The following is a 57,671-nucleotide window of genomic DNA, read 5'->3' on the forward strand; positions in this document are numbered from 1 at the left end:
TTCAGAAGCGGGATACAGCGGGTAGCCCCGGCAAACACATCCAGCCGCCAGTCTGATTCCGGATCATCACTGGGCTCCAGTTCATAGGCGGAGTAGCAGTTTTCCAGATAACTGTCCGCATCTTTGTAAACAGTTATCCCCATATTTTCCATTTCCCCGGGTAAATCTGTCAGTATTATGGATTGTTCTTCCTTAGGCTCCTTCAAAACTTCAAAACCATAAATATGGGCGATTGCGGGGATTTCACCCAGAACCTGATCGGTAAGGGTATACAGCATCCACCATGCCATCTCCTCTTTCTCTTTAAGCAGCGGAAGCAGCTTTTCACAATATAGGGCCAGGCTGACATTCTGCTCGTCCTTCTTTTCCGCCCATACCTGTACCTCATCATCCGATACTTCCCATCCGTCACGGTGCAGGCCGAAGCCATGGCCGGGCTGACGTCCTACCCAGATATTCCAGTATTCCAAAACAGGCTCCGGCACATGACGCCGGAAATAAACCAGTTCAAACAGCCTGGCCCTATCTCCCTCCGGGGTTAGGATTAACTCATATTTTGTCCCGTTAAAGCCCAGTTCAAAAGCGATATCCTTAAAAGCAAGATGCAGGATGTCACCGCATTTTTTGAGAATCCGGTTTCCTCCCTGCTCCTGATCCTTCTGATCCATCAGGCTGCGCAGCTCTGCCTCTTCCTTTACAAAGGCGGCCCAGGCCTCCTCCGTCCTTTCCCGAAAGCTTTTGTCAAAATGGGGACAGGCCAGGCAGCTGCGGCATGCCTTAATCATCTCCATAGTATCCTCGTCACCGGGCCTGGCTTCCAGTGCATTCTCAAAATAATGCAGGGCCAGCCCCTCCTGATCCAGGTAATAATAAGCGTAGGCTATCCGGAAATTCCAGCAGTGATCTCCCTCAAAATATTCCTCATAAGGTTTTAGCAGACTGACGGACTTTTCAAAATATTCCTTGTCCCCCACATCGGCCGCATTATTATAAGCACGGGCCAGTTCACTGGCAAGCTCCGGGGTAAGTTCCGATTCCGGGATAGCTTCAATCGCGTCTATAATCTTCTGGTATTCATCATTTTCGTTCCAAATCCGGCATTGTTCCAATAAATCCATATGGATTTCCTCCTTACATTTTCAGGCTCCGGCCTCTCGTCAAATCGAAGTGTACAATCTTGTAAAACTATCTTCTCACATTTGCTTGCCATGAGTCAACCTCTTTCATGGAGGATCCGCATACTTCTGCCGCATGCTCCGCAGTAAATCGTCATCACTAATTTACCGGTATGCCGTTCAGCGCATTCATCAATTTTTCCGAAAAGTAATCACCGCACCGCCGCTTCCCAATGCTGCCGAAAGTCCTTCCGGATTTTCCACCCTTCCGAGACTTGTATAGCTGTAACCGGTTGAAAAGCTGTCATAAAACAGCACAAGACAATTCGCTCCATAAAGCATAAAATCCCCGTTCCGTATGTCTCCCACAGGTTCCGCCATTGCCGGTAAATCGCTGTCCAGATAAAAATATTTCTCATTTCCATTCAGCTCACTCATATCTAATGTAAGCGGAAGCATCTCCGCAAAAGCGGCCGCAGCATCGTTATCATAGAGGATTATCGTAAAGCTTTCGTTTCCTATCTGCACATTTACTCTGTCTGTATTCCTTATATCCGTTTCCTCTCTGTCCCGGTTTTCATTCAGCGCTGTCGATTTTACCGATTCAGCTGCTGTACTTCGGGCCTCGTCCATAACCAGAACTTCGTCCGCGCTGACATCCGCAGCGCCACTTCCCGTCGCGGAAGAGGTACTGCAGGCAGACAAAAACAGGAGAAACGCGCACACAACTGCTATCACTTTTCTCATCCTATTTCCCGTTTCTTTCCGTATATACGCTTTATCAGCATTGTTTTACAGCCCAGTTCTCATACGCTGCCACACCTTTTTTCAGCCGGTTAAGCCCCTCAGTGAGCCGTTCCCTGGGACAGGCAAGATTCATGCGCAGGAATCGTATTCCGTTTCCTCTGTATGAAATTCCGGCAGAAAGATAAAGCCCCGTCTCCCGGCGCAGAAACTGTCCCAGTTCCGCCGCATCTCCCAGCACTCCCGTACAGTCCAGCCACAGCAGGTAGGTTGCCTTTGAATCCACCGGTTTTACCTGCGGCAGTTCCTTCTGTAAAAAGGCTGCTGCGTACCTTCTGTTTTCAGCCAGATATTCCCGCAGGGCATCCAGCCATTCCTCCCCTTCTCCAAAGGCGGCAGCCACACTGTCCACGGCAAAGGAATTCGGTTCCGCAATCTCATCCGCATTTAACCCCCGGAGCATAATATTCCGGATCCTCTCATCCGGTATTACCACAGCGGCCGTCTGAAGTCCCGCCATATTAAAGGCTTTCGTCGCGGAAATGCAGGTAATGCTGCTGTCCCGGCAGCTTTCGGAGACAGCGGCAAAGGGGGCATAATCGCTGCCGGGTACCGTCAGGTCACAATGGATTTCATCCGCCAGCACTGTCACGTGATATCTGCGGCAGAGTTCACCGATACGCTCCAAATCCTGCCTGCTCCATATATTCCCCGTAGGGTTATGCGGATTGCAGAGTATCATCAAGGTCGTGAAAGGATCCGCCAGCTTCTGTTCCAGATCGGCAAAATTAATGCTGTATTCTCCTCCTTCATATTTCAGCCTGTTTTCCAGTACATGGCGGCCATGATTTTCGATGGAATGGAAAAAAATATCGTAAACCGGCGTCTGTAACACCACGTTATCCCCAACATTCGTCATCCGTTTTACGGCACAGGTCACCGCGGGGACAACGCCGGTACAGAAAATAAGCCATTCCTTCTGCATCCGGAAGCCATGCCTCTTGTTCCACCAGCTTATAATCGACTGATACCATTCCTCCGTCACTATGGAATAGCCAAATATACCGCTCTGTAATTTATGCCGAAGCGCATCCAGCACAGCCGGAGCCGTCTGAAAATCCATGTCGGCCACCCACATGGGAAGCTCTGCCTCTGCAGCATCCCATTTCAGGGAGCCTGTATTTCTTCGGTCAGTAATCCGGTCAAAATCAAACTGCATCTCTATCCCTCCTTTTCTGTTTTTTCGTTCATAACTTCTTTTAGTATGAATAAACATCCGCCGCTTCATACATAGAACAGAAGCCCCGGCATGACGATTATGCGCATACACATCCTTCGAATTTTCCATCTTTTTGACAGATTATCCTTGTTTTTCCCGGATCCACCTTATCCTTTTCTATTATCAGTTCCCCAATTTCATCCGTTCGGATGATCCCTCCCGAGGGATTAAGTACACTGTCTATTTTTCCCTGGATTTGCGCGTCCACTGTGGAATATTCAAAAGCCAGAGCAGTATGAATCAGCCTGCAGTTTTTCATGACAAGATTCTCTATATAACACATTCCCTGCAGGCTTTCTATGGTACAGTTAATCAAGGTCAGATTCTTTGCGTTCCAGCCCAGATATTCCCCTGAAATAAAGGAATCATATACCGTCACATTTTCACTGTTCCAGAAAGCGTCCTTGGAAAGCATTTTTGCGTTGTGGATCTCTGCGTTTTTCACCCCGTCAAAGGAATAATTTCCAACCAGCGTAAAATCATGAAGCTCCATATCCCGGCTGTTCATCGCAAAATAATCCCCTTTTGCGGTAACCTGATCCATCACAACCCCTTCACAGTTCCACAGCGTTTCAGCCGCATTGGGCAAATCCACCTTCTGCAGCACCAAACCATGACACCTGCGGAAATTCTTCGGTGCTTCGATGACCGCATTTTTCACCGTGATATTGTCCGTATACCATACTCCCGCACGCGCCATTTCAAGCCAGGTACAATTTTCCGCCAGAATATTTTTGCTGTACCACAGCGGATATTTCCACTGAAACATGCTGCCGAAAAGTTCAATATCATGACTTTCCTTCAGCGGCGATTCCCCGTCCGCAAAAATAGTATCATAAATTTTCAGATTATTTCCCTGGAAAAGTGCACGTTCACCTGTTAAATATTCCTGTCTGATTTCTTTCATGTTTTCTTTTCCTTCTTTCCTTATAATTTTTCAGAGACAATGTGTAAGCAGCCGATAAGGCAAGAGCCGTTAGAAATATTCTAACCTGCGTAAATAATATGCTTCTGATATAAAAGCAAGCACTGTCTGAACGAATTTCGGTGCAGCTTTAACTGTTTTTATCATAGCAGGCACGCATACAGATAGCAAATACTTATATTTGATGTATTTATATAGCTATTTCCTATGCATATATCAAATACATAGAAATTTCCACTCTTATTTCCTTTTCTCATAATATAAAAAAGAGGATGTTCCAAAAGCAGCGATTTACCTATCCGCCCGCTTCGGAATATCCTCTTTATGAAACACTATATCTTCGGAACAGAGCCATTCTCCGTCCCATCATCCGCTCACATACACTGCTGTCATTGAAAATTCCTGTCGATAAAATCTATGTAAGGCTTTTTCCTGACTTCCTCTTTATTGCTTTTATACCATTCATAGGATTCCTTCAAGCCACAGTATAAATCCTTCTGCTCCGGCATAATTTCATTCTGCAGCGACACATCCAGAAGATATTCGTAATTGTGGAAGCTGAAATAATCACGCTGATTAGGGTGATCCTTAACAAACACTTTTTCCAAAGGCGCACCTGCAGCCCGATAACACAATTCTGCAAAGGTGTTGATGGAGACAGGCCGAGTATTGCCGACATTGAAGATATGGTTATCCGGATGCTGTTTTAAAATGATGTAAATGAATCTGCACAAATCCTCAACATGAAAAAACAGCAGTTTCATTTCTCCGTCTCCGGGAATATAAAACTTACGTTTTAATTCGGCACACTCAAACACGAAGGGTTCACGATACAAATTCTGCATAGGGCCATATAAATATGGCGGCCTTATCACATATGCATTGGGGTATCTTGAAGTAAGGCAGACTTCTGCACCCACCTTGCCGGAGCTGTAATCCCCCCAGATGCTGTTTTTTCCTATTGGCTGCCGTTCATTAAATGGCTGGGGCAGTGTTTCAGGATAAACGGCGGATGAACTGATTAATACATAATCATCAAACTTTATTCCCGCATCAAGCAGATTGTTAATATCGGCTTCCTTATATGCGCAGACATCAATCACGGCATCAAAATACATTCCGTTCAAGGTGCTGCCAAGCGAATTTCTGTCTGCTTTTATTAAATTAACGCCTTCCGCCTGCGGCCTTGTCCCTCTGTTCAATACATAAACCTCATGTCCCCTGCCTGCGAAATATGATGCCGTAAATTTACTGACAAATACCGTTCCTCCTGTGATGAGTAATTTCATTTTATTTTGCGCCTTCCTGTTATAATAATCCCCTGCCGGGTGTAACAGTGCAATTTTATCATATCCCTGTCGGGCTTTCCATGTAAAAATACAGATTCCTGTCTGCCGCCTCAACAGTTCACCCCTTCTCTTCATCCGCAATTCCCGAATAAAACGGATAATTTATAAATGCATCCCGGCATTATCTATGGTAAACTGATTTTATCCATAAAAATATCGAAGGCGGCGGCGCTTCTTTCTCCGATCCGGGTATGGCGCGCCAAACATGCAGTACAATAAGGAGAGAACAAATGGAATTACGGGTACTTCAGTATTTTCTTGCAATTGCAAGGGAACAAAGCATTATACGGGCTGCCGAATCCCTGCATCTGTCCCAGCCCACACTTTCCACACAGATAAAAAACCTGGAGGAAGAGCTGGGTAAGCAGCTTCTGATCCGGGGCACAAAGGGTTCCCGGAAAGTGACCCTGACCGAGGAAGGCATGATATTAAGAAAACGGGCAGAGGAAATTTTAGATTTGGTAAAAAAGACGGAAAAAGAAGTAACCCTTACCAATGATATCGTTATGGGAGATATCTATATCGGAACCGGTGAAACCGACAGCGTACGTCTTATCGCACGGGCCGCTAAAAAGCTGCAGGAAGCCTGTCCCGGAATCCGTTACCATATATCCAGCGGAAACGCCCCTTTTGTTTTGGAGCAGCTGGACAAAGGCCTGCTTGATTTCGGCATTGTATTCGGAACAGTAGACCTTGTTAAATATAATGCCCTGAAAATGCCTGCAGCAGACCTGTGGGGCGTACTGATGCGGAAGGATTCTCCTCTTGCCTCAAAAGAAACAATCGGGCCGGAAGATTTATGGGAAGAACCTCTGATCCTGTCACAGCAGGAAGAACGCGGAGGCCAGTTAACACAGTGGCTGAACTGTGAGGCATCGGCGCTGAACATAGCCGCAACCTACAATCTCATTTTCAATGCATCCCTGCTGGTTGAAGAAGGCCTGGGATATGCCATCGGGCTTGACGGGATAATCAACACCACCGGAAACAGCACTCTCTGTTTCAGGCCCTTAGCCCCAAAACTGGAGAATGAAATGAGCATCATTTGGAAAAAGTACCAGCTGTTTTCCAAACCTGCCGGAAAATTTATAGATGTCCTGAAGGAATTTCTGGAGACCCCGGCGGAGTGAGTTAATTTTCATAGCGGAATCCCGTTTCCTCATATTCCGTTTCCGGAGGTTTTCCGTTTTTTCCAATTCTCCTGTACAGCAGTATTCCGAACGGAATGGAGATCGCTTCCGCTACGGCAAATGACAGCCATACCAAATGAAGCTGTTTCAGCCATGCCCCCAGCAAAAGCAGCGGGGCCAAAAGGATTGCCTGTCTCGAAAATGCAAGATACATGCTGTAGCTTCCGTTTCCGAAGCCCTGGAACACCGCTGCGAATATTATACCGATGGTTCCGATATAAAAGCTCAGAGACATGAACCGGACTGCCGGAATCCCGATCCGCAGCATCTGTTCCGACGCATCAAACAGCAGAAGTATCTTATCCGGTATCAGTTCCATCAATACCAGAACGGCTGACATAATAATAAATGCATACAGGAACGCACATTTTATGGTTTCCCGAATCCGCCCTTCCTTTTTCGCGCCATAGTTATATGCAATAATCGGTATCAATGCATTATTCATTCCATGAACAGCGATCTGCGCTATATTCTGCACCTTTATGAGAATTCCGTAAACGGCAACGGCCGTCGATGAGAACTGATACAATATGGTATTAATAAAAATTCCCATGACGGACATGATTCCCTGCATAATAGCCGTTGGTATTCCCACTTTCAGGATATTCACCACATATTTGCCTGAAATATGTATCGTAAAATGTATGGGTATTTCCTTATTCCTCTTTATATTCAGCCAGATTCCCAGAAGCCCTCCTGCAATCTGTCCCGTAACCGTTGCTATGGCGGCCCCTGCGGTACCCAGGGCAGGAAAACCGAAATACCCGAATATCAGTATCGGATCCAGGATCAGATTCACTATAGATGCGGTTCCAAGCGTCGCAAGAAAAAGTGTTGACTTTCCTGTGGCAATGAGCAGCCGGTCAAAAACCCACTGTATCATCTGACCAAAGGAAAAGAGCATACATATACGGATATAAACACTGCCGTATTCAGCAATTGTCTCATTTCCGCCCGCCTGCCACGCAAAATACGGCTTTGCCGCCAGCAGGCAGACAGCTGCATTAATCAGATACGCCCCAAAAGCCATAACAATGGCTGCTGATGTTGTCTTTTTTACTTCTTCCTGTTTCTTTTCGCCCAGAGCCTTTGATACCATTGCATTCAGGCCTACGGCAAGCCCGCAGCCCAAAGCAATCATAATCATCTGTAAAGGTGCGGCAAGCGCTATTCCCGTCAGCGCCTCTTCACTGACCCTGGAAACAAAGATACTGTCCACAAGGTTATAAAGATTATTCACCAATAAGGATATAATCAGGGGAATAGATGTCTTAATGATTAATTGCGGAATGGGCATAGTACCCATCAGATTTTCCTGCTGCATGTTCTACCTCTGCTTTTTATTTCAGGACACTTTATATGATTCCATTAACAATTCCGTCGGTGAGCAGGGAATACGGGATAATAAACAGTAAATACATTCGGCTGCCCTTTTCCTTTTTTAATTTAACATGGTTCATTACTAGCAGCAAATTCTTATATTTAATATATATCCATAACTTTTTTCTATTGAAGTTTCCGGTATCAGCAATAGCTTTTTCCATCTGTAATACATTGTAATTTTACATTGCCTGCCGCCAATACACCGCCTCTCTTTATTCCGCAGTAATATCCAGTCCAAGACTATTTACCCATTCTATAATTTCCTCACGGGAACTGCTGCCGGAAAACTGTTATCTTTTGATAATCCTGTAACTCTGGAAAGTTCAGATACGGATACACTTCATGATTCTTCGGATAACTTTTCTTTTTATAAAAGAAAACAGGTATTTCATATACTCCTGGAACATCTTTCGATTATCTTCTTGTCAAATATCTAAAAAAATAAATTGGGGGCATTTAAATCAGATTTTCCTATCTGTCTTTTTAACAGTGATGAAAAATCCTCTTCTTGATCCTCCTCCATTTTTAGAATATTCTGAAGTTCTGAATTCTCCGCATAACAAAACCAGGTACTTTAATGGAAACAAGTACCTGGTTCATCTTTCTTCCCTGTTTTTCACTGATTTTGCATCTTTAGCGTTCAACCCATTTCCACATTTTCTGCTCATTAATGTACTCTATCATGTCTTTATCACTCTCGATCACTGACAATATTTATCTTCTAAAGTGCCATTTAAAGTTCCATCTGGCACTTTAAGCGACATATTAAAGTAAGCTTTTCACCATATTCTTAAATGCCAATATTTACTCATCTTCTTCTAATAAAGGCATATTAATCAATTCCTGCAATTTATTCTGCAATACATTCTTATCCGGCAATTGGAGTTGATACTCTGCAACCATCATTGGAGACAATGTTCTGCTCATAGCATACTCAACCACTTCATCATCTTTAGATGCACATAATATCATTCCGACACTCGGATTCTCATTTTCCTTTTTCTTCTGTCGATCAAGCGCTTCCAGATAAAAATCCATTTTCGATATATATTCTGGCTTAAATTTCCCAATTTTCAATTCAAACGCCACAAGACACTGTAATCCCCGATGAAAGAACAGCAGATCGATCTTATAATCTTCACCGCCAACCTGAACTCGGAATTCTTCATCAATGAACGTAAAATCCCTGCCAACCTCCAGAATAAAATCCTTCATATTTCTAATCAGGCCCTTTCTTAAATCAGGTTCCTTAAAATTAGATGGCAAATCCAGAAATTCTATCACATAAGAATCCAGAAAAGGATTTTCTTTTAATCCTTTTATCGGCTCAGGTAACAGTTTTTCCTTGGATAACATATATCGTTCATAATATCCACTGTCAATCTGGCGTGATAGTTCTCGGGCCGAATAATTTTCTTTTATACAAAGCATTATATAAAAATGACGCTCTTCGGATGTTTTCGCTTTTGAAATTATAGCTAGATGGTTTGACCAGCTTATTTGTGACAACAGTGTTGTCACAAATTCATCATCTACATAAGTTTCATAAAATTTTTTCATACGATAGAGACCACGCCTGTTAAATCCTTTAATTCCAGGAAAAGCATTTTGAACCTCTTCTGCGACTGTATCTATATAAGCATCCCCAAATGATACTTTCGTGGATTCCGTACTCAGGTATTCTCCCACTTTCCAATACATCTGAATCAACTCTTCATTAACTTTTTTCAGCGCATTCTGCCTTGATTGAATAATAATCTGGATGAGATTACCTGCTGCTGAGATTTCATTTTTTATCAAAATCTACCACCTTTCAAATTTGTGTCAACACTGTTGTCACAAATCATACAAAGTCAAAACTTATCCACTTAATCCTATTTGTTCTATATCCCTGCTGATAACACCCCATAGAGCCATGATTTAAAAGCATATTTTCAATCACAAACGGAGACATGGGAAAATATTTTGTTATATATCTTCTGTCATTCTGTTGAATACCTGCGGCATAAGTATTCACTCCAAAAAGAGTGTACTCCAACTGATATCATGTATAAACCAATCACCTGTCATAAGACTCTCCTATTTGAAAACAAAGCATTGCTTATTTAGTTCACTTAAATTGTATTATAACGTATATTTTTAAAATTATCTATTACTATTGCTCAAAAAAGCATGATTCGTCCCCGACTCATACCTATTCCTAAAAAATATATTCAACTCTTTCTAATCTAACCACCACTTGAAACACAGTTAATTCAACTATCTCATTGACATATTTTCGCCGTTATGATATTTTTCAAATTAGCAGCAATATGCAAAGGAGATGCCATGTATAAACAACTTATTTTTGAGAATGAAGTATTGACTGCATACACCCATCACCTCATGGCTCCGGAACACGTCCACGTAAACTGTGAGTTTGTTCTGGTCACTAACGGCACAGCGGTCAATACGGTAGACGGTGTCTCTGAAACCATTGTCAACGGGGATGTTTTTTTCCTTAATCATCTTCCCCTGCACAGCATTACCGACCTGAGCAAGGATCATGAGCATATAGATTTATACATCACCCGTGAGCAGCTCAGACAGATCTGCCTTAATTTATTCAACGAAGAATTATATGATTTTTTAATGAAAGATGCCTCTGAAAAAAAATGTAATCTCAGCTATGATGAATTCACTGTAATTGTGAAAAAGGCACGTAAGCTGGAAGTAAATTACATCCTCGCTAAAAATGACGACATGCGGGAAACCTACAAGAAATGTGTCCTCTCCGTTATCATTGAGATATTAGGCGTCTTTTTCGAGAACCTTTATTCCCGGCAGATCAATTGTCCCGCCTGGCTTGAGGCCTTTTTACAGGAAACCCAGCGCCCTGAAATATTTTCCATGTCGGTGAATGATATCATTAATTTATCCTTTTATTCGCATACCTTTTTTTGCCAGACATTTAAAAAATGCTTTCAGCGCAGCTTCAAATCCTATATTGATGAGTTACGCTTTAACCATGCAAAAAACCTGTTAGCCACAACACAATTATCCATCCTGGATATTTCGCTGACCGTGGGCTACAACAGTTCTTCGCATTTCATCCATAAGTTTAAACAGATATCCGGTATCACTCCCCTGCAGTTCAGGAATATCATGCAGCACCGCCAGTCATGAGCTGTACCGTGTTTGTTCAGGCAAAATAATACTGCAGAAATATTTTGCCTGAACAGGATTATTCCTCTTCCGCGTCCTTCTCCGGCTCCCTGATCTTATATGTAATCTCATATTCTCCCGCTGTAAGATAGCAGACGTTTTCCCGTACACATTCAAAAATGGGATTCTTTTTATCCGCAAAAATTTCAGCCGGTGCCAGAGGCAGATAAAGAACAGCCTCACACCCGAACGGGACCGAAAATGCCAGCCGGATATGACATTCATCTTCGAATTTCCAGGCGGATTTCCACAAACCGGATGCAGAATTATACTCACACGCCACCTGTCCCACACGAGGATCCGGTACCGGCGCCAATATTACTTTTTGGAATCCGACAGAATCCTCCGCCTGTCTGATACCCGCCATATACGAATACATCCATTCCACAACGGCTCCATAGGAATAATGATTCAGACTGTTCATCCCTGTGGAAGAGATACTTCCGTCTGCCAAAACACTGTTCCATCTCTCCCAGATAGTCGTGGCTCCCAGCTTAACCTCATACAGCCATCCCGGATAATCCTCATTTAACAAAAGATGATATGCCAGATCGCTCATCCCGGCCTTCGTGAGCTCTTCCAGAAGAATCGGCGTCCCGACAAAGCCTGTCTGCAGCCGGTTTCCATTCGATTCAAAGCTCCTCTTTAAATCAATGTCGGTTCTTTCCCTGTCCTTACTTAACCCATGGCGTAAAGTCAGTAAATAGCCTGTCTGTGTATTGACACAGCTCCGTCCGTTCGGAGAATAATATTCCGCCCTGATTTCCTTTAAAATGTTGTCTGACAAAGCCTCATATTTTTCAGCATCCTCTGTTTTCCCGAGAATACGGGCGGTCTTTGCCGTCAGCTGCGTGCTTAACCGGTAATATACATCGGCAATGAATCCGTCATCCGTCCCGCCTTTCACGCCTTCTGTGCCGCCGTCTCCATCAAGAGCCAGCCAGTCTCCGTAATGTACGGCCCTGCGCCATCCATCTTTTTTCCCTTCTGCTGTTTCATTGACCGACGTCATATAGTCAACCCAGGCCTTCATACTGCCGTAATGCTTTTCCAATATGCCGGTATCTCCATAAAAACGGTACATATTCCAGGGTATGATGGTTGTCGCATCCCCCCAGACAGAGGACGTACTGTCCACATCAAAGGCCGGCACCACATTCGGTACCATCCCCCTGCGGCTTTTTTGCTCGGTTTCCATGTCAAATATATATTTGTAATAGAAAGAATAACAATCCCTGATATAGCATGCCGTAGCGGAAAACACCTGTGCATCTCCGGTCCATCCCATCCGTTCATCCCTTTGCGGGCAGTCTGTGGGCACATCCACAAAATTATCCTTCTGTCCCCATTCCGTATTTAAAATCAGCCGGTTCAATAAAGGATTGCCGGTAACCAGACTCCCTGTTCTCGGAAGCGAAGAATAAACCGCCAGGCCGACAAAATTATCTTTCACGCTATCCGGCATCGGAGTATAGATAACATCCTTTTTTTCTCCTTCCATTACCGCATAAGCTTCTGCCGGATCTTCGCAGAGGGTCTTTTCTATTTTCACATAACGATATCCATAAAATGTAAAATGAGGAGTAATTATCTGCTCCGTACCGTTGGAAATATAAAAATATTCCGATCGCGCCGACCGCAGATTATCCCTGTAAAAGTTTCCCTGCTGCAGTATCTCACCTGTCTGTATGTGTATTACCGTCCCTTCAGGCTCGTTTACACGCAGTGAAAAAATGCCGGTTATATTTTGGCCCAGATCCAGCACCGTTTCACCCGCAGGCGTATGAATCAGGCTTTCAACCGGAAATTCTGTCTTCACCGTTACCGGCGTACTGAGCCTGGCCGTCAACTTTCCCCTGGGCGCTTCCACACAGACTGCGCTGCCCTCCTCTCCGGTTTTTCTTGTATCATCTCTCCATTCCCCATCATAAATTCCGGAGAACACAAGATTGGATGTCCTTACCTTCCAGCTGTCATCCGTTCCGATGATCTGTTCCGAACCGTCCTCATATTCAATACGAAGCTCGGATAACAGTTTAAAACTATCGCCGTAATATCCTTTTTCCCAATTTCCGGCATATCCGAATCTCCCTTTATACCAGCCCGGGCCAAGCATTACGGACAAGGTTCCGCTCTGCTGTATCCTGTCCGTCACATCATAGGTCTGATACTGAATCCAGCTGTTATAATTATTACAGTAAGGCGTCAGCAGCTCTTCACCAATCTTGTTTCCGTCCCACATAGCCTCATACAGCCCGAGGCCCGTTATGTATAACCGTGCACGGCTGACCCTTTTGGCAATCTCTATCTCCTTATAAAATACAGGGCTTTCCTTGCCTTCCGTCAAACAGCCTATCCACTTTCCCTCCCAGTTCTCCCCTTCCTTAGCGCTCTCAAACCAATGCACATCGCTGACAGCCTCCTCATCCGCATCGGTACGGACACATACCGTCCAGTAATACCTTGTCCTCGGCTTCATTTTCATCATAACCGGCGCCGCCAGAGAGCTGATATCCGTCTGATATCCCGTATCTGTAATTCTTTGCTCCATCCTTTCATCCGCTGCAATCAGGATTCTTGCAGATACCATCTTTTTCCCCTCGGCATCCGTGACCTTCCATGAAAAAACCGGATTCTCAAAGTAGTATCCCAAAGGATTTACATAATGATTCGTTTTACATTCTGTTATTTTCATATTTTCCAGCTTTCCCTTACCCTTTTACTGATCCGACCGTCATGCCTTTTACAAAATATTTCTGCGCAAAAGGATAGATAAGCATGATCGGAATGAGTGAAATAAATATCTGCGCGCAGCGGATAGTCCTGTCATCCACAACAGACAGCAGCTTTATCTCATCGATACTCAGCAGACTTAAATCTCTTTTCACAACCACCGTATACAAATAAGAGGCCAGCGGATAACTGGAAGGGAAATTCGAAAATATCAGCCCGTCAAAATAGCTGTTCCATTGTGTTATAAATGAAAATAAAGTCAGTGTCGCAATCGATGGTTTGGCACACGGAACATATACACGGAAGCATGTTGTAAAATGGCTGGCCCCATCTATAATCGCTGCTTCCTCCAATTCTTTGGGTATTCCTCGGAAGAAATTAATCATAAGAACAATATTATATACAGACAGAATGGTGGGAAGTATCAATGCCCATATGGTGTCCATTAAATGAAGATTGGTTATCAGTAAGTACCCGGGAATCAGCCCGCCTGAAAACAGCATGGTAAAGAAAAACAGCCACACATAGACGCCTCTTGCCCGAAGCTGCTCTTTCTCCTTAGACAGCGGATAGGCAATAAGGATTGTAAGAATCATTGACAACGGCACCCCTATTAAAACCCGTTCCACACTCTTTAACAGAGACGTCCAGAATTCCTTTTTTTCAATAACATATTGATAGGCCATTGTCGTAAACTCTACCGGCCATAGTGTAACCTTTCCTGCGGCAACCGCTGTGGCGCTGGAAAAAGACATCGCCAGAATAGTCAGCAGGGGGAGAATACACAGCAACGCCAGTAATGATAAAAACATATAATTGACAACGCTGAAAACTGCACGTCCTTTTTTTATTTTTTTCATATACATACTCCTGCATTTTTATTACTCAAACTTCGCCCATGCCCCTGTCCCCTCCGGCCCCTGTTTTCGGGGCTGACAGCCGGTTTGGATTTTCTTCCCCCTGCGCCAGCCGTGCAGGGTTTCCTGTAAGGGGCGTATAAACTCGCCGGTCCTTAGGCCGCGTATTTTGCGGCCTTAGTACCGCTGCCTGTTTATCCGAGCGAAAGTGTCCCCTGTAAGGATTCCTGCACGGCTGGCGCAGGGGGAAGAAAATCCAAGCCGGCTGTCAGCCCCGAAAACAGGGGCCGGAGGGGATAGGGGTATGGGCGAAGTTTGAGTTTATTACATTAAAAAATACGGTAATTAGAAAACTTATACGCCAGGTAATATGATGTGGAAATAAAGATGGTTGAAATAATCGATTTGAATAATCCCACCGCTGTAGCGGCTCCATACTGCGCATCAATAAGACCCAGCCTGTAAATAAAAGTATCCAGAATATCTCCGCTCTCATAGACTGCTTTTGTATACAAATTAAATACCTGATCAAAGCCTGCATTCAAAATATTGCCAAGGCTTAATACCATCATAAGTACGACGATCCCCCTTATTCCGGGAAGTGTAATATGCCATATCTGCTGCAGGCGGTTGGCACCGTCTGTTTCTGCAGCCTCATATAAACTGGTATCCACTCCCACTATAGCCGCCAGATATACAATTGCATTATATCCGAAGGTTTTCCAGATATCTGTTACAATTAAGGTTCCTTTGAAATACCTGTTATCTCCTAAAAAGAAGATGCTTTCCCCACCCAGGGAATTTATAATCCCATTAACGATTCCGGAGCCCGGAGATAACAAATCTATGAATATTCCTCCCAAAACCACCCATGATAAAAAATATGGGAGATATACCACCGTCTGGATCGTCTTTTTAAATTTAATATGATGAACTTCATTCAGTAATAATGCAAAAACAACCGGAACTAAAAGGCCGAGCACAATTTTCCATGCGGCAATAATAACAGTATTAACCATTGCCTGTTTAAACCCCGGCAGGGAAAATACATAGGTAAAGTTATCTAACCCAATCCATTCCTGATTTCCGAACATACCTTTACTCGGGATAAATTTTTGAAAGGCAATGACAAGTCCCGCCATTGGCACATAATTAAAAATTATAATCAATATTATCCCGGGAAAAAGCATCAAGTGAAGAGGAAATTCTTTTCTGAATTTGGCTAAGGAGTATTTGCTGCTTTTACGGTTCACTTTTTCACCTCTCATAGCTTTTCAACGATTAGCTGCCGGCAAAGAGCTAAGTATGTACAGCTCTTTGCCGCAGCGTAACCTGATATATTTCACTAAAGTTTTTATTTATTGGAGGAATACCATTCGTTAACCTCTGCGGTCATATCATTGCCGCCGGCATTTTTCCATTCCTCAACCACCTTGTCAAACGCATCTATCTTTTCCTGGCCTGAAATAATCTTAAGGAATGTCTGATCCAGCATATCGTCCAAGGTTGACTTTTTGGCAGTCATGACTTCACCGGGTGCTGAAACGAATTTATTATATACAGGTGCCGCATTTTCAGAATCCTGATATTTTAACAGGATACTCTGTCCGCCCTCTTCACCGAATACGCCAAGCCATCCCCACATGGTGTCATCGCCCTGCAGAGCCTTATAGCAGTACTCCCACATGGAATACTGTTCCCCTGTCAAGTCCCCGGGTTCTCCTGTTTTTAACGGTTCTGCAATCGCTTTTGTTGTAGCCTGGTTTTTGTCCGGTGTACTTGTAATTCCGACCGGTGCCAGTTTCCATACCCCTTCCACTCCGTTTCCGGGATTTGCATATACCGTATATTCATTCTTTTCCGGATCCAGTACTTTTTCGCAGTAGAGATTCATTAACTGGATTAAAGCTTCGGGATGTTCGCAGTTCTTACTGACCACATACCAGCTTGTGGTTGCCATTTCAATTCCCGGAGCCGCTTTTTCACCGGCCTCTTCCATGGGTATCATGAACGGTTTCCAGTCTGCCTCCGGAATGGCATTCTTGACTGTCTGCAGAAAATCCAGAGGCGTTGCATGAAATCCGTACATGGCCCCGCATTTCCCGTTGACAAGTGCTTCCGCTGCCTTCTGGTTATCATTTACGTAAAACTCCTGATCGATCAGTCCTTCTGCATACAGCTCTGCCAGGGTACTCAATGCCTGCTTCATCTCCGGTGTCGTACTGCCGTAAACCAGGCTGCCCTCCTTATCCTCCACCCAATAGGTCGGGTATGCATGGTATGCGTTGCAGATTCCCTTTATATCAAACTGATTCCCATATAAATCGTTCCCCATTTCAAGCCCTATGCCGCCTTCTCCCGCATAGTCCTTAAATGCACGCAATACTTCTTTCAACTCATCGATGCTTGCAGGTGCGCTTAAGTTCAATGCATCCAGCCAGTCCTGACGCAGCCACAGAATCTGCGCCCTCTCAATATCACAGTCGGAAATCGGCAGACCATAGACCGAACCGCTATAGGTAACTGCATCAAAAGCACTGTCCCCAACCGTATCATACAGTTGTTTCACATAATCACTCGCATATTCATCAATATAGGGTTTTAAATCCACAATCAGATCCGCATCCACTAATCTTTTCAAATCTTCTTTTCCCACACTTGCTATGTCGGGAATTTCACCGCTTGAAATCGCAGCATTGAATTTTTGTTTATAGAGATCTCCATCTGATGCGATCCAAAGATACGTAACATCATACCCCAATTTTTCTGCGATTAAATCCGTCCAGATATTATCCTCATATGTACTGCCTTCCATTTTAGCAAAGACGCTGGATTCCACGGTGGAATCCTGTGCCCGGACAAAGGTAAGCGGAGCAAGACCTTCACTCTGTGCAGTCCTGTCCTCACCCGCTTTCTGACTTTCTTCCAGCTTTTCTGATTCCACATTTGCTGTGGTACTGCCGCAGCCTCCAAGCGCTGTGATTACCATCATCGCGCTCAACACAATTGCTACTGTTTTCCTTTTCATGATAACCTCTCCTTTTTTATATTCAGCCGTGAAGCCCCATTCCCTTACGGGACTACAGCAACTGTTTCTTTTATGCTTCGCTTCGTTAATACAATCTAAACATTACTACTAATTCTTCTTTTTATCTGTCGTATTTTTTTTCAATAATATCGTTTTTTAACGTAAGTACGAATTAAAGAAACAACATTGCCTGAATTTATTCTGCTTGCTTCAAGGTCTTTTCCATCCTAAAAAAATATAGGTACAGAATAAAAGTGAAAATCACTTTTATCTGCACCTATAATGTGAGATTACCATTGCGTTTTATTAATAGTTTTTCAAATCCATCACCATAAACCCAGCACCCACTGCAGTGTAAGGCTGACTATTGTAATGGCAATCCAGCAGACAAATCCCAGCGTAATCGGCTTAGCGCCTGTCTTTACCAGCTTTACCACATCCGTATTCATTCCTATTGCCGCCATAGCCATAACAATAAAGAATTTACTCAGCTGCTTCAGCAGGCCAAAGACCTCATTGGCTGCCGCCAGGGCCGTTCCTGAACAGAACGAGGTAATAACTGTTGTAATGACGGATGCGGCGACAAAATAGAGAATAAACATGGGAAATACGGATTTCAGGCTGACAGTCTTACCTTCCCCCCGGTTCTCCTTCTCCTCTCTGCGCATTCTCACAAATGCAAGGGCAAGGGTTATCGGTATAATCGCAAGGGTTCTTGTCAGCTTTACTATGGTTGCATATTCAAGCACCGCTCCGTTCGTTCCATGCAGGGTATCCCATGTGGATGCCGTCGCCGTGACCGATGAGGTATCGTTTACCGCCGTCCCTGCAAAAAGACCGAAGCCCGTATCAGTCAGGCCAAGCCAGCCTCCCAGGGCAGGAAAAAGCAGTGCCGCAATCACGTTAAACAGGAAGATAACGGATATCGCCTGTGCGATTTCTTCATCATCCGCTTCCATTACCGGGGCTGCTGCAGCAATTGCCGAACCGCCGCAGATGCTGGAGCCTATGCCAATCAATGCCGCAGTCTTCCCGGGAATCCTAAGGAGCTTATACATAATAAATGCTGCTAAAAGAGATGTGCTGATAGAAGAAACAATGATGGGAAGAGAAGTCATCCCGACTTTGCCGATAGTAGCCAGATTCAGGCCAAATCCAAGAAGGATTACCGCATACTGCAGAACCTTTTTCGAGGTAAATGCAATCCCCTCACCGCAGCCTTTTTTATCCTTCATCCATATAGCAAGCACCATTCCTACGATAATCGCGATGACCGGTGCCCCTATCACTTCCAATGCACCGACTGCTACGACCAGCAGACGGCACGCCAATGCAATCAGAAAACATAATAAAATACCTTTTCCATTTTTCTTTAAAAATTCCATGATCCACCTCATTTGTTTTTTTCTCCCAGATTATACTATTAACAAATGATAATGTACATTTATATATTTTTATAAATCAATAAGTATTTCTTATGATTCATCATGCTATGATTCGCTTAAAGCAATTATTTCTTTGAAATCAGGAAGCTCCTTCCGAGTAATTACCTTATCATTGTTATAAAAATTTTTAATGACGCTGCCTGGTAAGAGATGATCGGAATGCCCGCCGCAGCCCGGCTCCCTTATCAGATAATCCTCCCCCCAGAGAAGACAGCCAAGCCAGTATATCCCGTCTCTGGCCGCATTTTCGGGTTCCGGCAGAAAACCGCTTTCCGAGAGCATAACCGGTTTCACTGTATCTGTATAGTCCAGAGCATTCAAAAACTTATCCCCCTGGGCGCTGATACAGCTTTTTGCAGGATAAATATCCTCACCGATAATATCCACATAAGCATCTCCCGGATACCATTCCTCTCCCATTCCGCTGTATACCCATATCAGGTTATGCAGGTCATATTCCCGGGTAAATTTATCAAACATCAGCCTCCAGAGCTTTTTATAGCAGTCCGGCCCTCCCCGGCTCCACCAGAACCATCCGCCGTCCGCTTCATGAAAAGGCCGCCACAGCACAGGGATATCCTGCTTCTGAAGCTTCTGCAGTTCCATGGCCATTCTGTCCAAATCCTTCATCAGCAGTTCGCAGCCTTCTTTATCCCTGCCATTGAGCACAGCCTCCAGGTCAATGGTGGTTTCGTCTGCATATAATGCCTGCCACCATTCCCCCCGCACATATCTGTCCGGCAGCAGCCAATGCCAGGAAAGAGCGATAATTCCCCCTTTTTCCCAGTATTCCTCCGCCCACTCAGTTACCTGCGGCTGCGCGCCGCGTTCCGCCGCAGTCAGGGAATAGTCCTTCATATCCATACCGAGTATGGCCGGGTACTCCCCGGTCAGTCTGTTTATCATCTGAATTTCTTTTCCGTCCGGCCCATATAAGCTATACTGTCCGGACAGTATTTTCTCTCCATAAATGCCGCACAGGTATTTCATCAGCTCCTCTGCACAGGTATCTGCTTCCTTATCGGCGAGTACCCCTGACGCCTGATAAACTTCATCGTCCATCGGAGCCGATTCTTTCAGATACAGACAGTCCAGATCCAGCCATCCCCAATCCTTTTCCAGGGTAATCCTATGTTCGCCCCGGGTAAGGTACACCCTCTTTAATACAGAATCCAGAAAAACATCGGATTCCTCTGTCAGGAGAATTCCTTCACACCTTCCGTCCACATAAATTGTATTTTCTTTTTTTCCTCCTATGCCGGAAGCGCGGAATACCAGATCATAAAAACCATCCTTTTCATTCTTTATGGTGAATATGATTTTATCCCCATCCTCTGTAAATCCGCTCACATAGGATTTTCCGGAAAAACCTTCTTTATCCGTCTGCCTTATTATCTTCCCCCGGATTTGGGCATCCTCTGCTTCATATCGCTCCTCATGTGCCGTCTCTTCACCCGCCAGAGGCTTATCTGCCGTATTTTCTCCTTTCAAACCGGCACATGCAGACATAAAAAATACCAATACGCAAAGACATCCCAACGCTCCCGTCTTATTCATAATATTAATCCTGCTCATCAAATAATTTGGGACATAGATATATCCTTGACCCTTTGCTGCTGATTTTTCGTGCCGGTATCCCTCCCCAGGTCGTTCCCGGTTCCGTAATATCTTCCACTACAACGGCATTCGCCCCGATAACCACATCATCCGCAATGGTAATGCCGCCCAGGATTTTGGCACCGGCACCGATAAAGCAGTTATTCCCTATTGTGGCCACCGCTCTGCTTCCTTTGTTTCCGCCTACCGTAACCTCCTGGCACAGCCGGCAGTTTTCCCCGATTTTGGTATCTTCATGAATCAGTATATTGCCGTAATGTGCAAGGGACAGTCCCTTTCCGCAGGAATTGGGATATACGGCGAAGTGAAGGCGGAGATTCTGATGCTTATGCCGATAGGTATAATATAAGCGGAATATTTTTCCAATGATTCCTTTCCCGCAGTTCGTCCAATATTCCAGCTTACGCAATACAATGAGATACTTCATTACCTCATCTCCGAATATATGGGGACGTTCATGATCCAGATAAGATGCGAGATAGTCTCTGCGCAGATATTCTTTTAAATCCGCCTTTGATTCAATCATTTGTTCTCCTCCTCTAATATAAAATTTTAAGCCACGAAAATTTCTGTGTACGGCTCAGTCTGAGCACAGCTTCCGATAAAAGCAGGGAAACCGCAACCACCACTAAATACTGTACAAACATGTTAACCAAATCTTTCTTCCATAACAGCTCAAGGGCCTTAATCATACACCGGTAGCCAAAATTCACCAGCATATGAAGGTAGTAAAACATCATACTCAATTCTCTGAGTTTTCCATATATTTTTCTGTCCTTCAGTTCCATATGCGTTATAAAATAAAACAAAAAGAACGACGCAGGAATCAGAAAGAACCACATTTCACCATTTGCCGTTATCGCATTAACCGGAAAAACAAAAACTTCCATATATCCCATCACCATGGAAAGGAAAAAGCCCGCGGCTACGGTTATCCCTTTTAATTTCACGCTTTTTCTTGCAAAAAACAGCCCTAATGCGATGAACAAAAAGCCAAAAAACAGGCCATAGTAGGATTGAATCCAGATACCGAGGGCGTAGACTGCGAAGGCAAAACAAACAATCACAGTGGGCTTTGCATGGATATACAGACACAGTCCGGTCACAGCAGTCCCGACACACAGGGCCGCCAGAAACCACAGCTGTGTATATGACGCCCCTCGGAAAATATCCGTGACTGCATAAAGGATCCCTTCCTTTATTCCTCCATACGGATATTTAATCACCTTATCCACGATGACAGCCGGCATATAGAGAAGTGTCCAGACAATATACAGCCGCAGAAATTTCATGATATATTTTTTTATCTGCCGGTATCCGTCCTTATCCTCCTCAACCCTGCGAAAAAGGAAAAAGCTTGTGGTCATAAAGAAGAAGGGTACCGTCAGACGCATAACATACTTAGTGGCAAAATCATTCCAAAACGGGGCTATATCCTGAAAAAATGCAATATGCGCGTATGCAACACACAAGCACATTAAAAATTTCGCCAGATCCACGGCATTGTAATTCTTTTTGAGCAGCATTGCTGAATCCGTCAGGGATTTATCCACTATTTTCATTTATCTGCCGTCCTTTCAGCCAGCCATCCGTATACGGTTTTCTCATGATGGACTGTTTCTTTTTGAAATTCCCCTCTGTAATTCAATTTGAATATACAGCTTTCTTCCGCTGTCTTCCTGACGGCGCTTTCCGAAAAGGGCGTATTCAGCAGGCCCTGCAGCTCATGACAGCCGGGATTGTTTACCGGGACACTATCAATCAGACTCCGGATCGCTTCGTCGTTTTCATAAAGGAAGTCAATGAGATAATCGATCAGGAAATAATCGATCAGCTCCTCCTGACTCCTGCAGTAAGCACACAAAAGATCCCTGCATGCTGCGCAAAGCGGACAGCCTTTCGGCGCCTTTATAAAGAACCCGCTCCACCGGTTTTCAGAAACATAAGTCTTATCCCTCCTGCCCTTCACCGTATAAAACTCATAATTTCTCATTTCTTCCTCCGGGCTGTCCATAAGAAATATTGTGGCATCGCACCAGATGCCTCCGTATTCAGCCAGCAGAGACATGCGGAGAATATCCGAGAAAAAGGCAAAGCTTATTTTCCCTTCCTCCAGCTTTTGATACACAAAATCCGGCAGCTCTATGTAATTCCTTATATTTTCCTCTGTAATAATCACTGCTTCTCTTTCCGGGAACTGTTCTTTCAGACTCCGGAAGCATATTTTTACCAGCTCCGGCGCATGTTCCGGTTTCTGCCACCAAAAACACCAGACTCTTTTTTCCTCCGGCCTCTGACCGCCTTTTCCCTTTTCATCCTTAATGCTTTCTCCGCCGTATTCCATACTGCCGCAGAATGCAGAAATCCATTCCTTAACCGCTTTTCTTCGTTTCATTTCCATGGAATAACGCACAGAGGACTTGGAAGGGAACAGTCTGCACAGGAACCGCAGCCCCAGTAATTTATACCCGAAGGCTTTTCCATAATTCAGCTTAAGCAAATCAGAAAGGCGTCCGCAGACCGCTGACATCAGCTTCCGTGCATCCTCCCTCTTCCACGAAACCGCTGTCATCAAAAGAAAATAACAGATTGTTCCCGCAATTCCTTTTATAAGAAACCAGAAAAAATTAGTTTCCGGTACAGGGCTGCAAATCAGCAGGACAGCCGCCGTTACGGCAGCGATAATCACAAAGTTCAGAAAATACTGTCCAAAAAAACGTTTCAGCTTTTTGCGGTATCCCTCTTTCACCGCATATTTAAAAAACACATAGGGCTCCACCCAAAACGATGTGAACAGGAAGCTTAAAACAGTCCCCATAAGGATACCTGCAATTTCATATTTCTGTACAAGTATTATGGATAAAACCAGATTTATGGCAGCCTCCAGCACCGGCTTATACCGATCATACCAGAAGACGCCCATCGTATCCCTGAAGCACATGATGACCTGCCGCATCCCGCCAAAATAGAAATCCATCAAAATAAGGCAGACGACAAAGGGGCCAAACACATATTCCTTTCCAAAGGTCAGCGTAATAAACGGCCTGAATAATAATGCCATCATTGCAACGCCGTAACCATAGCAGAGGAAGGAGGCCATATATAAAATCCGGTAGACCTCATATATCTTCCCGCTCTTTTCACTGGCTCCCAGATTCCCCACACTCGCTGTAAATGAAGCGAATATCTGCTGGAAAAAGAGGGAAACGCTGGAAAGAATCAGCCTGTAATTTGAATAAATTCCCACGCTCCTGAGTCCCACAAATGCCGACATAAGCAGGCTGTCCGTATTATACACACAAACAGCTCCTATTTTATGCATGGACATGGCTCCGATATTTTTATACAGCTTCCTTTTTTCCTCTTTTGTGGGAAGACTGTGTTTATCCTTATCAATATACGGATACATTTTCCCTGCCTGACGCGCGATTACCCAATTGGATAAAATATTGCATATAATCTGGACAAGCAGATAAAGGCTGTAGTTTTTTGTTGCCGCAAGAAGAATGATCTGAAGGAGATATCTGACTACGGTAAAAATATAGGTAACAAAATTACTTATATACTGCTTCTGATGCGCAAAAATAATCGATGCACGGTAGGTCAGCAGATAGGAAGAAACGGTCTGAAGCAAATACAGCACATAGTAAAGCCTTATATGCGCAATCTGCGTACCGCCCTTTATAAAATAACCAAGAAAGGGGAGCAAAACAATTCCTGCCGCGGCTACCCCCGCCGCAACCAGGCGGTACAGCCTCCTGTACATATTCAGCAGCCGGGTTATCTTCTGCTCATCCTGATCCGCAACCGGTTTATACATGCCATACAGCATGGCGGTGCCTATTCCCAGTTCGGTTACGGACAGTACATTGAAAATATTGGACAGAAGCCCGTTCACTCCCAGGTAATCCACGGAAAGATATCTGACCAGCATGGAGCGGCCTGCGAAGGCCAGTATCAGGTTAAAGAACTGCCCGAACACATTTACGGCCATATTGATTAACGAACTTTTGGTCCTCATACTGTTACCCCGTTTGCAGGCATGTACACCCCTGCCTTAACCAAAATTTTTTCCAGATAGATATACAGATACAGCAGGAAAAGATTTTCTTCCCGCATGGCCGTAAGTATTTTTTTTCTTATAAAGGTAATTCCCGTATTCACTTCCGTTCTGTTCAATGCGGTGCGGAAGCCGTCATACTCCAGCAGCTTGCGTATCTCTCTGTTCCTTTCCCTGCAGCTCAGGCCGTTTCCGGGACGCAGATAATATGCCGCCCCCATATAGGCCGCATAAAGCTTGTTGTAATCAAGTGCCGGTATTGCCCCTTCTCCCTTTTTCTCCCTTACCAATCTATCCATACAAGTAAACAGACTGACCGCATTTTCATAAAAGCCTCCCCTGTATGCCTTGCTGCCGGTTCCCTGTATATTCCGGTAATGGTACATACCTTTATTCTCACATACCACAACGTTTTCCGCATTCAGCAGACAGGCATAAACACAGCACAAATCTTCCCCTACGCTGATCCCGGGATCTACGGATAGCATATTGGGGACTATCAGCTCCTTTTTATATGCCTTTCCCCAAAAAGCCGGATTCAGGTAATACTCATAAAAAGTACCGGAATACAGCATATTATCCTGCAGTGTTTTCAATGAGTCTTTGCTGTATCTCCCGGAATGGACCGGATATCCCTGAAGAATCGTCTTATCCTCAAATTCCAGATAATTATTTCCGGAAATCACCATGTCCGCCCGATTATCCTCAATCAAATCCCTGTATACTTCCAGCATATCACTGTCAATCCAGTCATCGCTGTCCACAAAAACAAGATACTTTCCCTTTACCAATCCCAGGGCTGTATTGCGCGCTTTGACCACCCCTTCATTCTCTTTATGAATCACGGTAATGCGGCTGTCCTGCGCGGCATAGCTGTCACAGATTTCGGGGCATCCGTCAGGAGACCCATCATCCACAACTATCGCCTCAAATTCCCCGCAGGTCTGTCTTAAAATGCTGTCCAGACATTCCCGCAGATATTTCTCCGTTTTATAAACAGGAATAATAATACTAAAAAATGGGTTATCCAATCTTATCTCCTTTCTGTCAGTTCCTGACATACATAATTACTCAGGAGCAATTGTCCCTCTGTATTCGGATGCATCCCTGTTCCTATCTCCGGATCGTAATCGTAATAGACTTCTCCGGGATCCCGTTCTTCAATACCGCTTTTTTTCAGTTCGATCACTCTCAGTCCGCATTCTTCGCCAATACTCTTTATAAGCTCATTGGCCTCGTCCACCTCAAAAGATGCTTTGGACGGACGGAAATAGCTGCACAGCACAATTTCCGCATCCGGGTACCGCGTCTGCATCCTCTCAAGCATTTCCCGATATTCCGCTCTGAACTCTTCCTGAGAACACCCCCTGAATAAATCATTTGCCCCCAACAGGACCAGAATTAAATCAGGCGTATGCTCAGGCGTGTGCAGACTGACACATCTTTCTTCATTTCCTCCGGTACCGTCACCCGCCGGAAGCACTCCCGAGCCGCTGCAGCCGTTAATGCCGCAGATATTCATCCCCAGCTTCAAAGCCGTCTGGTACCACCACATCGAACTTACCTCCATGCCGCTACCGGCTCTGTATTCCGGATAAAAGCCCTGGGGAATATATCCTTCGTAAGAACTGATGCTGTCCCCCAATACGGATAAATACTTTCCTTTATATGTACTCTCCGCCTCCATTTTCCAAGTGTTTTTCAACTTCAGGCCGGATATATCGTCATTCTGTACGGCAATATATAAGGCATATGCGTTTTCGGGCACTGTTATCGTATGTTTACCGCTCCCCAGCCTCCACATGGACTGAAAGCTTCCGTCTTCTTTGCAGCTCATAATCAAATGCTCTTCCTCACAGGTGAAATGGATGCTCATCTTTTTTAACGGCTCCATCTGATCCCTGCATATGATAACGTATGTTGACCAGCCCTCCTCTTTATATTCCGTGATTCCTTCTTCCGACCAACGAAATACGGTTTCCTCTCTGAGCTGATATAATAAATCACGCCCCTCCTCCCTTACTGACAGCGCCCTGTTATAATAATAAACTGCGAAAAATAAAAGAATTATCACAAGTATCACTGCCGTCAGCCCTGTTGCAGCGGCTGCCTTGTTTTTCCGCCTCTTCATATTTTCTCTCCGTTCACCAGTTCTTCCACTATTCTCAGATAACCATCCGCCGACCTTTCCAGGGAAAAGTCCTGCGCCCTTCTGCGCAGGGCATCCTTGTCAGGCTTTTCCCTCAAAGACTCCCTCACCGCCTGCGCAAACAGCTCTTCCTTTCCCGGCTCCACCAGTGTTCCATATTTCCCGTGGGCAAGGATTTCATCAGGACCGGAGCGGCAGTCCACACTGACGATACGCGCCCCACAGGCCAATGCCTCGATCAGCACGGTAGGAAGCCCCTCATATCGGGAACAGAGCACTACCGCATCCGCATCCGCATAAAAACTATAGGGATTTTTCGTATAGCCGTAAAAATCCACAGAATCCCTGATTCCAAGCCCGGCGCACGCTTTCTTCAGCTCCTCTTCCAGCTCCCCGATTCCCAGAAGAATAAGCCGGTAATCCTCATCCCTGCAAAGCCGGCTCAGAACCCTTAACATAAACATGTGATTTTTTTGATAGCTCAGACGCCCTGAGAGCACAAGCGTATGCCATTTTCTTTCCTTCACCAGCCAGGGATGTCCGGTATCCTCCCGTGCCATCTGATAAATCTGCGGATAAATGACCGGATTGCAGACCGTAACCACCTTTTGGCCGGAGGCATTGCTTACCCGCAGATAGTCCTCACGAACTCCCTGTGAGACAGCAATCACGCGATCGAACTGCCTGTCCAGCAGCGGAATGGCTTTTTCCCGGATTTTCTGAAAACTATGCGTTTCCATTGACAGTGTATTGTGCAGTACCTCCACCAGGGGAATCCGTTTGCGGCATAAAAAGGCGGCTATGGCAGCAACCTGGCTCATCTCCGCAGTAACGCAGAACAGTACGTCGTATTCCTGTCCTTTCAAAACTCCCGCCAGGCTGCGGATATTTCTTATATTTTTCTCAAGCTTTGAACGCTCCGCAATGTCCATATCAATAACCGGTATCTCCGTTCTCAGAAGATACCGGCTTTCCCCTTTGCCGCTCCGGACGATAAAGGTTACCTTATGCCCGGCTTCATACAGCGCATTCGCAAGGATCACCGTCATCCGTTCCGCGCCCCCGCCGTCAAACTGATGCATAAAGATACCAATACGCCTCTTTATTGTCTGCATAATTTAGCACGCTCCTTTTCAGCCTGTTTATCAAATTCATATGCCATAACAGCAAGCGCGACCGTAATGTTCGGGAAAAAAAGGACATAGGTATTATCTGTCAGATAGGTAATATAGCTGTTAAAAATAATGGCGAATACAATGATCCCATGGTCGATATTTCTCTTCATAAAATAACCCACCCGGATAAAAAACAAACCGAAGGCCCATATCATAAACCCTGCAAATCCCTGTTCAATATATTGCCGGAGAAAATCATTATGTATATCAGATACCCCCACACGCGTCGTTATATCTCCCATCTGAATCATTTTAGTGACAAAACCAAGTCCTCTGCCTATATATGTTATGTTTAGCTCATAATACTGCCGCATATCCTCATACATATAGACTCTCGCCATGGTATTGATTCCCATATCCGTCAGCCAGTTAAACAAACCGTTGCCTATCAGCCAAACATATACATATGCCCCAATACCGCATAGCCCGCACAAAAACAAAGTGGCTTTTTTACCGGCCTCCCTGGGAAGACACCGCAGAAGCCATCCCAAGACACAGGCTATGCCTGCCGACAAGAGTACAATTCTCTTAATGCTTATGACAGAGAACACCAGCGCCAGCAGGATGGCCCCTATATGCTTCTTTTTATTCCCTTTTGCCGAAACCACAAAATACACAATATAGGTGGCCAGCGAAAACTGGAGCGATACATTTTCCATTATTGTCATCAAAGGGCCCGTTTCCAGAGAAAAGGTAGCCATCAGCCTGATAAATTCCTCAACAAATGCGCCTATCCCTCCCTGCAGGACAGCCCTGACAGCCGCTATGGCATAGGTCAGGGACATGGCGGCCAAATCCATAAAAACTCCCTTTTCCCCAAAAAGATAAAGGGTTGCAGCGGCTGTCAGAACGGCAATTATCTGGTAAACCGCCACAAACACGCCTCTGACTATGACTGCGGGTTCCGACATATCCAGCAGCCAGACAATCAAAGAGAAAAAGATGCTCACAAAATAAAGAACAGATAAGATACCGGTATATTTTAATGCCAGTATTCCATTGCCGATATTCGGTTTTATAAGAAAGGAGATACAGGCCAGCAGAACAATCCCGATTCCCAGAATATAAAAGTAAAGAATATGATATCCGCCGACCATAACACCTACATCTTCAAAGGTGAATGAGCAGTACAGCAATGTCATCAATATAAGATAGACAGCCGATACCATTACTTTTCCGATTCCTTTCATATCCGGCTCCCTTCCTCTACTCTGTCATTTCTGCAGGTTTTATATGATAAAGCGAATTCATAAGCAATACTTTAATACGGTAAATTCCGGTTTTCTTTGTTTCTGCTATCCCGTATTCAAACTCTATTTTACATTCTTCATCCCTGTTATAATCCATGACCGCATTCCTGATAACTCCTGCATAGGCTTCGGCCTGCTCTTCAGAAGTCTCCTTTGCAAAAACCACAAATTGCCCGATCCCGTTTACTGCAAGAAAACAGTCGTCATTTGAGCTGAAGGTCTGTTTGAGTATATTGGCAAAATCCCTGATCATCTCATCTGTTTTGTCTCTGCCGAATTTATTATTTTTCTGCTGAATATCGGAAAGCTTAAAGGTGATACAGCTGAAAGAATCCGGCAGAAGCTTTCTGAAGGATGCCATATAATGGTCGCATCCCTCCCTGTTGGGAAGCTCGTATTTATTGTCTCTGTATATATAATATTCAAAGATATCCAGCAAACGGCCCACCACCATAACCAGGACGCTCATAACACATGCGAAAATAACAATGATCAAAGCGGCATAAAGCATCAGCTTATACTGCTGTTCGATTACCACATTGGTCATCACGCTGATATTGGCGGCTCCTGCATATTCATTATACTCACTGTTGGTCACAGACAATTTCTTATATAATTCATCCAGTCTCTCAATGAGTGAAGTCATTCTCGAATCCATCTGCTCAAGAGCCTCTTTTTCGCTTACCTTGCTTACTGTGGGAAGATTTTCGGCCTCCGCATTTTCTTCTTCGGCCTCCTCCGGATTATCCTCTGCGGCTTCCGTATTTTCAGCCGGCCGGCCTTCTTTCTCTTCTTCCTCTCCTTCCTCCGTTTCCGCCGCTATCCCGGTTTCCTCCTCAATATTTACGGCCACTCCGGTTCCTGTCTGTTCCGTCCCTTCAAACACTTCAATAATATATTCATAATAGGCCACATCAATCAAAGCAGCCTCAAAGCTCTCTCTGTCCCGGACATAATCCTTCATCAAAGTATCATAACTGGTCCTCCTGTCTGCAGGATTCCATTGCTCCGTATTGTTTTCATCCTGCACATACCCCTCATGTACATTATCAAGGATATAATCTGAGCTGATGTCCGTATTTCCCGATTCACGCATCATATTTACGTAGGAATCGATGATCTCCTGAATTCCTTTTATTTCATCCTCCGTAGTGCCGTTCTTCCTGAAAAAATCGGCAATCCGGTTTCTGTACTTATTCAGCAGCTTTTCTTTGTCCTTCGTCACTCTGTTATTTAATATGTAAGCGTAAATATTATTTATATCTATCTTACTCAGGGAATCAAACTCATGATACAGGTCTGCAAAGGAATATCCGCTGTCCGAGGAACGGTAATAATAATTATTGTTTGCCTTATTCAAAAGATTCTCCAGCGTACCCTGTACGGAATCATCAATAATTTCAATCATTTCCAGATAGTCATAATCTCTCTCATCCAGCTTTGAAATGTTATTGGAGGATACCTCGCCGTTGATATGGCGTGCCCCGTATAAACCGATATAGGCATCAAGCATATGATCCAGGACCTGCCTTGAAAACTCTTCCGGCTCACGGCTGTCCTTTCGTGTGGCATAAAAGGAGACGCTGAATTCCGTAGGCTTTTCCTCCACAACCTCACCTACCTCATTTTTTGCTTCCTGTACGGCTTCCATTTCCGGTGTGACCACTTCCTCCACAACTACCCTGGAACGGAATTCATCCAGATTAAATTCGCTGTACTCCATGCCCATCTGCTCAAAAACCTTTGACATAACCTCTTCGGAGTAGATTTCCGTGATGTCAATATCGCTTCCGTCCGGAGCCAGCCCTTCTTCGGCACGTTCATTGGTGTATCTGATGACAGCGGTTGCGGTATAATGCTGTTTATTCAGCATTATCAGATAAAAAACACCTCCTGCCAGCAGGGAAACCGCCACAATAAAGATTTGATATTTTTTAATATATCTAAGAACATTAAACGACTGCATATCTGCTCTCCTCTTCTTCTCCATTCCATAACAATGGCTTTTGTTTCCCGGCTATTTTCTTCTTTTTTCCCGTACGGGAAGTACAAACATCAGCAGTACGGAAAATACTAAAAATATCGCCGTATACACCGCACCCTTTTTCACCTGGAACCGGTCTGTGAACTTCAAATCCCGGCTGTTTACATACACCAGACTCAGATAATCCCCCGATGTTTTTTTATCATATTCCAGAAGCGTCGTTTTCATAAGCTGTGCATAATAAGTGAGTTCATTTTCCAGACCGGACAGCATTTCTTCGGCCTGCCGGTATTTCGCATCCTCAGCGGTGCTGTTCAGCATCTGTGTTATCGTATAATTATTTGTGGCAATCCCCAGCTGTTCCTTCGTCGCCTGAGACAGCCGTTCTTCCGCTTCCCTTGCAAAATAATCCACTCCGATCTGTGTCCGGGACATGTAGAATTCTCTGTTTTCATCCTCTGTGGGCACCAAAACAATAGAGGCCATATCCCTTTCATATTTATCTATCGCTTCCAGCCTTACCTGATAGGCGGTAAGATGCTTCATGTAATAAATATTGCTTATCCGGTTGATATAATTCAGTTTGGATATGTACTGTGTCCTGTCCCTGACCAGTCCGTTTTCCAGGACAAACGCCCGGTATCTTTCTATCTGGACATCCCTGAAGCTGTTGATTTTTTTCTCCAGAGAGGTAAATGTTTCCCCTGTCTCTTCAGACTGGAAGCTCCGGCTTTCCGCCTGCAGCATCACCGCATAAGTCTGGACACTGTCAGCCTTTGCATCAATAATATCTGCCATATCGAGATAATCAGTATTATCCGTATCACTGAAATCCATTTCCAGTATGTTGGTTTTTCTGGAGTACATCTGAATAAATTTCTCATAATAACATTCAGCCACGGAATTGACTACCTTTTCCGGATCCAGGCTTCTTGTTTTCCAGGAAGCCGCATATTCCAGATTATATTCCGTAGAAATATAATACTGGTCAATAGAAATTGTTTCTCCGTCATCTACAGGTGTTACAAGCAGGCAGCCCTTCAGTTCCTCTGCGGTCACACCGGAAAAACCGCCCTTCACAATAGCTGCCTCCAGCACATCGTCATCCAGTATCTCCGAAACGCTGAACTTGGTATTATTAGGATTTAAGCCACTGGAGGAGGACGGATAATTCAGGCCGATTCGTATAGTGGCCTCCGTCATTCTTGTGATTTCCAGCGACAGGACAAAGAAAGCAATATAGATTACCCCGGCAAGTATGATTATCCAGAAACGGCGTTTGAAATGCCTCATCCCTGTCTTCAGGGTATCCACAATATTCTTTTTCCCCTGTGCCAGTATTCCTGTCAGGCATAACAAAGAAAGCAAAAGCGGAATCCCAATCATTACATAATCAAGCAGCTTACTTATTTTCATAATTCTCTTCCATCCCTTCTTATCTCGGACTGATATCCACAACAACCAACTCCGGTTTATTATTGATTCTCGGTATCAGCCCATGATTGCCCAGCCCTCTGGTCACAATCAGGTTCCCTTCTCCCCATGGATACAGCCCTCCTGCATACTCAGGGAAAAATCCCGTATCCCAATGAAACAGACCTCCGATACCGGGTATTCTGATGAGGCCCCCGTGATAATGCCCCGCCACTCCCAAATCCACCTTTGCGGACTGCAGTCTTTCTGTAAAAAGGTCCGGATAATGAGCCATGAGAATTTTGTATTCCTTTCCTTCTTCGAATTCCGCCTCAAACTGCGCATCTTCCTCATTATAGGTTTCCGCATTTGCCGCCATTGCCCCAATTTTAAGGACATTGCCATTCACCGTAATTGTTTCATAATTTGTATACATGAAATGGACGCCTGCTTCATACAGATATTTATCCAGAGGCACCTTTTTCCCTGTATACATCAGATTCCCTTCATGATTCCCCAATATGTAATAAACCGGCGCGATCTTTACCAGATAACCGCACAAATCAACAATCCCGGATACATCTGAATCCGTGTCGTTTATCATATCTCCCGCCATTAAAATAAGATCCGGTTCCAGTTCCTGAAGCTGCGTTTTCAGCCGCTCATTCTTTTCCCCGAACGTTCCGCTGTGAAGATCCGCCATGATAACCAGCCTTAGAGGAGAATTGATTTGATCCGAGCTGAGCTGGTAATATGTCAGTTCGATTTGTTTGTTATCAATGAAATCGGATTTCAGAATCACTGCAGAACACAGAACCACAATTATCCCCAGAATAAGCATGATGCGGATTCTTCTGCGTTTTCTCCTCTTTTTCAATCGGAGTATCTCTTTTCTTACCGCCTCGCTTCGGAAACCTTTTCTCTCCAAATCCTCCAATAGTATGCCTCCAGTGTTCTTATATTTTTTTGAAGCGTAAATTTATCCTGTATGACAGAAAAACCATTCTTGCTGAATTCTTCCCGCTGCAACGGATCATTCAAAAGGGAAATCATCCTTTCCGCCAGCGAATCCTTATCACCCGGCTGAATAAGAAAACCGTTTTTACCGTTCTCTATCACCTCAGGAATAGAAGCGATATCCGTACTGATATTCGGTATCCCTCTGGCCATTGTCTCCAATATGCTCATCGGCAGTCCCTCCCCATATGACGGCAGGACATGTATGGCCGCCCTTCCTAAAAACTCCGCTTTCTTTTCAGCTTCCGCCCAGCCGATATACGCAATCCGGTGCCGGATTCCCAGTTCTTCTGCAAATGAGGCCGCGCCTGCTGTTTCACCGTCTCCGCAAAGATAGCATTTCGTCTTTTGGGGGATCTTGTCATCTGCCGCTTTCAGCGCCTGAAGGAAATCGTAGGTTCCCTTCCTCTGTCCCAGCTTTCCTAAAAGAATGATGTCTGAAGCATTTCCTGTATAAGGATTTTCCTCCGGTACATTAACCGCGTTATACAGTACCTCTATTTTGGCCCCGGGCGCTTTTTCCCTGTATTTTTCTGCCAGAAGGGAACTCAATACCAGATTCAGCTCCGCTTCCTCCAGCGCCTTTTTCACCCATTTTCTTCTTCCCGCCGAAAGCGTATGATAAAAAGCTTCAAATTCCGCGCTGTGATGATGGAGGATTACCGGGATATGGAATCTGTGGCACAGTCTTTCCACCATTGCCTTGCGGTAAAAGCTTCCTCTCTCAGCCATATGTAAATGTGCCATATCGACTTTATGGGACAGAAGCAGCTTCATAATACGCAGATATGCAGTCAGGAAATAAACAGCCTTGGCGATACCGGAGCCTTCTTTGTGAGTCGCCACAAAAATAAAATCCACGCTCTTCCATTCCCGGGACTCCAGATAATTTTTAACCACGGTTACCATGCCGCCTTTAAAGGTATTGATGTCCGAGCAGCACATCAGTATACAAAGCCTGCTTTTCTCCCCGCTTTTTTTCATTGTGATTTCCCCGGCCTGTATTTCAGCACCATCCTCAAAATTTGAATATCATCTATAAAGTATCTTTTGAACAGCCTCTTGGGTTCCTGAAGGAAACGGAAAAACCACTCCAGTCCGTATCTGCTCATCCAGGCCGGGCACCGCTTAACATTTCCTGCCAGGAAATCAATTGTCGCCCCTGCACATATGGAAATGCCCGCCTTATATGTATCCCGGTTTTCGTACACATACCTTTCCTGCTTCGGGCATCCCAGACAGACAATAACGATATCCGGTCCGGCACTATGAATGGCAGCATTCATTTTTTCTATTTCCTCCGGCTGGTTTTCAAAGCCATAAGGAGGCGAGTACCAGCCGGAAATCTGAATTCCCGGATATTTCATCAACAGATTTTCCGCTGCCCTTTCTGCCACGCCCTCTCCCCCGCCGGCCAGAAAAAGCTTTTTTCCTTTCTGTGCCGCCATCCGGCAAAGCTCGGGGACAAAATCGGAACCTGAAATTTTTTCCGGAAGAGGTGTTTTAAACAGCTTCGAAATCCAGATAATCGGCATGCCATCTGCCAGAACCATTTCCGACTCATTCAAAGCCTGTTTCAAAAGTTCGTCTTTCTCCGCTTTTATAGCCACATCCACATTTACGAACATAATGCTGGTCCTCTTTTTTTCTTCTATATTACGGAATACCTCCTCAAGGAGCTGTTCCTGTTTTACAGCATTAAAACGGATATCGAGCATTTTTATCTTCGTTTCTTCTCTCATGCCTGTCCTCTTTTCCGGTTTAATCTCCTTCTTCCCTTCCCAATAAAAAATCAACAAACTCCGCCAGGCTGCCGCAGGTGAAATCGGCGTTTTGCAGTCCTCCCACTCCGGCCGTATGACAGCCGGCCGCTTTCCCGGCCCTCATATCCCTTTCACTGTCCCCTGCCATCCAGGAATTCTTCAAATCAATATTGAATTTATCCGCTGCCTTCAAAAGCATGCCCGGTTCCGGTTTTCTGCAGCTGCATGGAATTTTCAGGGATGCAACCTCCCCGGGAAATCCTCCGTCCGGGTGATGCGGACAATAGAAAATATCATCCACATACGCCCCCTGTTCTCCCAAAAGAGTTTCCATCCTGTCGTGTATCTCCCGAAGCTGTTCCTCCGTAAGCTCCCCTCTGGCAATAACCGGCTGATTCGTCACGACAATGACAAGATATCCACTCTCATTCAGTCTCTTAACCGCCTTCCCCGTACCGGGAAGAAGCACCAAAGCTTCCGGTGTCCGTATATATCCCCGGTATTCATTCATCGTGCCGTCTCTGTCAAGAAATACGGCTTTCTGCCTGCGGGAAAGATTCCGTTTTTCCACCTTGCCCTTCAAAAGATCCCTTTCCACCATCCGGTATCGTTCCGGGGTTCCCATATCCTTTACATATTCCGGCGACATATATGCGTACAGCTGTCTGTCTTCAATTAATGGCCGGAGTATCTCTCTGTCCAGATCCACCCTTTGAGGCTGTTTGAAAAGACCTCTTCTCTCCGCGTGCAAAAACAATCCGGGCGATAGGATATGTATGCCTGCATTCACTCTGTTTCCATACCATTTTCTCTTGTCCTCTTTATGCAGCCATTCCCTGACAAGCCCCTTTTCATCCGCTTCTATTATCCCGCTGTCAAACGGATGGTCATTGGGGTGTGTTAAAATGGTTGCTAACCCTCCAAAGGTCTGATGTGCCTTATAAAAACGCTCTAAATCGATATCAAAAATGATATCTCCATTGATAAGGAGAAAATCTTCCTTCATCGTATCCTTCAGATAATAAAGCGCCCCTGCCGTGCCTAACGGGCTTTCTTCATTTATATATTTCAGCGGAATACCGATATTCCTTCCTCCTGCCGGCGCCGCTCCGGTACCGTCACCAAAATATTCTCTGATCACGTGCCCCAAATACCCCGTAACGAGTATCACTTCATCGATTTCCTGTTTTTTCAGCCACTGCAGCTGATATTCCAAGATTGGTTTACCGCAGAGCCTGAACATCGGCTTGGGTATACTGCTGTCCAGAGAAGCTATTCTTTTTCCCCGGCCGCCTGCCATGATAACCGCCTTCATTCCGGATTTTTCTCCTTCCTGCAGCTATTCCCTGCCCTTAACCTCCCGGTCTTCCTTTTCCTCTTCCTGCGCACCTTTCAGCTGTTTGATTTGCTCTTCCAGTTCTGATTTTTCCTTCTTCAGGATTTCCATTTCACTGAGCAGAAAATCGATATACTCCAGAACATCTTCTTTCTTATAACCGCCGAAAACCGAGGTGCGCAATGCCTCCAATCCGTTACTCCAATTTTCCATCTGCCTTCACTACCTTCTTTTCCCTTTCGCTTATCGCGCTTTTCAATTGTTCCATCACTACTTTCCCGCTGGCATTTACCGGAAATTCTTCAAATGTATACAAATATGCAGGAACTTTAAAATCGGCAAGATATTTTCTCACATAATCCTGTACCTGCTCCAGGGAACATTGTCTGTCATTTTCCCATATAACGCATGCGGCCACCTCTTCCTGAAGGACCTGCGCCTTTATCCCCACCACTTTTACTTCTTTTACCTCAGGCATCTGGACAATCACATTTTCTATTTCTGCCGGAGCAATATTTTCCCCTCCGCGCAGTATGATATCCTTTATCCTTCCCGTCACATGAAGATATCCTCCTTCATCCAGATATCCCCAGTCCTGTGTATGCAGCCATCCGTCCTCATCAATGACCTGCGCGGTTTCCTCGTCTTTCCTGTAATACCCCTTCATCACAAGATATCCTCTGGTCTGGATTTCTCCCTCTTCTCCTGCCGACGCGGCCCGGTTTTCCTCTTTTCTCCATATCCTCACCTCCACATGCTCCATGAGGGTTCCCGAAGTGCCCGCCTTTGTTTCGATTGGGTCGTCCCATCGGGATATCGTCACAGCCGGAGAGGATTCTGTCTGTCCGAATGCCGTCTGCAGATGAGGTATCTTCGTTTTTTCATATATTCTGTAATACTCAGAGGGTATAATCGGAGAACCTGCCATCAAACCGCTTTGCAATGAACTGATATCATATTGAGAGAAATGCTTATTATGGATTAATGCAAGATAAAAAGTTGGAACTCCATTAAATACGGTACAGCGGTATTTCTCAATTACCTCCAGTGCCTCCGTACTGCTGAAGCAGGGAAGCAGCCTCAATGAGGCCCCGCTGCATATGGCCCCCAGGATTCCCACCGTAACACCGAAGCAATGAAATAAGGGCACTGCAGTGCACATGACATCACTTCCGCTCCAATGCATCCGTTCCACCATGCCTGCGGCATTATTCACCAGATTATAATGTGTCAGCATTACCCCTTTCGCCCTGCCGGATGTACCGGAAGTAAATAAAATACTGATCACATCATCACAGGACAATGTCTCTTCCGCCCTTCGCAGCATTCCCCTGTCTTTTGCATCCGCTGTTTCCGCCTTATGCACCATCTCTGTCATAGAGATGATCTGTTTCAGGCAGGGCGTTTTATCTCTTTCCATTTTCTGAAGCAAAGGAAAGAGAGAGCCATTTTTTCCGTCACTGTAAATAATATATTTAATATCATTTTCCCTTACCAGCACTTCCAGCTCACTGATCGTAAGGGAAATATTCACAAGAACACTGATCACTCCAAGCCTTGCCAGTGCCAGATACGTAATCACCCAATCTGTGCTGTTGACTCCCCAAACAGCCGCATGATCCCCTTTTTTCAGGCCCAGCTGCAGATAAAGCAGAGCCAGCTTTTCCGCGGAATCAGCCGTTTCTTTCCAGCTGCAGCTTTTATGGCTGTCTCCGATACAGGCAGCATCCGGAGTCAGCCGCACCCGTTCCTTCAATAATTGTCCGATTGTAATTTTCCTCAGTTCCATCTGTTTTCTCTTTTCCTATATCTGTATAAATATCCCCGGCTTAATGATGTATCTCCGCCTTTTCCCATTTGTTGCTGTAATCGTCGTACCAGACATCATCCTCAATCACCCTTTTTTCTCCCTGAGGCACATAGGTTTCCGGTACATAATAAATAACGCTTGCCCCCTGTTCTTCAAAACGGAAAGGCACATAAAGCAAATCATTCAGTGCATAGCGGACCGCCGCCTGCTTATCGAGCTCCGCGTAAAACAATATAAATCCGCCGCCCCCAGCACCCAGCACCTTGCCGCCGAGCGCACCGGCTTTTTTTGCCTTCTCATATATCTCATCAATTTTTTCTGTTGATATATCCTTATTAAGGCTTCTTTTCAGTTTCCAGCTATAGTCCAGCAGACGGCCGAAATCATTTAGGTCACGTTCCGGATTTACCAGAATTTTCTCAGCTTCTTCCGTCAGGCTTTTCATTTCAAGCAAATCCTGTATTTTGTCCTTCAGACATTTCCTTGTTGATACCTGTATATCAAAGGAAAATCTGGCAAAACCGGTGAAAAACAGCATAAGGTTCGAATTCAGCTTCCTTTTTCTGATAGGATATACAATCACCGGATCCACACGGTACCCTGTGGAATCAAAGGTTATTTTATTCAGTCCGCCAAAGGATGAGGCAATCTGATCCTGAAGGCCCCCTACCTCTTTGCATAATCCCCTTTCCAGGTAAATGGCCTCATCGGCCAAAGCTTTTTTATCCCGGTACTGTCCCTTAATCAGATGGAATGCATTCAGCATCCCCACCGCAAAAGAACTGCTCGTTCCCAAACCAGAGTGTTTCGGCAAATCCGCTTCATAGGTCAGCCGGATTTCGTGGATATCCAGCTCTCTCATGGCTTCCCGAATCATCGGATGCTGAACCTCACTGATAAAATTGACTCTTTCAATCTGTGAGTAGCAGATTTCAGATGTATATTCAAAAAAACGAGGCAGATGTCTGACTGTCACATAGCAATATTTGTCAAATGTTGTTGATAATACGGAGCCGCCATATTCCTTGAAAAATTCCGAAAAATCTGTTCCTCCTCCAAAAAAAGACATTCTGAACGGTGTTTTTGTTATTATCATATCCTATCTCATCCCTCTGTTTTTTCCTGAAACCGCCTCATAATCTGTATATCCGCTTTCGTTTTACATTGATACCGATATCCTTCTGTATGCAAAAAAAACTTTTACTACAGAATTATGGTTCTGTAGTAAAAGTTTTCTCTCTTTTCTATATGGATAAATAAATATCCTATTTTCCGGTTAAAAATAGCGTAAAACCTCAGCCTGTTAATGTTAGGCATTAACAGGCTTATTGAGTTTTGTGCAATTATTTCAATTCTCTTTCACAATCTTATTTGATTTTTTGCTGCTTTGGTATTATTTTGTTGAAAAAGAGAAACTAATCGGATATAATGTTTTTGTCCGATTACTATGTAAGCATTTATATTGTATTATCTACAACAGAACCATAATTCTGTTGTTTTTTTATATAATCAGCTGGAGTTTTGTAAGCGTCTCTTCATGCTCCTTAAGGCTCACCGCAATATAACAGCGGGTAGTCTCTACCGAAGAATGTCCCAGGATATCTGCAAGATGTGCAATATCTTTTTCTATCGCATAGTAGCATTTCGCAAACAAATGTCTGAAATTGTGAGGAAACACTTTATTCGGATTAACAAGTGCATCCTCACAAAGCCTTTTCAGCTCGCGCCATATATTGCTCCTGTTAAGAGGCTTTCCGTTTCTGCTTTTGAAAAGATATCCGTTCTGAATCCCCGCCTGGGATGCATAGGATAATAATTTTTCTTTTAATCCCTTCGGTATCAAAATAATACGGCATTTTCCTTTCATATCGATTTCTGCTTTTCCCCTTTTCACCGCCTCAAGTGTTATATACTGAAGCTCGCTGATCCGGATTCCGGTTCCGCCCAAGGTCAGCATCAGGTAATAAAGTCTGTTTTCCTTTTTGCTCTTAGCTGTCTCAAGCAGCTTCCTGTATTCTTTTTCCGTCAGTTCCCGGGATTCCTCCGCAAAAGCCCTTCTTTGTATTTTCAGGAATTTTACCTTCCATTCCGATTTGTCAATAAATTGAAGAAAAGAATGAACAGCCGCAAGCTTCCCGTTAACCGTCCGGGCCTGATAATTTTTTCTTAACGCTTCCCGGTATTCGAGAATGGAAGCTTTGCTTCGTTCATGGTTCTCCAGAAAATCCAGAAGCAATTTTACCTCACTTACATATTTCTCTATCGTAGCCTTTGATTTTTCGTTAATTAACAGTTCCTCTTTATATCTTTTCAAGTAATCCTGCTTTGTTATTTCCATGTCCATTAGAAACCTCCTGTAATTTATAATAAAAAGTATTATACGATTAACATGCATTTGATATTAAGTCCTTCTTCTGTAAAATGATTCTTCCTTATCATCGGTTATTCCGGCGGGATATTTTATAGCATTCCCATTATTCACGATATAATTTTCTCTGAACAGGCAGTATTATAAAAATTTCTTATCCAAATATTAAAATAGATAATTTTTATTTTTGTATACACTGTCTTATAATATTCTTCGAAGAAAGAAAATGTCCCGGCGGCAGCGCATTTCCGATACGGGCATCATTTTCGCCCCATGAAATAAGATACGATGAACCCAAGGTTCAGAAAGGAATCGAAATGTACGATATTATCATTATTGGCGGAGGCCCTGCCGGAATCAGCGCAGGCATTTACGCGGTAAGCCGCGGGAAAAAGACACTTATCATAGAAAAAAGCCAGATTGGCGGAATTATCGGAAAGGTTTCCACCGTCACCCATTATTCCGCTATTGTTGAAAATGAATCCGGAGCTACCTTTGCCGAGCGACTGAAAAGACAGGCGCTGCATGCAGGCGTTGAAATCCGGTATGAAAACGTGACAAAGACGGAGCTTCAGGGAGATATCAAAACGGTCATGACGGAGGACGGCTGCTATCAGGCCCAAAAGCTTATCCTTGCAAACGGAAGCACACCCCGCAAACTGGACATTCCCGGCGAAGCCGGCCTGACCGGAAAGGGAATGGGGCTGAATGCCGCCAGGGACGGCGCTCTTTATGCCGGAAAAAATATGTATGTGGTGGGCGGCGCCGACGGTGCGGTAAAAGAAGCCCTCTATCTGTCCCAGTTTGCCAAAACGGTAACTATCATCCATTTTGAAGATCAGCTGGGCTGTATCGCTGAATTTAAAAACAAACTGAAGGACACAGCCAACATTACCCTGCGCCTCTCTTCCCGCCTTCAGGCCGTCCATGGCAGCGAACAGATCGAAACGCTGGATATCGCAGATGAAAAGAGCGGAAAAACAGAAACCATCCAGGATCCCGGCTGCGGAGTGTTCGTTTATACAGGCACCGTCCCCAATACGGATATCTATCCAGAGCTGGCACTGGAAAATGGGTATATACCGGTAAACGAAAAAATGGAAACAGCCATTCCCGGCGTATATGCCGCCGGAGACATCCGGGTAAAGCAGGTGCGCCAGGCCGCGACCGCGGTTGCAGACGGAGCCATAGCGGCAGTCAATGCCGCTGTCTGACCCTATATATGAAAAATGCGGAATCCCTGCCCGGCAGCGGTCCCGCATTTCCCGTTTTTTCAGAATAACCTTTCCCTTACCTCCCCTTTTCATTGACCATAATTGCCATCGGTTATATACTAAATATATGTATCGATATCAGGGGGAACGTTTCGTGTATAAAAAAATCATACTTACGGCAATCTCTTTTTTGCTTTTCTTCACCCTTGGAGGCTGTTCACCTTCTGCCGCTCCGAAAGAGCCCAGACTCTTCGGCTTCACGGCCATGGACATGACGGATCAATCCTTCCGCCTTGCACTGGCTGAGCTGGAAGACCTGGTAACCCAGAACGGCGACAGCCTCATCACTTTTGATCCCCAGTTAGACAATGAAAAACAGCTTCAGGGCATATCCGATATGATCAGCCAGGGCATAGAGGTCCTCTTTTTAAACCCGGTGGATATCAACGGTATTCTTCCCGCGCTCAGGGAATGTCAGGAAAACGGCGTGAAAATCATCTGCTTTGATTCCAAGGTCTCCGATGCTTCCTACATCGAAACCTTTGTGGGCGGTGATAATTACAAGATGGGATGGCTCATCGGCGACTATATTAAAAATGACTTCCCCCAGGGAGGAACTCTGGCCTATCTGACCAACCCGCAGGCCGGCTCCATCCTGCTGCGTGAGCAGGGGCTTCTGGAATCTCTGGAGGGGAGCAATATTGAGGTGATCGATGTACATGAAATCTCACGCTACGAGGAGGTTCTTCCCGCGACGGAAAAGCTTCTGGAGGATAATGACAGCATTGATATCATCTGGGGGTTCAATGATGATATCTGCCTTATGATGCATAGCTGTGCGGTGGCAAATGAACGTCAGGATCAGATTGCCTTCTATGCCACCGGCGGCAATCCGGGGATCCTGGATGCCGTCAAACGAGGGAATGTCCGGGCAGTATCCGTACAATCCCCTGCGGACTGGGGAAAGGTCTGCGGGGAATTGTGTTATAAGCTGCTGGACGGGGAAGAAGTCAATTCCGATTATCTGCTGGAGGCTTCTATCATAGATACGGAGAGTGTAAATGCCTATGAAATGGATCAATGATACCGGAAAAGCATCCAAGATTTTCGAGACGTTTCTTGTCCTTCTTCTTATTCTGATGATCGGAGCCACCGGCCTGATGATGCTGCACGTACAGGAACAGCTGAAGGAAAATACGGCAGCTTCCGTAAAAACGGTATTTGACAAATCCGCCAACCTCATAAACTCGGATATCCTCTCGGCCCAGAATGCCGTGTACCGTTATTCCCGTTATATCAACTGGGAAGATCAGGAGAAATCTGTGGCTATGCTCGGCGCTTTTCTGAAGGAATATGGCTGTCATCAGGCATTTTATCTGGATTCGGACGGAACCGGTTATGATGCTTCGGGCAATCGTTTTACTGTGGATGATCTGCCCTTTCCGGATTTTGTTCTCTCAAAGGGGGAACAGGGCTTTTCTCCCTTCTTCCTGGATAAGGAAGGGACCTGCCTCACCGCCATGGGTATTCCCGTCATGAAGGATGGTATCCGGACAGGAGCCTTCTATGCGGTCTATCCCATGGAAAAATTCAGCAGCAATACGCTGGCAAAATCAATCCGGGGAGAAGGCTATTATTATCTGCTGGACCGTCAGACCGATATCATGATCAGCGCTGCCTTCAACACCAACGATTCCGGAGTCGGCCTCACTACCCTGACTGATCTTACGGGAGTTACCGGACTCACTCCTTCTGATATTTCATCACGCATTCTTGCCCCTATGGATGCCGGTGAGGATTTCCAGCTGGAAACCAGTCTGAACGGTGAAGCTTACTTCATTTTTTTCCTTCCTGTAAAAGAAAATCCCTCCTGGTATCTCTGCGGCCTCATGCCTTCTTCGGTCATAAAAAAAGAGTCCAACAATACGCTGGCTCTCATAGGAAGCATCATCGAAATGCTTGCTGCATTATGTGTCCTTGTCGTAGTGTCCTTTCTGTACTTTTTCCTGCGAAGACAGGCTGCGGAAAAGAAAGAACGAAAAGAAAAGGAATTTCAGAATGCCATATATGATGCACTCAGTGAAAAAAGTGATGTGGTCGTCTGTATTTTCGACAGAGACTCCCGTAAGCTGGAACAGGTTTTCCGGAACAGTCTCCGGATCCTGGGGCGGTCCAGCGAAGAATATCTCTCCCATCCAGAGCTATTGGAAGAGCTTTGCCGTCTGGCGGATCCTTCTTTATATGAACGGCTTCTGGAGGGAAGCATCGGTGAGGACGAGGTACACCAGTTTTCCATGCAGCATCCGGCCTCAGGAGAAATTTTTATCCGTTTCACCGTAAAAACAGGGATTTCCATCGCCGGCCTCAGGAAGTATATGCTCTATTTTGAGGATATCACCCAGTCCATCCTCTACCAGGAAAGCCTGAAGGAAGCCGCCCTGACTGCCCGGCAGGCCAATCGGGCCAAATCCGATTTCCTTTCCAATATGAGCCATGAAATCCGGACGCCTATGAATGCCATCATGGGAATGCTGGAAATCATGGAACGCAGCCAGGATAATCCGCCGCGTATGAAAGACTGCCTGAACAAAATAAAGCTCAGCGCAGACCACCTTCTGCACATCATCAATGATATCCTGGAAATATCAAGAATTGAAAGCGGAAAATTAACTCTCAATACAGAAGCCTTCAGCCTTGCCGGCCTTATATCCAACGTTTCCGGCATCATACGCCCGCAGGCGGAGGCGGAAGGCAAACGGCATTCCTTTGCCATCCATATTCACGGACTGGTCCATGATTCCTTTATGGGCGACTGGACGCGCCTGAATCAGATTTTGATCAACATACTCATTAATTCCATCAAATACACCCCGCCGGAAGGGCATCTTTCCTTTGATATCTCCGAGCAGGAAGGGCCGGGGCCGGACTCTTCGCTCCTCCGTTTTGTCATTCAGGATGACGGCATCGGAATGAGCAAAGAATTTCAGGAACGGCTGGGCAGGCCCTTTGAGCAGGAACGCAGCCAGCTCCATATCCGGGAAGGCGGAACCGGCCTGGGCCTGTCCATCATCTTCCATCTGGTGAAGCTGATGGATGGCAGCATAACCATAGACAGCGCCCCGGGAAAAGGCACGTCAGTCACCATCGAGCTCGTACTTCCCCATGCTTCCTCTGAGAATCAGGAAGAAGAGGCGGATTATTCCGGCCTGCGGGTATTGCTGGCGGATCAGGATCCTCTGGTGGTTCAGGATGCCGCCGCCATCTTAAATGCCTGCGGTGCAAAGACCGGATGTGCTTATACCCTTTCACAGGCAGAGGAAATGCTCCGCGCTGAAGGCAACGGAGAAAACTGGCAGCTGGTTATCCTGGATCGTTTTCTGGATGGAAAAGAGCAGACGCTTTCCCGTCTGCTCTCTATCCTTCCTTCTTCCTCATGTTCCGGTTCTCCCGCCGTCTTCATCTCCGCATACAATCCGGCGGATGCGGCCGAAGCTGCGCAGGACAGGGGAATCCATATTGTGGAGAAGCCTTTGTTTGCCAAACGGCTCCTGGATATCCTGAAATATGTTTCCCGGGGCTGCAGCCAGCCTCTTCATACGGCCGATGCCGGACAGAAACAACTCCCTGACCTTTTGCACGTAAAAGTTCTGATGGCGGAGGACAATGAGCTGAACCGGGAAATTGCACTGGAATTCTTACATATGGGGAATATAGAAGCCGACTGCGCCGTAAATGGCCGGGAAGCGCTGGAACGCTTTCTCTCCTCCGAGCCGGGAACCTACGATCTCATTCTCATGGATCTGCAGATGCCTGTTATGGACGGCCTGACTGCCACGGTTAAAATCCGGGAAAGCTCCCATCCCCAGGCCGGAAGCATTCCCATCCTTGCTCTGACCGCCAATGCCTTTGAAGAGGATATCAGCCGGTGTCTTGCCGCAGGTATGAACGGACATATGGCGAAGCCGCTTGACATCCATGCCCTGTTTCAGAAGATGGCTGATTTCATCTGATTCTATCCCCGCTTCAGCCGAAACTGTCCGGTAAGCTCCTTCAGCCTTTTCGCCTGGCTGGACAGTTCCTCGCTGATTGCCGCAGATTCTTCCGCTGATGCGGTATTGGCCTGCACAATGCCGGAAATCTGTTCGATATTTTGATTAATCTGTATGATAGAAACAGCCTGTTCCTCCGTGGCCCTGGCAATATCCTCAACGACTCCCGCCACCTTTTTCGCTCCTTTTACGGATTCCAGCATGACATCGGCGGTTTCGCCGGCGATTCTGCTTCCTTCCTTTACGGCAAGAACCGAATTTTCTATCAGGGCAACTGTCGCCCTGGAAGCCTCCGATGTCTTATTCGCAAGGCTGCGCACCTCCGCAGCCACAACGGCAAAGCCTCTTCCTTCATTTCCGGCCCTGGCGGCCTCTACTGCGGCATTCAGAGCGAGTATATTGGTCTGGAATGCAATGTCTTCTATAGTCTTTATGATCTTACGGATCTGGACTGCCTTTTCATTAATATCAGCCATGGCGCCGACCATATCCTGCATTTTCCGGTTGCTTTCTTCCATATCCCGTTCTGTCTCCCGGGCGATCTCACTGACCTGCTTCACTCTATGCGTGTTATTATTCACCTGTCCGGAAATCTCATCGGAAGCGGCGGCCAGTTCTTCCACAAAAGAAGCCTGCTCCACGGCTCCTTCGGATAATTCCCGGGACCCGCTCGATACCAACTCACTGCCGGAGGCCACCTGATCCGCAGAACGTCCTATCTCCTCCAGCGCTGCGGACAGTTTACTGATAATCTGATGCATGGATTCGGTAAGCTGGCTGAATTCACCCACATAAAGCTCTTCCGTTTTTGAGTCTATGTCAAAATTACCGTCCCCCATTGCGCCCAGCCCGTCTCCCATGTCGTGGATAATCCCCCGGAAATTATCTGTCAGCCTCCTCATACTCTCAGAAAGGCTGCCCAATTCATCCTTCGCATTATAGCTGAGAACCGCGCTGAAATCACCGGCGGCCATTTTCCCTGCGGCGTTTTCAATTTCCTTAATAGGACCGGTCAGGCTCTTCGTAATATAAACAGAAAGTCCAACGGTCAGCGCCAATGCCAGGCCCGCTATGACAAGCAGGATTGAAACTGCTGTTTTATAGGTACCCTCAGAATTTTCAAAGTTTTCATCCGCATATTCCGCAGTTATTTCAGCCACCTGTGTCATCAGTTCCTTGAACTCCATCAAACGCGGCTGATACTCTTTAAACATGATCTCTGTGGCCTCATCCTTTTTGTTCTGCGCCGCCAGCTCCAGAATATGTAAACGAAGAGGCTTTGCATCATTTAAAATTTTATGCGCTTCTTCTATCATAGACTTATCTCCGCGGAAATTGTCCATTAAAAAGGCAAAATCCTCACCTAAGCCGTCAAGCAGCTCATTTGTCTGGTCTATATAGCTCAGCGTCTCCTCGCTGTCATCCGTGAGCAAACTCAATGCCATATTCTTCAGCCCTGTCTGGGCGGCACGGCGCATATCGGTAGCCGTTACGACAACAGGATGCCCGACCATATAAAATTCCTTAAAATGATTCTGTGTATTATTCAGGCTATAAAAAGACAACCCTAACGATTCAATAAAAAGAAAAATAATAATGCCAAATGTGACTACCAGTTTTTTCCCGATTTTTAAATTTTTCATTTGTACGATACCCTTTTCTCATTTTGCCGGACGGCTTTTTTCTTTTACTGCTCTATACAAAAAAACAGCACGATATCCGCTGAAAGGGTACCGTGATCATATTATATTTATATACGTTCAGTATAGCAAAAGGTGTGGGGAATAGCAATCATACAAATCAAATAGTGTGTTCTTTTTTTAATACTAAATTAATGGTATAATATTCAAAATTAAGGATTCTGATACAGAAATAGTATTTAAGATTATGAATAAGAGGGAAAATATGATTTCAGAACAAATAATAGAGGATGTATGTTCTTTATACGGAATTAAGGTAAATAGTATAGGGAAAGTCTTTGACAATTCCAGAACTCCTTCGGATAAAAGATATATTTATCCGGTTAATGACGCCTACATGCTGAAATTTTATAATAACGGTTCCATTTCTGAGGCGTATCTGAATGATGTGGACAGACTTATAAAAAGATATAAGGAAATTGGTATTTACTGTCCATCCCTGGTAAAAAACAAAAGGAACCAATTTGCCGTTTTCTGTAAACAGGACGATGATACCTTCTCCTGCTATGTAGAAGAAATGGCCCGTTTCCGCTTAATGGATCCGGGCCGGATTGACTCCTTTGCTTTTCGAAAAGAACTTGTCAAACATCTGGGTGTGCTGGCTTCTGCCTATACAAACATCGATCTTTCCGTAACAAAATCAATGTGGTCTATCATAGATCTGGCCCCTCTGGATAAAGATGTTGACGAAAAACAGGAACATCTAAATCGGCTGGTCCGCTGTCTGAAATCGCATCAATTGGATGCAGCCGCCGATCTGAGCGTAAGCTGTAATGAGAAGGCCAGAATGAAAATAAAAGAGTATTTTTCAGAATTACCCCGCTGTGTCTATCAGGGGGATTTAAATTTTACCAATATTCTTGTTGATGACACGGATTGCTTTGCCGGTCTGATCGATTTTAATATGTTCGGTACGGAAGTCAATATAAACTGTTTTTTGAATGAAACATTCTGCGAGCCGGAGCCGGAAGAATATAATAAGTATTCCGCAAATGAATTGTTTATACAAATGCAGCGCCAACAGGATGAGCTTCTCAACGGGATTTGGGAAAATTACTCACTGTCGGAAGCCGAAAAAATCTGTTTTCCTGAATACAGGAAGATTATCGGCCTCTCTCAGTATCCGATTGTACAAAGCTGGATAAAAATGCTGGAAGCCGGAATACATACCGAAAAAATATGTGATCTTCTTCATTTAATTGCCAACCAGAATTAACAGGCCGGCGCTGTATTTATATCTTATGCTTTATTCCATGCCTTCCACAGCTTCTGCTGCTTCCTCCCGGGAAAGCCAGCCATCCCATTCATATCCCTGTCTTGCTTTTGATGTATCATATACCGCATTCAGCTTCTGTTCGTATTCCTCCTGCGACATCTGTACATCATTCCACTGATACTGATAAACGGGGTTTCCGTCCGCATCGAATTCCACCCTGGAATTATCCTCCGCCCCGTAATAACCGGCGGCAATCTGTGTCAGCCGGCCATTCTCCATACGATATACCAGATCATAGTAGCGATCCATATTGCCGTCGGAGTTGCACAGAAGGCCGCCCCTTTCAATATAGGTGAAATTCGGCCTGCCCAGCCGGGTTTCCTCAAGCATGCCGTCCGCGTAAGTGACAATAACACAGCCTGCCGCTTCGCTGGTCCCGATTTCCACCAGCTCCGGAATTTCATCATCATTCAGATAAATCAGCTGATATCCCTGCCATTCTTCCGGATCCTGCTTCTGCAGATGATCGATATATGCCTGTTTCCAATCGGAGGCCTGTGCTTCCCCCTGCTTCCCTGCGCCCAGAAATCCAAGAACCGACTGAACCGTCTTTTCAGCAAGGGCAGAATTGGTTACTTCAGATAATTCTCTTTCCAATGTAAACAGGCCGTCTTCATTCCCTCTGTAGATCCTAGCTTCCGAATATCCCGTTCCCACATCAGGCCCGGAGGAAGGTGAATAATTACAGATTATTATGATATCGCTGAAACCGTCGCCGTTATAATCAGGAAAGGAAACGGCTTCGACCTCATTAAATATTTCATTGGCCCTGATATTGTTTTCAAAAATACCTTCCAGTGCCGTGGTTTTCCCTCCGGCCTCCTGTATTTCGAACAGGGCATCTCCCAGCGGATTCTGCTGTGTATCCGGCCGATAAGATGCAAATGTCACCTTTCCCAAAGGTTCCAGCGTCACTTCAAAGGTCTGCTCCCCGATCAGCCGGTTCTCTTCCATGCCGCCTGTTTCTTTCTCTGTTCCGTTTTCCTGCTGAGCGCCCATATCTGTTTCATTTATCTGTATTGTTTCAGAGTTTTTCATGTCCTCTGCCTGTGATTCCTTCCCGCTTCCGCAGGCTGTCAGAATGCCGCACAGTGTTATACAAAGAAGTGATGCCTGCCATTTTTTTGTGTTATGTTTCATAATTCTCCTCTCGTCATTTGCTAATTATCCATTCTTTTTGTCGGTTGTACCGGTATGCTTCCAACGCAGAACAGTGTCTGCTTTATATTGCGCCGACTCCCGAATATCAGGGGCTGTTTACGCCGAATCCCCGGGATGAGCCACAAAAACAGCTTACCACAGAGCCTGTGATATCTCAATCCCATATTCTTTGATCACTTTTACGCTTTCTTTCTGTACTTTTGCTGCTCAAAAAACCCGCCACAATTCCTGTGACGGGCTCAAACTGATAATAAAGGGAGCGGGAAGAATACAGACGGTAAGCGGAGCAGAACAGCCGGAAACTGCCGGCATTGCTACTCGCTGTCCTCATGTTTCTCATGACCATGATGATCCTTCTTACCCGAATGATGTTTTTCATCCCCGTTATCCGCAGCTTCGGTATCATTTACTGCTTCGGTATCATTTATTTCTTCCGTATTATTTTCGTCTTCGGCATCCTCTCCGCTCTCCTCATGATGTTCGCCGTTCTCCTCATGATGTTCACCGCAGTGCTCTTCCGTAAGCTGCTTTATCTCACTTATGGAGTGTTCCGCGCACTGCTCATAAGAGGCACCGGGATCCACCTCCTGCAGCTGTGTAATAGCAAGATATTTGGCCGGGCTCAGATTATAATCATGGGCACAGTCCCTGACCTCCCTGGTCACCGCATAAACATCCGCCGATGCCGTGGAATGGTGGGAATCAAGCAAGGTATCCACAGACTCCCGGATCTCACCCAGCATTTTCTGTTCCCTGTCATTGCCTCCTGCCTGTACGGTGACGGATACCAGGCCGTCGGGGGCCAGGTACCCCCTGAGAATCATTTCATCCAGCAGCCGTTCCACGGCCTGATCCCAGGACTTGTGCCTGACATCCACATCCCGCAGGATAACCGCGCCGTCATCATTATACGGGGCCGCCTCCAGAACGCGCCCATAACGGTTAAGAGTCAGTGAAATGGAGGGGTTCACATCCATATCCACATAAGCATTGGGAGTAAAATAGGAAAGCCCGCTTATAAACAAAAACACGGCGAAAGCAGCGCATGCTCCGATAAGCCTCTGCCGGAAAATCCGTCCTGCCGGTTTCCTCCTCCGTATTTCCTTACTCAGGAAATCGGCTGTCTTCTCCTTCAGCTCCTCTTCTGCATAAATCTTGTCAAAGGTACTGCGAAACTTATTCTCCAATCCACTCACCTCCCAACTGCTTCTTAAGCTCCTTTCTTCCCCGGTCAAGCCACGTATATACCGTATTTTCACTCTTTTTCAGTATCCCCGCTATTTCAACCGCCGTGTAGCCTTCATAGTAAAACAGATAAATCACATTCCTGTATTTGGGCGGAAGCCGTAAAACGGCATCCAGCAACTCTTTATCCTGCTCCTGTATGTAAAAAGGCTCCACATCGATCTCTTCGATGGAACGGACCTTTTTTCGAAAAAAGCTCTTCAGAACATCCCGGCAGGCATTGATGGAAACACGAATAAGCCATGCCTTTTCATGGGCATCGCTTTCAAAGGATGAGGGATGCAGAAGGTATTTGAGGAATACCTCCTGAAACACATCTTCCACATCCGTATCGTTTTTCAGGTACATAAAACAAATACGGCGAACCGTGTCCGCATATAGCTTCAGAGCACGGTTCACCTCGGCTTCATTCCGCATGGCCTCTCCCGTTCAATAGATATCATTGGGATTTTCCCATTATATTAATGATGGTTTTCCTGATGATGGGAACCGGAACCATTTCCGTTATGAGGCAGGCAGACATTCCCGTTATGGTCATGGCTTCCTGTTTCCGTACATCCCTTTTCCGTACATGCCTGATGGTAATCGTGTCCGTCGCCCATATAATGACCGGCATAGGTGATTCCGTCATGCTGATGGTTTCCTGATACATTACAGTTTTCCGCGCTGCATAAAGAGTAATTCGTGGCTGCGGTTACACTGCAGGCGCTGTTATGTCCGTGCCCGTGGGCAGAAGCGGTCAGCGGCACAGCGGCCAGAAGAACTGTGGAAAGGGCAAATGCGGCGATTATTTTTTTCATGATTGGTACCTCCATTTTTTATTGTTCTGATAAGTATACGATTGAGGAAACCCAATCCTTTCAACTTTTTAAAAATATTTTAAAAAATTACATTTTCCCCGGAAAACATGTATTTCTGTTCAAACTGTTCCACCGCCATCGGCTTCTCAACGATATAGCCCTGGACATAGTCACAGCCGATTTCTTTCATATAGTCAAACTGCTCCCTTGTTTCCACGCCTTCCGCACAGCATCTGGCCCCAATGGAATGCCCCATATCAACGATATGCTTTACCAGCGTTTTTCCGCGCTCCGCTTCTTCATATTTCTGTATGATACCCTTATCTATTTTAAGTATATCAAAATCAGCCATCATCAGGAATTCGTAGGACGAGTATTCCACGCCGAAATCATCCAGCGCGATATTGAAATTATGTTTTTTTAATTCCTCAAGCAAATGGGCCATCTGCTTTTTGTTCAGGGTTTCCTGTGTCTCCGTGACCTCCAGCTCCAGCTGCTGCGGGTTCAGGTCATATCTGCTGAAAACACTCCGGAACTCATTAAAAAAGTTATTGTCGAACATGGTGATCCTGGAAAAATTAAGGGACAGCTGCATATCGGCAAACCGGGTTCCCTTCCATTTAGTCAGCAGTTTACACACTTCGTCCATAACAAAGAAATCAATATTGGAGATCAGCCCTTCACTTTCCAGAAAAGGGATGAACTTAACCGGAGAAGAAATAGTGCCGTCTTTCTCCCTGCAGCGCACCAGTACCTCGGCCCGGTCTATTTTCCCGGTCTTCATATTCAGCTGGGGCTGCAGATAAATCATATACTGTCTGTTCGCAATGGAATCCGTCAGTTCCTTAAGGAGGGGGATTTTTTCAATGGCAATTTCTTTATACCCTTTATAATACTCCTGCTTATTGATCTGCATGATCCGCTCTGCCTTATTCATCAATGCTGTCAAATCCGCATTCACATCACTCCATGTCGTACCGACAGATAAAAGCGATTCTCCGTTCAGCGTAAATTTCGCTTCCATTAATTTAAGCTGTTCACTGAATTCATCATAGGAAATCGCTTCGGTAACAATCAGGAATTCATCACCGCTCAGCCTGAATTTCCTCCCGTTGGGGAAGAATTGCTTCATGATTTCTGAAATATGTGTGATCACCATATCCCCATATACATGGCCTCTGACGGTATTCAGTTTCTTCAGGCCATTGATATCCATAAAAACGACACCAACGGGCGCAGGCATACGCTCCGAAAAATCATCGCTGTATATCATATAGCTGTTTCTGTTTTCGAGCCCTGTCAGTGCATCCTCAAAGCTCATTTTTTCCAAACGCCTGCGCATGGAATTCTTGGTGATCTCATTTTCAATAAAATAGGATAATTCCTCCAGATAAAAATAATTTTCCTTATTTACTTTGGGATCATCCATTCCCAGAAAGCCCTTCCTCTCCCCTTTTACATAAAGGGGAAGTGCCATCAGGCTCTTTATTCCCTGCTCTTTCAGGATCTCATATTCCAGCCGTCGATTTGCCCCTAATTCTTCAATATCGTCAATTCGGATATAATCCCTGATACCGAACTGCTTCATCCAGAAGGACAGTGCTTCCATCGGCACTTCCTGCAGATTCTGAATCTGGGGGATTACCCCTTTTGCACAAACCTCATAGGTATTGACTCCCGCATTTTTCTTTTCGTCAGCCTCAATGATATACACACGATCCGCCTGATAATAGTCCAGAATGATTTTCAGGACATATTCGATAGAATCCTCCAGGTACTCAGAGGTTGTCAGCCACTGGATACAGTCAGCAATACTTTTCTCCGCTGCCAGATGCAGTTTTTGGCAATCCGTATGTTCAGCCGTCTTCACCGCATCCGTCCTGTCCGAATTCCGGAAAGATACCAGGTAGGCATCCTTCCCTGACCACTTTATGGGAGCTGCATGAGCGGCCGTACATATATTCTGCTGCAGGGAATCCGCACAGGCCGCATTATCCTCGTTCAGAGGACAGAAGCTGCAGGGATGATCTGCATAAAAAAAGGTCTCATAACACAGCGCTCCCTCGCGGAATCTGGGCATAAGCTGTTTTACTCTGCTGTTAAAATATAATATCTCATAGGTACCGCTTCCGATCACACAGACTGAGCCGTCTTCCTCCTCTATCATCCTCCGCAGCAAATCCTGAAGCTTCTGTTCCCGTTCCTGCATTTTTTTCTTCTGAAGGAAGGTATCCAGCAGTTCTGATATCAGCGACAGTGCATTCACTTCCTCCTTTGTCCACAAACGCATCCCCGTACATTCATCGAACCCTATAAAGCCGGCAAACCTTTCCTTATCCCATAAGGCATACTGTAAAAAAGAACGGATTCCCTGATCTTCAAAAAGTTTCCTCTGTACAGGAGGCAGCAGATGGGTATTCCGGCAGTAATAAATAGAATCCTCCCCGAATAATTCCCGATAATCACCGGCCGTATAATAATCCAGACGCTGAAGATTTTGGATTTCCGGCTCAATGCCTTCATTACACCATTCATATGTATTTTTATAATATTTCCCGACATCATTCGTTTCAAAAATATAGGCCCGGCTTACATCAAACCGCTTTCCGACCACCTCCAGGGACAGGTTGACAGCCTGCTCCAAATCCTCCATATTACAGAGGAGTTTGAATATATAAGTGAGAAGATCGCTGGAATCCCCCAGAGATATGGGCTGCGACTCAATCGCTGCGCTTATGGAGGAATATCCGGTTTCTTCAGGCAGGCGGGAGTTTGCCGTATCATAAACCACGTATCCGTCTTTCCCCTGGCTTTTCGCCTGATATAAAGCCCGATCCGCATAATTGTATAATGTCCTGAAATCTCTGCCGTCATCAGGATATAAGGCGACGCCCATACTGCAGGTGACATGAATGGAGCGCTTCTCATTCTCAAACAGGCGGCGGAACATTTCCGTCAGATCCGCAGCCTTCTGCACAGCCGCTTCCCGGGAGGTAATATTTTTCATGAAAATAAGGAATTCATCGCCTCCGATACGGCCCACCACATCACTCTCGCGCATCATTTTTTTCATGCCATAGGCCATTTCCGTTAAAACGATGTCTCCCAGCATATGGCCGTTTGTATCGTTAATCTGTTTGAAATTATCCGTGTCAATCATGAAAAAGGCGCAGATATTTTCCGGTTTTTCCTCCAGATACGCCCTGATCTGTTTTTCCGTTTCTTTTCTGTTATATAAGCCAGTGAGTGCATCTCGTTCGGCCCGGATTTTAAGATCATCCATCGCCTGTTTTCTTTCATCAATATTAAAAATAATGCACAGGGCTTTCACCGGCTTTTCCTGCCGGCCGCACATGGCAACACCATGGACCTGACACCATATATATTCTTCTGCATTAAAAATTCTGAATTCTGCGGCTGCATATATACTGCCCGCGCGCAGTTTTTCAAGAAGTTCTGCGTAAACCTGCGTATCCTCCGGATGGATCCATTTATGAGAAGATACCTGCGCAGCGATCTGATTATACACCGTTTCAGTCCCGTCTTTCCCTTTCCGATTACAGGAATAATTCAGGGTATCGGAGGCGATATCCCACTCACAGATCATGATATGGGTATCTTTCAGGCCAAAATCATGTTTTCCCAGAAAGGATTCGGGTTCTTTTGCCAGAACGGCTCCCGGGTTCATGCCATCGCTGCTTTCCGCTTTTCCCACAATGACGCCAATCAGTTTTTCAGCCGACCTGCTGTCATTAATAAACCGGCCGCTGTATTCTACCTGCTTATAGCTGCCGTCGCTGCATAAAATACGGCACTCAATGGAAACCGGTTCATTGTTTAAAAATTGTCTGGCAACCTGTTCCGCCACTTTTGTAAAGTCATCCGGATGTATAATTGCAGACAGGCTGTTATGAAACCGCTCTTCCAGATCCGGCTCCATAAAGCCCGTCAGCCGGAAAAAGCCTTCATTTGCACCCTCAATTGTTAAGATTTCATCGAAATCACAATATAATATGCCCACAGGAAGACGGCCTATCAACGTCTGAATGAGAGAATTGCTTTGTTCCAAATGAATGTCCATATTTACTCCTCATCGGTGCAGATCCTTTTCCAAGCGGGAAAAGGATCTGTTTTTGTATTTCGTTAAATATCAATCCATAGAACGGTAAAGCAATCGTTTTCGGACAGATATAATATGATTAAGTCAATTTATCATATTATATCTGATCCAAATACCAAAATCAACACAACTCCGTTAAGTATCGAGTGAGGGCGAAGAGAACAGTCCACGAAAGCCCTGTGTCCCCGGCGTCGTGGACTGTTCTCTTCTGGGTATTATTTTATTCCGCAGACTGCATGGTTTTCAGGGGCGTCCATCCAGAGGCAGATATTTTTATCTTTGAAATCGTAGACGGAAATCATGTAGTTCAGTGTTTCTTCTTCCGGGCATAGTTGTGTAAATATATCCGGATATTCCTTGAAGGCTTCTCTTTGGTAACATACGGTGTTTCGGGCGGTGTCTATGGCGGCGTAGAAGATGTCGGCTTCGACGAGGTCCTGGAACATGTGGCTTCCGAAGCTTAGTTCGGGCATGTAGCCGGCACGGTCGTCCGATACCTCGCATATTCCGCAGAAGCCGGAGATGTCGGCAAAGGTTGTCGGGATTCCGAGCTCAGGGGATGAGGTTCCGAGTCTGCCCGGGACTATCAGGAGTATGTTTTGGGGTTCTTTCTGGTTGTTGAAGTGTTTGTTGAGCTTTCCTATGATTCCTGCCACTTCGGGTTTTCTTGCGTAGGGGTATTCGTAGTAGGCCTTGGGATCTATGAGTACTGCTCCGTCCAGTTTTCTGCATACGGAATGTCCCATGCAGGCATCATGGATGTCAAAAAAGCAGTTTTCTTTTTTGAGGAGGGGGACTTTGACTCCGCCGCCTTCCGGCCCTACATAAAGCGGGCGGCATTGAAGGAGGTTGAGCATAAAATCGCCGTTTTCTGCGCAGTTCACTGTGTATTCAATGTCCACCGGATTGCCG

The 57,671-nt window shown here is 45.3% G+C and carries 43 protein-coding genes (2 of these 43 only partly in view); 6 read left to right on the top strand and 37 right to left on the bottom strand.

Going from position 1 to position 57,671, the window contains the following annotated elements:
• From BLA28_RS09355 to BLA28_RS09375, 5 genes are all read right to left on the bottom strand, one after another.
• Positions 1–1,118, bottom strand: partial view of a hypothetical protein gene (locus tag BLA28_RS09355; protein ID WP_069156884.1) — the 5' portion only. It extends 379 nt beyond the left edge of the window; only the first 1,118 of its 1,497 coding nucleotides appear in the window; its start codon is at positions 1,116–1,118; its stop codon lies off the left edge, out of view.
• Between the two features lie 189 nt (positions 1,119–1,307).
• Positions 1,308–1,862 carry a cyclophilin-like fold protein gene (locus BLA28_RS09360; RefSeq protein WP_141702905.1) on the bottom strand — a complete coding sequence of 185 codons (555 nt, stop codon included), beginning with the start codon at positions 1,860–1,862 and terminating at the stop codon, positions 1,308–1,310.
• Positions 1,863–1,896: 34 nt separating this feature from the next.
• Positions 1,897–3,078, bottom strand: coding sequence for a MalY/PatB family protein (locus BLA28_RS09365; RefSeq protein ID WP_069156883.1), 1,182 nt, complete (start codon positions 3,076–3,078; stop codon positions 1,897–1,899).
• Between the two features lie 97 nt (positions 3,079–3,175).
• Positions 3,176–4,045, bottom strand: coding sequence for a DUF3737 family protein (locus BLA28_RS09370; protein WP_071699075.1), 870 nt, complete (start codon positions 4,043–4,045; stop codon positions 3,176–3,178).
• 407 nt (positions 4,046–4,452) lie between these two features.
• Positions 4,453–5,352 carry an NAD-dependent epimerase/dehydratase family protein gene (locus BLA28_RS09375; RefSeq protein WP_071699193.1) on the bottom strand — a complete coding sequence of 300 codons (900 nt, stop codon included), beginning with the start codon at positions 5,350–5,352 and terminating at the stop codon, positions 4,453–4,455.
• 290 nt (positions 5,353–5,642) lie between these two features.
• Between BLA28_RS09375 and BLA28_RS09380 the strand changes: the two genes are divergently transcribed.
• Positions 5,643–6,542: a LysR family transcriptional regulator gene (locus tag BLA28_RS09380; RefSeq protein WP_071699076.1), complete on the top strand. Its 900-nt coding sequence runs from the start codon at positions 5,643–5,645 to the stop codon at positions 6,540–6,542.
• A gap of 1 nt (position 6,543) precedes the next feature.
• On the opposite strand, the gene BLA28_RS09385 is transcribed toward BLA28_RS09380, so the two are convergent.
• Together BLA28_RS09385 and BLA28_RS09395 are read right to left on the bottom strand one after the other, a co-directional pair.
• Positions 6,544–7,926, bottom strand: coding sequence for an MATE family efflux transporter (locus BLA28_RS09385; RefSeq protein ID WP_071699077.1), 1,383 nt, complete (start codon positions 7,924–7,926; stop codon positions 6,544–6,546).
• An 863-nt stretch (positions 7,927–8,789) separates the two neighbouring features.
• Positions 8,790–9,785, bottom strand: a complete 996-nt coding sequence (locus tag BLA28_RS09395; protein WP_242880578.1) for a PDDEXK nuclease domain-containing protein — start codon at positions 9,783–9,785, stop codon at positions 8,790–8,792.
• A gap of 528 nt (positions 9,786–10,313) precedes the next feature.
• On the opposite strand from BLA28_RS09395, the gene BLA28_RS09400 reads away from it, so the two are divergent.
• Positions 10,314–11,150, top strand: coding sequence for an AraC family transcriptional regulator (locus BLA28_RS09400; protein ID WP_069156876.1), 837 nt, complete (start codon positions 10,314–10,316; stop codon positions 11,148–11,150).
• Between the two features lie 58 nt (positions 11,151–11,208).
• On the opposite strand, the gene BLA28_RS09405 is transcribed toward BLA28_RS09400, so the two are convergent.
• From BLA28_RS09405 to BLA28_RS09515, 23 genes are all read right to left on the bottom strand, one after another.
• Positions 11,209–13,884, bottom strand: coding sequence for an alpha-L-rhamnosidase (locus BLA28_RS09405; RefSeq protein WP_069156875.1), 2,676 nt, complete (start codon positions 13,882–13,884; stop codon positions 11,209–11,211).
• Between the two features lie 16 nt (positions 13,885–13,900).
• Entirely contained in the window at positions 13,901–14,782 is an 882-nt protein-coding gene (locus BLA28_RS09410) for a carbohydrate ABC transporter permease (RefSeq protein WP_016360180.1), read from the bottom strand.
• Positions 14,783–15,108: 326 nt separating this feature from the next.
• Positions 15,109–16,047, bottom strand: a complete 939-nt coding sequence (locus BLA28_RS09415; RefSeq protein ID WP_069156873.1) for an ABC transporter permease — start codon at positions 16,045–16,047, stop codon at positions 15,109–15,111.
• Positions 16,048–16,133: 86 nt separating this feature from the next.
• Complete coding sequence (locus BLA28_RS09420; RefSeq protein WP_069156872.1) at positions 16,134–17,807, bottom strand: extracellular solute-binding protein; 1,674 nt, start codon at positions 17,805–17,807, stop codon at positions 16,134–16,136.
• 326 nt (positions 17,808–18,133) lie between these two features.
• Positions 18,134–19,192, bottom strand: a complete 1,059-nt coding sequence (locus BLA28_RS09425) for a YeiH family protein (protein WP_069157352.1) — start codon at positions 19,190–19,192, stop codon at positions 18,134–18,136.
• Between the two features lie 105 nt (positions 19,193–19,297).
• Positions 19,298–20,809, bottom strand: a complete 1,512-nt coding sequence (locus BLA28_RS09430; protein ID WP_069156871.1) for a glycosyl hydrolase — start codon at positions 20,807–20,809, stop codon at positions 19,298–19,300.
• Between the two features lie 4 nt (positions 20,810–20,813).
• On the bottom strand, positions 20,814–21,395 hold the full coding sequence (locus BLA28_RS09435; RefSeq protein ID WP_069156870.1) for a serine O-acetyltransferase: 582 nt from the start codon (positions 21,393–21,395) through the stop codon (positions 20,814–20,816).
• Between the two features lie 13 nt (positions 21,396–21,408).
• Positions 21,409–22,431: an acyltransferase family protein gene (locus tag BLA28_RS09440; RefSeq protein ID WP_069156869.1), complete on the bottom strand. Its 1,023-nt coding sequence runs from the start codon at positions 22,429–22,431 to the stop codon at positions 21,409–21,411.
• Positions 22,428–24,890: a capsular polysaccharide synthesis protein gene (locus BLA28_RS09445; RefSeq protein WP_069156868.1), complete on the bottom strand. Its 2,463-nt coding sequence runs from the start codon at positions 24,888–24,890 to the stop codon at positions 22,428–22,430. Before BLA28_RS09445 ends, BLA28_RS09440 begins: the two co-directional genes overlap by 4 nt.
• Positions 24,887–25,960 carry a glycosyltransferase family 2 protein gene (locus BLA28_RS09450; protein WP_069156867.1) on the bottom strand — a complete coding sequence of 358 codons (1,074 nt, stop codon included), beginning with the start codon at positions 25,958–25,960 and terminating at the stop codon, positions 24,887–24,889. The genes BLA28_RS09445 and BLA28_RS09450 overlap by 4 nt, the downstream gene beginning before the upstream one ends.
• A 2-nt stretch (positions 25,961–25,962) precedes the next feature.
• A complete protein-coding gene (locus tag BLA28_RS09455; RefSeq protein ID WP_069156866.1) occupies positions 25,963–27,060 on the bottom strand; it encodes an SGNH/GDSL hydrolase family protein in 1,098 nt (365 codons plus the stop codon).
• Positions 27,057–28,193, bottom strand: a complete 1,137-nt coding sequence (locus tag BLA28_RS09460; protein WP_069156865.1) for a glycosyltransferase — start codon at positions 28,191–28,193, stop codon at positions 27,057–27,059. The genes BLA28_RS09455 and BLA28_RS09460 overlap by 4 nt, the downstream gene beginning before the upstream one ends.
• A complete protein-coding gene (locus tag BLA28_RS09465; RefSeq protein WP_069156864.1) occupies positions 28,181–29,443 on the bottom strand; it encodes a hypothetical protein in 1,263 nt (420 codons plus the stop codon). Before BLA28_RS09465 ends, BLA28_RS09460 begins: the two co-directional genes overlap by 13 nt.
• 16 nt (positions 29,444–29,459) lie before the next feature.
• Positions 29,460–31,469, bottom strand: a complete 2,010-nt coding sequence (locus tag BLA28_RS09470) for a diguanylate cyclase domain-containing protein (RefSeq protein ID WP_069156863.1) — start codon at positions 31,467–31,469, stop codon at positions 29,460–29,462.
• A gap of 51 nt (positions 31,470–31,520) precedes the next feature.
• Positions 31,521–32,903 carry a YveK family protein gene (locus BLA28_RS09475; protein ID WP_069156862.1) on the bottom strand — a complete coding sequence of 461 codons (1,383 nt, stop codon included), beginning with the start codon at positions 32,901–32,903 and terminating at the stop codon, positions 31,521–31,523.
• Positions 32,904–32,922: 19 nt separating this feature from the next.
• Positions 32,923–33,777, bottom strand: coding sequence for a metallophosphoesterase (locus tag BLA28_RS09480; protein WP_141702904.1), 855 nt, complete (start codon positions 33,775–33,777; stop codon positions 32,923–32,925).
• 17 nt (positions 33,778–33,794) lie between these two features.
• Positions 33,795–34,901 (bottom strand): glycosyltransferase family 4 protein, encoded by a 1,107-nt coding sequence (locus tag BLA28_RS09485; protein WP_069156861.1) that lies wholly within the window; start codon positions 34,899–34,901, stop codon positions 33,795–33,797.
• Positions 34,898–35,659 carry a WecB/TagA/CpsF family glycosyltransferase gene (locus BLA28_RS09490; RefSeq protein WP_069157350.1) on the bottom strand — a complete coding sequence of 254 codons (762 nt, stop codon included), beginning with the start codon at positions 35,657–35,659 and terminating at the stop codon, positions 34,898–34,900. Before BLA28_RS09490 ends, BLA28_RS09485 begins: the two co-directional genes overlap by 4 nt.
• Positions 35,660–35,678: 19 nt before the next feature.
• Positions 35,679–36,995: an HAD-IIIA family hydrolase gene (locus BLA28_RS09495; protein ID WP_069156860.1), complete on the bottom strand. Its 1,317-nt coding sequence runs from the start codon at positions 36,993–36,995 to the stop codon at positions 35,679–35,681.
• A 24-nt stretch (positions 36,996–37,019) separates the two neighbouring features.
• Positions 37,020–37,229 (bottom strand): DivIVA domain-containing protein, encoded by a 210-nt coding sequence (locus BLA28_RS09500; protein WP_009255518.1) that lies wholly within the window; start codon positions 37,227–37,229, stop codon positions 37,020–37,022.
• A complete protein-coding gene (locus BLA28_RS09505; protein WP_071699079.1) occupies positions 37,213–38,805 on the bottom strand; it encodes an AMP-binding protein in 1,593 nt (530 codons plus the stop codon). Before BLA28_RS09505 ends, BLA28_RS09500 begins: the two co-directional genes overlap by 17 nt.
• Positions 38,806–38,845: 40 nt before the next feature.
• Positions 38,846–39,922 (bottom strand): GHMP family kinase ATP-binding protein, encoded by a 1,077-nt coding sequence (locus BLA28_RS09510; protein ID WP_069152708.1) that lies wholly within the window; start codon positions 39,920–39,922, stop codon positions 38,846–38,848.
• Positions 39,923–40,327: 405 nt separating this feature from the next.
• Entirely contained in the window at positions 40,328–41,170 is an 843-nt protein-coding gene (locus tag BLA28_RS09515) for a tyrosine-type recombinase/integrase (protein WP_044967334.1), read from the bottom strand.
• 341 nt (positions 41,171–41,511) lie between these two features.
• Between BLA28_RS09515 and BLA28_RS09520 the strand changes: the two genes are divergently transcribed.
• The 3 genes from BLA28_RS09520 (at position 41,512) to BLA28_RS09530 (ending at position 46,418) form a co-directional block, all read left to right on the top strand.
• Positions 41,512–42,408 (top strand): NAD(P)/FAD-dependent oxidoreductase, encoded by an 897-nt coding sequence (locus BLA28_RS09520; RefSeq protein WP_069156858.1) that lies wholly within the window; start codon positions 41,512–41,514, stop codon positions 42,406–42,408.
• 154 nt (positions 42,409–42,562) lie between these two features.
• The gene (locus tag BLA28_RS09525; RefSeq protein ID WP_169897226.1) at positions 42,563–43,492 is read left to right on the top strand and encodes a substrate-binding domain-containing protein; all 930 of its coding nucleotides are present in this window, start codon (positions 42,563–42,565) and stop codon (positions 43,490–43,492) included.
• Entirely contained in the window at positions 43,470–46,418 is a 2,949-nt protein-coding gene (locus BLA28_RS09530) for a hybrid sensor histidine kinase/response regulator (RefSeq protein WP_081329924.1), read from the top strand. The genes BLA28_RS09525 and BLA28_RS09530 overlap by 23 nt, the downstream gene beginning before the upstream one ends.
• Before the next feature lie 2 nt (positions 46,419–46,420).
• On the opposite strand, the gene BLA28_RS09535 is transcribed toward BLA28_RS09530, so the two are convergent.
• A complete protein-coding gene (locus BLA28_RS09535; protein WP_069156855.1) occupies positions 46,421–48,100 on the bottom strand; it encodes a methyl-accepting chemotaxis protein in 1,680 nt (559 codons plus the stop codon).
• 262 nt (positions 48,101–48,362) lie between these two features.
• Between BLA28_RS09535 and BLA28_RS09540 the strand changes: the two genes are divergently transcribed.
• A complete protein-coding gene (locus tag BLA28_RS09540; protein ID WP_069156854.1) occupies positions 48,363–49,373 on the top strand; it encodes a phosphotransferase in 1,011 nt (336 codons plus the stop codon).
• A 30-nt stretch (positions 49,374–49,403) separates the two neighbouring features.
• On the opposite strand, the gene BLA28_RS09545 is transcribed toward BLA28_RS09540, so the two are convergent.
• From BLA28_RS09545 to BLA28_RS09575, 6 genes are all read right to left on the bottom strand, one after another.
• Positions 49,404–50,573, bottom strand: coding sequence for a hypothetical protein (locus tag BLA28_RS09545; RefSeq protein ID WP_069156853.1), 1,170 nt, complete (start codon positions 50,571–50,573; stop codon positions 49,404–49,406).
• A gap of 335 nt (positions 50,574–50,908) precedes the next feature.
• Positions 50,909–51,781 carry an anti-sigma-I factor RsgI family protein gene (locus BLA28_RS09555; RefSeq protein ID WP_069152684.1) on the bottom strand — a complete coding sequence of 291 codons (873 nt, stop codon included), beginning with the start codon at positions 51,779–51,781 and terminating at the stop codon, positions 50,909–50,911.
• Positions 51,771–52,256, bottom strand: coding sequence for an RNA polymerase sigma factor (locus BLA28_RS09560; protein WP_069156851.1), 486 nt, complete (start codon positions 52,254–52,256; stop codon positions 51,771–51,773). Before BLA28_RS09560 ends, BLA28_RS09555 begins: the two co-directional genes overlap by 11 nt.
• 44 nt (positions 52,257–52,300) lie before the next feature.
• Positions 52,301–52,639, bottom strand: coding sequence for a hypothetical protein (locus BLA28_RS09565; RefSeq protein ID WP_069156850.1), 339 nt, complete (start codon positions 52,637–52,639; stop codon positions 52,301–52,303).
• 79 nt (positions 52,640–52,718) lie between these two features.
• Complete coding sequence (locus BLA28_RS09570) at positions 52,719–56,720, bottom strand: EAL domain-containing protein (RefSeq protein ID WP_069156849.1); 4,002 nt, start codon at positions 56,718–56,720, stop codon at positions 52,719–52,721.
• 254 nt (positions 56,721–56,974) lie between these two features.
• Positions 56,975–57,671, bottom strand: the final stretch of a protein-coding gene (locus BLA28_RS09575) for a PEP/pyruvate-binding domain-containing protein (RefSeq protein ID WP_071699080.1). Its footprint extends 1,883 nt past the window's final position; only the last 697 of its 2,580 coding nucleotides appear in the window; its start codon lies beyond the right edge, outside the window; its stop codon occupies positions 56,975–56,977.

The organism is Eisenbergiella tayi (assembly GCF_001881565.1).
GTDB classification, from domain to species: Bacteria; Bacillota; Clostridia; order Lachnospirales; family Lachnospiraceae; genus Eisenbergiella; species Eisenbergiella tayi.

What these genes read in the sequence shown, in the direction of transcription:
- BLA28_RS09385 (WP_071699077.1), bottom strand. Translation starts at nt 7,926, where the DNA reads ATGCAGCAGGAAAATCTGATGGGTACTATGCCCATTCCGCAATTAATC.
- BLA28_RS09475 (WP_069156862.1), bottom strand. Translation starts at nt 32,903, where the DNA reads ATGAAAATAAGTAAGCTGCTTGATTATGTAATGATTGGGATTCCGCTT.
- BLA28_RS09370 (WP_071699075.1), bottom strand. Translation starts at nt 4,045, where the DNA reads ATGAAAGAAATCAGACAGGAATATTTAACAGGTGAACGTGCACTTTTC.
- BLA28_RS09380 (WP_071699076.1), top strand. Translation starts at nt 5,643, where the DNA reads ATGGAATTACGGGTACTTCAGTATTTTCTTGCAATTGCAAGGGAACAA.
- BLA28_RS09530 (WP_081329924.1), top strand. Translation starts at nt 43,470, where the DNA reads ATGCCTATGAAATGGATCAATGATACCGGAAAAGCATCCAAGATTTTC.
- BLA28_RS09460 (WP_069156865.1), bottom strand. Translation starts at nt 28,193, where the DNA reads ATGCAGACAATAAAGAGGCGTATTGGTATCTTTATGCATCAGTTTGAC.
- BLA28_RS09560 (WP_069156851.1), bottom strand. Translation starts at nt 52,256, where the DNA reads ATGCGGAATGAAGCCGAGGTGAACCGTGCTCTGAAGCTATATGCGGAC.
- BLA28_RS09425 (WP_069157352.1), bottom strand. Translation starts at nt 19,192, where the DNA reads ATGGAATTTTTAAAGAAAAATGGAAAAGGTATTTTATTATGTTTTCTG.
- BLA28_RS09515 (WP_044967334.1), bottom strand. Translation starts at nt 41,170, where the DNA reads ATGGACATGGAAATAACAAAGCAGGATTACTTGAAAAGATATAAAGAG.
- BLA28_RS09570 (WP_069156849.1), bottom strand. Translation starts at nt 56,720, where the DNA reads ATGGACATTCATTTGGAACAAAGCAATTCTCTCATTCAGACGTTGATA.
- BLA28_RS09455 (WP_069156866.1), bottom strand. Translation starts at nt 27,060, where the DNA reads ATGAAGAGGCGGAAAAACAAGGCAGCCGCTGCAACAGGGCTGACGGCA.
- BLA28_RS09510 (WP_069152708.1), bottom strand. Translation starts at nt 39,922, where the DNA reads ATGATAATAACAAAAACACCGTTCAGAATGTCTTTTTTTGGAGGAGGA.
- BLA28_RS09465 (WP_069156864.1), bottom strand. Translation starts at nt 29,443, where the DNA reads ATGAAAGGAATCGGAAAAGTAATGGTATCGGCTGTCTATCTTATATTG.
- BLA28_RS09505 (WP_071699079.1), bottom strand. Translation starts at nt 38,805, where the DNA reads ATGGAACTGAGGAAAATTACAATCGGACAATTATTGAAGGAACGGGTG.
- BLA28_RS09490 (WP_069157350.1), bottom strand. Translation starts at nt 35,659, where the DNA reads ATGAGAGAAGAAACGAAGATAAAAATGCTCGATATCCGTTTTAATGCT.
- BLA28_RS09540 (WP_069156854.1), top strand. Translation starts at nt 48,363, where the DNA reads ATGATTTCAGAACAAATAATAGAGGATGTATGTTCTTTATACGGAATT.
- BLA28_RS09410 (WP_016360180.1), bottom strand. Translation starts at nt 14,782, where the DNA reads ATGAAAAAAATAAAAAAAGGACGTGCAGTTTTCAGCGTTGTCAATTAT.
- BLA28_RS09430 (WP_069156871.1), bottom strand. Translation starts at nt 20,809, where the DNA reads ATGAATAAGACGGGAGCGTTGGGATGTCTTTGCGTATTGGTATTTTTT.
- BLA28_RS09485 (WP_069156861.1), bottom strand. Translation starts at nt 34,901, where the DNA reads ATGAAAAAAAGCGGGGAGAAAAGCAGGCTTTGTATACTGATGTGCTGC.
- BLA28_RS09415 (WP_069156873.1), bottom strand. Translation starts at nt 16,047, where the DNA reads ATGAGAGGTGAAAAAGTGAACCGTAAAAGCAGCAAATACTCCTTAGCC.
- BLA28_RS09440 (WP_069156869.1), bottom strand. Translation starts at nt 22,431, where the DNA reads ATGAAAATAGTGGATAAATCCCTGACGGATTCAGCAATGCTGCTCAAA.
- BLA28_RS09565 (WP_069156850.1), bottom strand. Translation starts at nt 52,639, where the DNA reads ATGAAAAAAATAATCGCCGCATTTGCCCTTTCCACAGTTCTTCTGGCC.
- BLA28_RS09445 (WP_069156868.1), bottom strand. Translation starts at nt 24,890, where the DNA reads ATGAGGACCAAAAGTTCGTTAATCAATATGGCCGTAAATGTGTTCGGG.
- BLA28_RS09405 (WP_069156875.1), bottom strand. Translation starts at nt 13,884, where the DNA reads ATGAAAATAACAGAATGTAAAACGAATCATTATGTAAATCCTTTGGGA.
- BLA28_RS09365 (WP_069156883.1), bottom strand. Translation starts at nt 3,078, where the DNA reads ATGCAGTTTGATTTTGACCGGATTACTGACCGAAGAAATACAGGCTCC.
- BLA28_RS09375 (WP_071699193.1), bottom strand. Translation starts at nt 5,352, where the DNA reads ATGAAATTACTCATCACAGGAGGAACGGTATTTGTCAGTAAATTTACG.
- BLA28_RS09535 (WP_069156855.1), bottom strand. Translation starts at nt 48,100, where the DNA reads ATGAAAAATTTAAAAATCGGGAAAAAACTGGTAGTCACATTTGGCATT.
- BLA28_RS09545 (WP_069156853.1), bottom strand. Translation starts at nt 50,573, where the DNA reads ATGAAACATAACACAAAAAAATGGCAGGCATCACTTCTTTGTATAACA.
- BLA28_RS09420 (WP_069156872.1), bottom strand. Translation starts at nt 17,807, where the DNA reads ATGAAAAGGAAAACAGTAGCAATTGTGTTGAGCGCGATGATGGTAATC.
- BLA28_RS09470 (WP_069156863.1), bottom strand. Translation starts at nt 31,469, where the DNA reads ATGCAGTCGTTTAATGTTCTTAGATATATTAAAAAATATCAAATCTTT.
- BLA28_RS09495 (WP_069156860.1), bottom strand. Translation starts at nt 36,995, where the DNA reads ATGAAGGCGGTTATCATGGCAGGCGGCCGGGGAAAAAGAATAGCTTCT.
- BLA28_RS09435 (WP_069156870.1), bottom strand. Translation starts at nt 21,395, where the DNA reads ATGATTGAATCAAAGGCGGATTTAAAAGAATATCTGCGCAGAGACTAT.
- BLA28_RS09400 (WP_069156876.1), top strand. Translation starts at nt 10,314, where the DNA reads ATGTATAAACAACTTATTTTTGAGAATGAAGTATTGACTGCATACACC.
- BLA28_RS09360 (WP_141702905.1), bottom strand. Translation starts at nt 1,862, where the DNA reads ATGAGAAAAGTGATAGCAGTTGTGTGCGCGTTTCTCCTGTTTTTGTCT.
- BLA28_RS09520 (WP_069156858.1), top strand. Translation starts at nt 41,512, where the DNA reads ATGTACGATATTATCATTATTGGCGGAGGCCCTGCCGGAATCAGCGCA.
- BLA28_RS09500 (WP_009255518.1), bottom strand. Translation starts at nt 37,229, where the DNA reads ATGGAAAATTGGAGTAACGGATTGGAGGCATTGCGCACCTCGGTTTTC.